Annotated in this window: 49 protein-coding genes; 34 read left to right on the forward strand and 15 right to left on the reverse strand. The window is 42.3% G+C overall.

Going from position 1 to position 57,671, the window contains the following annotated elements; translation table 11 throughout:
• Positions 1-313 precede the first annotated feature (313 nt).
• Entirely contained in the window at positions 314-604 is a 291-nt protein-coding gene (locus AWW72_RS10795) for a DUF1330 domain-containing protein (protein WP_062847326.1), read from the reverse strand.
• A gap of 88 nt (positions 605-692) precedes the next feature.
• Positions 693-2,795 (reverse strand): phenylacetic acid degradation bifunctional protein PaaZ, encoded by a 2,103-nt coding sequence (gene paaZ / locus AWW72_RS10800; RefSeq protein WP_062847327.1) that lies wholly within the window; start codon positions 2,793-2,795, stop codon positions 693-695.
• A 265-nt stretch (positions 2,796-3,060) separates the two neighbouring features.
• Between paaZ and paaA the strand changes: the two genes are divergently transcribed.
• Genes paaA through AWW72_RS10860 form a run of 12 tightly spaced genes read left to right on the forward strand, consistent with a single transcriptional unit; the run spans position 3,061 to position 13,982 of the window.
• Positions 3,061-3,999, forward strand: a complete 939-nt coding sequence (gene paaA, locus AWW72_RS10805; protein ID WP_062847328.1) for a 1,2-phenylacetyl-CoA epoxidase subunit PaaA — start codon at positions 3,061-3,063, stop codon at positions 3,997-3,999.
• Between the two features lie 34 nt (positions 4,000-4,033).
• Positions 4,034-4,324, forward strand: a complete 291-nt coding sequence (paaB, locus tag AWW72_RS10810) for a 1,2-phenylacetyl-CoA epoxidase subunit PaaB (protein ID WP_004772025.1) — start codon at positions 4,034-4,036, stop codon at positions 4,322-4,324.
• 12 nt (positions 4,325-4,336) lie between these two features.
• Positions 4,337-5,092, forward strand: a complete 756-nt coding sequence (gene paaC / locus AWW72_RS10815) for a 1,2-phenylacetyl-CoA epoxidase subunit PaaC (RefSeq protein WP_062847329.1) — start codon at positions 4,337-4,339, stop codon at positions 5,090-5,092.
• A gap of 16 nt (positions 5,093-5,108) precedes the next feature.
• Positions 5,109-5,609: a 1,2-phenylacetyl-CoA epoxidase subunit PaaD gene (paaD, locus tag AWW72_RS10820; protein WP_062847330.1), complete on the forward strand. Its 501-nt coding sequence runs from the start codon at positions 5,109-5,111 to the stop codon at positions 5,607-5,609.
• Positions 5,610-5,632: 23 nt separating this feature from the next.
• A complete protein-coding gene (gene paaE / locus AWW72_RS10825; RefSeq protein WP_062847331.1) occupies positions 5,633-6,694 on the forward strand; it encodes a 1,2-phenylacetyl-CoA epoxidase subunit PaaE in 1,062 nt (353 codons plus the stop codon).
• A gap of 10 nt (positions 6,695-6,704) precedes the next feature.
• Positions 6,705-7,478 (forward strand): enoyl-CoA hydratase-related protein, encoded by a 774-nt coding sequence (locus tag AWW72_RS10830; protein WP_047429114.1) that lies wholly within the window; start codon positions 6,705-6,707, stop codon positions 7,476-7,478.
• Positions 7,478-8,269, forward strand: a complete 792-nt coding sequence (paaG, locus tag AWW72_RS10835) for a 2-(1,2-epoxy-1,2-dihydrophenyl)acetyl-CoA isomerase PaaG (RefSeq protein WP_062847332.1) — start codon at positions 7,478-7,480, stop codon at positions 8,267-8,269. Before AWW72_RS10830 ends, paaG begins: the two co-directional genes overlap by 1 nt.
• Positions 8,270-8,271: 2 nt before the next feature.
• The gene (locus AWW72_RS10840) at positions 8,272-9,810 is read left to right on the forward strand and encodes a 3-hydroxyacyl-CoA dehydrogenase (RefSeq protein ID WP_062847333.1); all 1,539 of its coding nucleotides are present in this window, start codon (positions 8,272-8,274) and stop codon (positions 9,808-9,810) included.
• Positions 9,811-9,822: 12 nt separating this feature from the next.
• Complete coding sequence (gene pcaF, locus AWW72_RS10845; RefSeq protein WP_062847334.1) at positions 9,823-11,034, forward strand: 3-oxoadipyl-CoA thiolase; 1,212 nt, start codon at positions 9,823-9,825, stop codon at positions 11,032-11,034.
• A 52-nt stretch (positions 11,035-11,086) separates the two neighbouring features.
• Positions 11,087-12,376, forward strand: a complete 1,290-nt coding sequence (gene paaK, locus AWW72_RS10850) for a phenylacetate--CoA ligase PaaK (protein WP_062847335.1) — start codon at positions 11,087-11,089, stop codon at positions 12,374-12,376.
• A 60-nt stretch (positions 12,377-12,436) separates the two neighbouring features.
• The gene (gene paaX, locus AWW72_RS10855) at positions 12,437-13,402 is read left to right on the forward strand and encodes a phenylacetic acid degradation operon negative regulatory protein PaaX (RefSeq protein WP_062847336.1); all 966 of its coding nucleotides are present in this window, start codon (positions 12,437-12,439) and stop codon (positions 13,400-13,402) included.
• The gene (locus AWW72_RS10860) at positions 13,383-13,982 is read left to right on the forward strand and encodes a DapH/DapD/GlmU-related protein (RefSeq protein WP_062847337.1); all 600 of its coding nucleotides are present in this window, start codon (positions 13,383-13,385) and stop codon (positions 13,980-13,982) included. Before paaX ends, AWW72_RS10860 begins: the two co-directional genes overlap by 20 nt.
• Before the next feature lie 421 nt (positions 13,983-14,403).
• Here AWW72_RS10860 and AWW72_RS10865 read toward each other — a convergent pair whose 3' ends face one another.
• From AWW72_RS10865 to pobR, 6 genes are all read right to left on the reverse strand, one after another.
• Positions 14,404-15,735, reverse strand: a complete 1,332-nt coding sequence (locus AWW72_RS10865; RefSeq protein WP_062847338.1) for an APC family permease — start codon at positions 15,733-15,735, stop codon at positions 14,404-14,406.
• A 151-nt stretch (positions 15,736-15,886) separates the two neighbouring features.
• Positions 15,887-16,594: a PDC sensor domain-containing protein gene (locus tag AWW72_RS10870; RefSeq protein ID WP_062847339.1), complete on the reverse strand. Its 708-nt coding sequence runs from the start codon at positions 16,592-16,594 to the stop codon at positions 15,887-15,889.
• Positions 16,595-16,662: 68 nt separating this feature from the next.
• Positions 16,663-17,382: a FadR/GntR family transcriptional regulator gene (locus tag AWW72_RS10875; protein ID WP_062847340.1), complete on the reverse strand. Its 720-nt coding sequence runs from the start codon at positions 17,380-17,382 to the stop codon at positions 16,663-16,665.
• A 56-nt stretch (positions 17,383-17,438) separates the two neighbouring features.
• Complete coding sequence (locus AWW72_RS10880) at positions 17,439-18,209, reverse strand: nuclear transport factor 2 family protein (RefSeq protein ID WP_062847341.1); 771 nt, start codon at positions 18,207-18,209, stop codon at positions 17,439-17,441.
• Positions 18,210-18,236: 27 nt separating this feature from the next.
• Positions 18,237-19,667 carry a gamma-aminobutyraldehyde dehydrogenase gene (locus AWW72_RS10885; RefSeq protein WP_062847342.1) on the reverse strand — a complete coding sequence of 477 codons (1,431 nt, stop codon included), beginning with the start codon at positions 19,665-19,667 and terminating at the stop codon, positions 18,237-18,239.
• A 314-nt stretch (positions 19,668-19,981) separates the two neighbouring features.
• The gene (pobR, locus tag AWW72_RS10890; protein WP_062847343.1) at positions 19,982-20,797 is read right to left on the reverse strand and encodes an IclR family transcriptional regulator PobR; all 816 of its coding nucleotides are present in this window, start codon (positions 20,795-20,797) and stop codon (positions 19,982-19,984) included.
• 142 nt (positions 20,798-20,939) lie between these two features.
• Between pobR and pobA the strand changes: the two genes are divergently transcribed.
• On the forward strand, positions 20,940-22,148 hold the full coding sequence (pobA, locus tag AWW72_RS10895) for a 4-hydroxybenzoate 3-monooxygenase (RefSeq protein ID WP_062847344.1): 1,209 nt from the start codon (positions 20,940-20,942) through the stop codon (positions 22,146-22,148).
• Positions 22,149-22,235: 87 nt separating this feature from the next.
• Here the strand turns inward: pobA and AWW72_RS10900 are convergent, their stop codons facing one another.
• Together AWW72_RS10900 and AWW72_RS10905 are read right to left on the reverse strand one after the other, a co-directional pair.
• Complete coding sequence (locus tag AWW72_RS10900) at positions 22,236-23,609, reverse strand: ABC1 kinase family protein (RefSeq protein WP_062847345.1); 1,374 nt, start codon at positions 23,607-23,609, stop codon at positions 22,236-22,238.
• Positions 23,610-23,803: 194 nt separating this feature from the next.
• Complete coding sequence (locus tag AWW72_RS10905; protein WP_004772047.1) at positions 23,804-24,109, reverse strand: hypothetical protein; 306 nt, start codon at positions 24,107-24,109, stop codon at positions 23,804-23,806.
• Between the two features lie 166 nt (positions 24,110-24,275).
• On the opposite strand from AWW72_RS10905, the gene ybaK reads away from it, so the two are divergent.
• Positions 24,276-24,743 carry a Cys-tRNA(Pro) deacylase gene (gene ybaK, locus AWW72_RS10910; RefSeq protein WP_004772048.1) on the forward strand — a complete coding sequence of 156 codons (468 nt, stop codon included), beginning with the start codon at positions 24,276-24,278 and terminating at the stop codon, positions 24,741-24,743.
• Positions 24,744-24,855: 112 nt separating this feature from the next.
• On the opposite strand, the gene AWW72_RS10915 is transcribed toward ybaK, so the two are convergent.
• Positions 24,856-27,084 (reverse strand): TonB-dependent receptor, encoded by a 2,229-nt coding sequence (locus tag AWW72_RS10915; RefSeq protein ID WP_062847346.1) that lies wholly within the window; start codon positions 27,082-27,084, stop codon positions 24,856-24,858.
• Between the two features lie 519 nt (positions 27,085-27,603).
• Between AWW72_RS10915 and AWW72_RS10920 the strand changes: the two genes are divergently transcribed.
• The 20 genes from AWW72_RS10920 (at position 27,604) to AWW72_RS11015 (ending at position 52,534) form a co-directional block, all read left to right on the forward strand.
• Positions 27,604-29,388 (forward strand): IucA/IucC family protein, encoded by a 1,785-nt coding sequence (locus AWW72_RS10920; RefSeq protein WP_062847347.1) that lies wholly within the window; start codon positions 27,604-27,606, stop codon positions 29,386-29,388.
• Positions 29,381-30,814 (forward strand): lysine N(6)-hydroxylase/L-ornithine N(5)-oxygenase family protein, encoded by a 1,434-nt coding sequence (locus AWW72_RS10925; protein ID WP_062847348.1) that lies wholly within the window; start codon positions 29,381-29,383, stop codon positions 30,812-30,814. Before AWW72_RS10920 ends, AWW72_RS10925 begins: the two co-directional genes overlap by 8 nt.
• A 22-nt stretch (positions 30,815-30,836) precedes the next feature.
• A complete protein-coding gene (locus tag AWW72_RS10930) occupies positions 30,837-32,264 on the forward strand; it encodes a DHA2 family efflux MFS transporter permease subunit (protein WP_062847349.1) in 1,428 nt (475 codons plus the stop codon).
• Between the two features lie 18 nt (positions 32,265-32,282).
• Entirely contained in the window at positions 32,283-34,124 is a 1,842-nt protein-coding gene (locus AWW72_RS10935) for an IucA/IucC family protein (RefSeq protein ID WP_047427237.1), read from the forward strand.
• 8 nt (positions 34,125-34,132) lie between these two features.
• Positions 34,133-36,049, forward strand: coding sequence for an IucA/IucC family protein (locus AWW72_RS10940; protein ID WP_062847350.1), 1,917 nt, complete (start codon positions 34,133-34,135; stop codon positions 36,047-36,049).
• 6 nt (positions 36,050-36,055) lie between these two features.
• A complete protein-coding gene (locus tag AWW72_RS10945; protein ID WP_062847351.1) occupies positions 36,056-36,817 on the forward strand; it encodes a (2Fe-2S)-binding protein in 762 nt (253 codons plus the stop codon).
• The gene (locus AWW72_RS10950) at positions 36,814-37,431 is read left to right on the forward strand and encodes an RraA family protein (protein WP_062847352.1); all 618 of its coding nucleotides are present in this window, start codon (positions 36,814-36,816) and stop codon (positions 37,429-37,431) included. Before AWW72_RS10945 ends, AWW72_RS10950 begins: the two co-directional genes overlap by 4 nt.
• Before the next feature lie 92 nt (positions 37,432-37,523).
• Complete coding sequence (locus AWW72_RS10955; protein WP_062847353.1) at positions 37,524-39,815, forward strand: TonB-dependent receptor; 2,292 nt, start codon at positions 37,524-37,526, stop codon at positions 39,813-39,815.
• Positions 39,816-39,894: 79 nt separating this feature from the next.
• Positions 39,895-40,188 (forward strand): hypothetical protein, encoded by a 294-nt coding sequence (locus AWW72_RS10960; RefSeq protein WP_004772062.1) that lies wholly within the window; start codon positions 39,895-39,897, stop codon positions 40,186-40,188.
• 1 nt (position 40,189) lies between these two features.
• Positions 40,190-41,713, forward strand: coding sequence for a PepSY-associated TM helix domain-containing protein (locus tag AWW72_RS10965; RefSeq protein WP_062847354.1), 1,524 nt, complete (start codon positions 40,190-40,192; stop codon positions 41,711-41,713).
• Entirely contained in the window at positions 41,710-42,051 is a 342-nt protein-coding gene (locus AWW72_RS10970; protein ID WP_062847355.1) for a hypothetical protein, read from the forward strand. Before AWW72_RS10965 ends, AWW72_RS10970 begins: the two co-directional genes overlap by 4 nt.
• Before the next feature lie 137 nt (positions 42,052-42,188).
• Positions 42,189-42,827 carry a GNAT family N-acetyltransferase gene (locus AWW72_RS10975; protein WP_005257401.1) on the forward strand — a complete coding sequence of 213 codons (639 nt, stop codon included), beginning with the start codon at positions 42,189-42,191 and terminating at the stop codon, positions 42,825-42,827.
• Between the two features lie 236 nt (positions 42,828-43,063).
• Positions 43,064-44,374: an MFS transporter gene (locus AWW72_RS10980; RefSeq protein WP_062847356.1), complete on the forward strand. Its 1,311-nt coding sequence runs from the start codon at positions 43,064-43,066 to the stop codon at positions 44,372-44,374.
• A 353-nt stretch (positions 44,375-44,727) separates the two neighbouring features.
• Positions 44,728-46,857 carry a bifunctional mannitol-1-phosphate dehydrogenase/phosphatase gene (gene mtlD, locus AWW72_RS10985; RefSeq protein WP_062847357.1) on the forward strand — a complete coding sequence of 710 codons (2,130 nt, stop codon included), beginning with the start codon at positions 44,728-44,730 and terminating at the stop codon, positions 46,855-46,857.
• 332 nt (positions 46,858-47,189) lie between these two features.
• Positions 47,190-47,813, forward strand: a complete 624-nt coding sequence (locus AWW72_RS10990) for a 2'-5' RNA ligase family protein (protein WP_062847358.1) — start codon at positions 47,190-47,192, stop codon at positions 47,811-47,813.
• Between the two features lie 2 nt (positions 47,814-47,815).
• Entirely contained in the window at positions 47,816-48,334 is a 519-nt protein-coding gene (cobU, locus tag AWW72_RS10995) for a bifunctional adenosylcobinamide kinase/adenosylcobinamide-phosphate guanylyltransferase (RefSeq protein ID WP_005257409.1), read from the forward strand.
• A gap of 1 nt (position 48,335) precedes the next feature.
• Positions 48,336-49,406, forward strand: a complete 1,071-nt coding sequence (gene cobT / locus AWW72_RS11000; protein WP_062847359.1) for a nicotinate-nucleotide--dimethylbenzimidazole phosphoribosyltransferase — start codon at positions 48,336-48,338, stop codon at positions 49,404-49,406.
• Positions 49,396-49,995 (forward strand): histidine phosphatase family protein, encoded by a 600-nt coding sequence (locus AWW72_RS11005; RefSeq protein ID WP_062847360.1) that lies wholly within the window; start codon positions 49,396-49,398, stop codon positions 49,993-49,995. Before cobT ends, AWW72_RS11005 begins: the two co-directional genes overlap by 11 nt.
• Positions 49,996-50,108: 113 nt before the next feature.
• A complete protein-coding gene (locus AWW72_RS11010) occupies positions 50,109-51,692 on the forward strand; it encodes a histidine phosphatase family protein (protein ID WP_062847361.1) in 1,584 nt (527 codons plus the stop codon).
• Between the two features lie 101 nt (positions 51,693-51,793).
• Positions 51,794-52,534, forward strand: coding sequence for an adenosylcobinamide-GDP ribazoletransferase (locus AWW72_RS11015; protein ID WP_062847362.1), 741 nt, complete (start codon positions 51,794-51,796; stop codon positions 52,532-52,534).
• Positions 52,535-52,583: 49 nt separating this feature from the next.
• Here the strand turns inward: AWW72_RS11015 and AWW72_RS11020 are convergent, their stop codons facing one another.
• The 4 genes from AWW72_RS11020 to AWW72_RS11035 all read right to left on the reverse strand — a co-directional run bounded on the left by AWW72_RS11020 (position 52,584) and on the right by AWW72_RS11035 (position 57,497).
• On the reverse strand, positions 52,584-54,695 hold the full coding sequence (locus AWW72_RS11020) for a TonB-dependent receptor (protein WP_062847363.1): 2,112 nt from the start codon (positions 54,693-54,695) through the stop codon (positions 52,584-52,586).
• A 72-nt stretch (positions 54,696-54,767) separates the two neighbouring features.
• Positions 54,768-55,271: a hypothetical protein gene (locus tag AWW72_RS11025; RefSeq protein ID WP_062847364.1), complete on the reverse strand. Its 504-nt coding sequence runs from the start codon at positions 55,269-55,271 to the stop codon at positions 54,768-54,770.
• A 128-nt stretch (positions 55,272-55,399) separates the two neighbouring features.
• Complete coding sequence (locus tag AWW72_RS11030; protein ID WP_004772077.1) at positions 55,400-56,491, reverse strand: 3-deoxy-7-phosphoheptulonate synthase; 1,092 nt, start codon at positions 56,489-56,491, stop codon at positions 55,400-55,402.
• 118 nt (positions 56,492-56,609) lie between these two features.
• Positions 56,610-57,497: a sulfite exporter TauE/SafE family protein gene (locus AWW72_RS11035; protein ID WP_004772078.1), complete on the reverse strand. Its 888-nt coding sequence runs from the start codon at positions 57,495-57,497 to the stop codon at positions 56,610-56,612.
• Positions 57,498-57,671 lie beyond the last annotated feature (174 nt).

Consider the following 57,671-nt stretch of genomic DNA (forward strand, 5'->3'; position numbering starts at 1 on the left):
AATCAATACACAATTAAAATAAAAGTGAAAATTAATTGGAAGAATAAAGAAAATGGATAAATATTTTATAAATAGGAACGTGGAAGAAATGGTTTTATACAAAATAGGACTTATTTATTAAAGGTTTATCGTGTAGTTGATGGGTTTAATATGTTTTTGTTATTATAAGTTTTAAAATAACTGTATTATGAATTGCGCTATATTTTTAGTATGAAGCATACAATCTAACTCCTCCCATCTATAATAAAAGAAGGATAATTAAAAATATGATTCTATTTCTAAATTTTAGATAATTTTTAGTTTGATAATTAAATCAGCTTAAACCTTCTGTCAAAATCACAATATATTCACCTGCTAAATCACGATGTTTTTTGGCCTGTTGATAGGCATCACTGTGATACCAGCTCTGTGCTTCCTGCATCGTGCTAAATTTGATAATGGCAACGCCATCAGTTTCAATATTTTCCAAAGCAATAGATTGTCCATAAAAAACGATGGGTTCAGCATCGAAGCCTTGGCTGGCTTGACGTGCCAACGTGGTATAGGTCTTCATTTCATCTTGGTTTTTTAATTCTTTACGAATCAGAATGATATAGGCACTCATGAATTTTCCTGAATTGAACTTATTTTTAGGATTCTAAATTTTTAAAATGATTGATGGACACCTGATCGTATCCATCAATCTGTATAATTTAAGCTGCGCGTGCAACCAAAGTTAAAATATCATAAGTTGCCACCAGTTCATCACGCTGATTTTTCACCTTGATATCCCAAACCACCACACCATGTTCGGGTTGAGATGGGTCTTTTTGCGGTTTTGGTGTTTTCTGTTTGCAGGTCAGTTCTACTCGAATCGAATCGCCAATTTTGACTGGTTCGACAAAACGTAAATTATCCATACCATAATTGGCAATCACCGGACCTTGAGCAGCATCGACAAATAAGCCTGCTGCTGCTGAAACAATGAAGTAGCCATGCGCAACACGCTCACCAAAGAAAGAATCTGCCGCAGCGATTTTGTCGGTATGCGCATAGAAATAGTCACCACTGAGGCAAGCAAAATTGACAATATCTGCTTCAGTCACGGTACGGCGTGCAGTCAGTAAACGTTCACCAATCACCAGTTGATCAAATGATTTTTTAAATGGATGAACTCGGTCTTCATTAATATTTGAACCCGCCGTCCATGAATGGGTGACTTGCGTCAGGCTATTCGGTGAACCTTGAATCGCTGTGCGTTGCATATAGTGTTTAACTGCACGAATGCCGCCAAGTTCTTCACCGCCACCAGCACGGCCTGGGCCGCCGTGAACGAGGTGAGGTAGTGGAGAACCATGTCCCGTACTTTCTTTGGCTGACTCTTCATCCAGAATATGAACACGACCGTGCCACGGTGCAATTTTCTGGATGATCTGCTCAATATTTTCATCCGTATTTTTTACTACTGAGGCCACCAAACTGCCTTCACCACGAGCCACCAGATCGGCAAGTTCGTCGATTGATTGATAAGGCATCAAGGTACATACCGGGCCGAATGCTTCAGTGGTATGCACTGAGATGGCTTCTAATGGTTTTTCGCAGCGCAAGAGGGTCGGTGGAAAGAAGGCGCCTTTGTCTGGATGATCTGCATTGAATTTAAATGCGCTATCGCCACCAAACACAATGTGGGCTTCTTTTGCCAGTTCAGCAACTTTGGCTGCGACATCCAGTTTTTGTTTAGGGCTGGCTAGGGCACCCATCGTCGTATCTGATTTTTGTGGATCTCCAACCACGACTTTTGCCAGTTTGGCGCTCAGCTTTTGCTGAACTTGTTCAAGCAGAGCATGAGGAACAAAGGCACGGCGAATGGCGGTACATTTTTGTCCAGCTTTGGTGGTCATTTCACGAAACACTTCGCGTACAAACAGATCTAGCGTTGCTTCATTCGCTTCTGGACTGAGAATCGCGCTATTGACTGAATCTGCTTCCATACTGAATGGAATGGAGTATTTGTTTAAGTGCGGATGATTGCGAAGCTTTTGGCCTGTATATGCTGAACCTGTAAAGGTGACGCAGTCCTGCGGGCCTAAATAATCAAAAAGATCATAAATTTGACCACAGATCAGTTGTAGCGAACCTTTGGGTAAAATGCCCGTTGCAACAATCGCCTCAACCACGGCTTGAGTCAGTTGAGCGCCTTCAGTTGCAGGTTTGACAATACAAGGCACACCAGCCAAGAGCGTCGGCGCAATTTTTTCCAGCATGCCCCAGATAGGGAAGTTAAAGGCATCGATATGCACGGCAACACCAGCTTTAGGGCTTAAAATATGCTTCGCGCCAAAAGTGCCGTTTTTAGAGAGCTGAATCCAGCTATCTTCCGTGATAATTTTTTCATCATTCAGTTCACGGCGCACCAGACTTGAATAGGCGAATAAGGTCTGAATCCCGCCTTCGATATCAATCCAGGCATCTTTACGTGTCGCACCAGTGGCATGGGCCAAGCTATAGAACTGTTCTTTTTGTTCAAGTAAATGTTGGGCAATTTGCTTTAAGGCATTGGCACGTTGATGAAAAGTCCAGTTTGCCAGTTCAGTACCATTTTGCTTGGCATATTGCACGACCTGTTGCATATCGATGCCATGACTGCTGACGCTATAGATTGGGGCACCAGTAATCGCATCTACAACGGTACGTGTCTCTTCATGACTTGAATGCCAGATTCCATAGACATAAGACGCCAGTTTGGTTAACTGCTGGCTTGAGCTTTGTTCTTTAATATCCGTGGTCGCTTCTTCTAGATGTGCTTGTTCAAGCATGATCAAACTCCATTTTTATGTGATACATCAATTATAGAAATACTTAAAATATGATTCATAATTTCATATTGATTGCGCTAAAAGTCAACCTTATTTTGTTTTTAAGCTTGAATAAAATTTTTATTAATTTAATTAATATTAACTAAATCAATTGCTTGAATCTGATTTTATAGTTGAATTTTATTTGATACAAAAATATCGATTGACTTTGTTTTGTGTGTATCGAAAAATAGATTCATGGATGAAATCCTCAAGGAATTGACACATGGAAAATAATTATCAGAAATTTGAGCACAACATTGCCAATGACATCACCATCGAAGCCAAAGATGAAATGCCTGAGGCCTATCGTAAAACCTTGATTCGTCAGATTGGACAGCATGGTCATTCGGAAATTGTCGGGATGCTGCCAGAAGGCAACTGGATTACCCGTGCACCGACGTTGAAACGTAAAGCTGTATTACTGGCAAAAGTTCAGGATGAAGCAGGGCATGGTCTCTATCTTTACAGTGCGGCTGAAACCTTAGGTGCAGACCGTGATGAGATGATGGAAAAATTGATTGATGGAAAAATGAAATATTCATCAATCTTTAATTATCCAACGGTGAGCTGGGCCGATGTGGCGGCGATTGGCTGGTTGGTGGATGGCGCTGCGATTGTGAATCAAGTGGCTTTATGCCGTACCTCTTATGGCCCGTATGCGCGTGCCATGGTGCGAATCTGTAAAGAAGAAAGTTTCCATCAGCGTCAGGGTTTTGAAGCGATGATGGCGTTGGCTGCTGGATCTCCCGAACAAAAACAGATGGCGCAAGATGCGGTGAACCGTTTCTGGTGGCCTGCATTGATGATGTTTGGCCCAAGTGATGAGCATTCTCCAAACAGTGCACAAAGTATGGCATGGGGAATCAAGCGCTTTAGTAATGATGAATTGCGCCAGAAGTTTGTCGATAACACCGTACCGCAAATCTTACAGCTTGGCTTGACCGTGCCTGATGCGGATTTGAAATGGAATGAGGAAACTGGTCATTACAGCTATGGCGAGATTGACTGGCAAGAATTTAATGAGGTGATTGCGGGTCGTGGGCCTTGCAATCACGAACGGATCGAAGCACGCCGCAAGGCTTGGGAAAATGGCAAGTGGGTGCGTGATGCAGCCGTTGTCTACGCCAAAAAACAGCAAAACCAAGTCGGTAAAGTCGCTTAAAACAGAATTGATGGAAAAATTTAAGGATATCGCAATGGAAAATAAGAACAATTGGTCACTTTATGAAGTGTTCGTGCGGAGTAAGCAGGGTTTAAGTCACCGTCATGTTGGTAGTTTACGCGCGCCTGATGATGAGATCGCCCTGCAAAATGCACGTGATGTGTATACCCGCCGCAATGAAGGTATCAGTATCTGGGTGGTGCGTTCGGAACTGATTAAGTCTTCGCAGCCAGATGAAAAAGCCGAGTTTTTTGAACCTGCATTGGACAAAGTCTATCGTCATCCGACTTTCTACCATATCCCTGATGGCATTGAGCACATGTAAGGGAGTATGCAAATGAACAATATCGCTTTATCTAAGTTTTTATTACATATCGGCGACAGTCAACTGGTGTTGGCACAACGTCTGGCCGAGTGGTGTGGTCATGCGCCTGAACTGGAAATTGATATTGCATTGGCCAATATCGGTCTGGATTTACTGGGGCAATCCCGAAATTTTCTGACTTTGGCAGGACAATACGAAGCTGAAAAACGTGATGAAGACCAATTGGCTTATTTCCGTAATGAACGTGAGTTTTTGAACTTATTGTTGTGTGAACAACCGAATGGTGATTTTGCGCAAACCATCGTACGTCAATGGCTGATGGATCATTACCATGTGTTGTTATTAACGGCGTTAACCCAATCCGAAACGCTAGAAGTCGCGGCATTGGCGGTGAAATCTTTAAAAGAAGCCAAGTATCACATTCGTTTCTCAACCAGCTGGATGGAGCGTTTAAGCCTCAGCACAGCAGAAGCACATCAACGTGTACAACAGGCATTAGACAATTTGTGGCGTTTTAGCGCTGAACTGTTCGAGTTGACTGCGGAAGAAAAAACACTGGTTGAGCAAGGCATCATTCCTGATTTATCCAGCGAAAAAGCACAATGGGATCAGGTCGTCGCTGCCGAACTAAAGCGTTTTGAATTGAGCATTCCTGTCAATGGTGCCTACCGCCGTGGTGCCAAACAAGGTTTGCATACCGAGCATCTGGGTTATCTGCTGGCTGAAATGCAATCCATTCAACGCAGTTATCCTGAGATGATTTGGTAAGGCAAGGAGTGTCGCCATGCACATGATTCGTCATTGTATTGATCAATGTTGGGATGTTTTACAAAACGTCAGCGATCCAGAGATTCCAGTGCTGTCGGTAGTGGATTTGGGCATGATCCGTGGTGTGGAGTTGAATGAACAGCAAGAAATTATTGTTCGATTGACACCAACTTACAGCGGTTGTCCAGCCACTGACTTGTTAAAAGCACAGATTGTCGAAGCACTGACAGCAGAAGATTTGATTCCTGCAAAAGTCATCATTGATCTATCAGAAGCATGGACCACGGACTGGATGTCGGACGCAGGTAAACAGAAACTGCAAGCCTATGGCATTGCGCCACCAGAAGGTACGGCACAGCAATGTGGAACGCATGTTCATCTGATTGATGGCGTGGTGTGTCCTCATTGCAATAGTCGTAAAACCCGACTGTTAACCGAGTTCAGCTCCACCGCTTGCAAAGCCTTGTACAAATGTCAGGACTGCCTTGAACCCTTTGATTATTTTAAATGTATTTAAAGTCTTGGATAAGGAAATCAGCCATGAGCCAATTTATTCCATTAAAAGTAAAAACAATTACCCCTCAGACTGATCAGGCGATTTGCATTGCTTTTGATCTGGGCGCAGAACAACAGCAACAGTTTCAATTTCAGCCAGGGCAGCATCTCACTATTCGCCATTTAACCGAAACTGGGGAAATTCGCCGTTGCTATTCAATCTGTAGTTATGCGCCAAAAGAAGATATCAGCATTGCAGTCAAAAAGATTGAGCAGGGCCAATTTTCCAATTGGGCCAATGAGCATTTAAAAGTGGGTGATGTACTGGAAGTCATGCCACCACAAGGTGTGTTTTTTCAGAAAGCGGCACGTACGGGCGGTCAAGCTTATTTAGGGATTGCTGCGGGCAGTGGAATTACCCCAATTCTTTCCATCATTAAACAGGTGCTATTTGAGCAAGAGTCAGCAAATTTTACTTTGTTATATGGTAATCGTTCGTGGAAACAGACCATGTTTTCCGAGCAGATTATGGACCTGAAAGACCAGTTTAAAGAGCGTTTTCAGCTCATCAATATCTTTTCGCGGGAGTTCAATGACAGTGAGCTGCTGAACGGTCGTATTGATGAAAATAAGCTCAAGCAGTTATTTGAACATGACGTATTAGAGACAGACTTTGATCATGTGTTTGCCTGTGGCCCTGATGAAATGATGGATACCGTCGAAAGCCTGTTACCTGATTTGGGGATTACGAAAGAGCGCATTCATACCGAACGTTTTAACACAGGTCATATCCGTAAACGTCCAGCGGAAGCCGATGCCAATCGTAAGGAAGAAAAAGTCAACATCGTGCTAGATGGACGAGAGCTGATTGTTGCGGTTGGACAAGAGGACGAAAGTATTCTCGATGCTGCATTACGTGCAGGTGCAGATTTGCCTTATGCCTGTAAAGGTGGCGTATGTGCCACCTGTCGCTGCAAGGTACTTTCAGGTGAAGTGGATATGTTCCTGAATTATAGCCTTGAAGATGATGAGGTGGAAAAAGGCTATGTACTGAGCTGTCAGACTTTACCGAAAGGCGCGAATGTGCGTTTGAGCTTTGATGAGTAGAGAAACAGCGATGCAAACATTGATTCAGGTAGAAACACCACTTGAGGGTGTCATGCTGCTGAGCCTAAACCGTCCAGAAAAACGCAATGCTTTGAACAACGCCACCTTACAGTGTTTATGTGATTTGCTGGAACAGGCTGAACACGATCCTCAAGTAAAAGTGGTTGTGTTAACGGGAAATCGCAATTGCTTTGCTGCAGGTGCCGATCTGAGCGAATTGGCAGTAATGGATGCGGTGTCCTTACAACTCGATATTCGTCCAAAGTTATGGCAGAAGATCGATGCGTTTACTAAACCAATCATTGCAGCAGTGAATGGTTATGCCTTGGGTGCTGGATTTGAACTGGTTCTGCATTCGGATATCGTGATTTGTGGTGACAATACCAAATTTGCTCTGCCTGAGATTGGTTTAGGAATGTTACCGGGTGCAGGTGGCACACAACGTTTAGCACGTTTGGTCGGCCAGCAATTGACTATGCGCTGGGCAATGACGGGTGAAATGATCTCCGCTAAGCAAGCACAGCAGCATGGCATCTGTAGCGAGGTGGTGCCCGTCGCACTCACGGTGGAATATGCCATTCAATTGGCAAGTAAGATTGCCAAACAAGCGCCTTTAGCGATTCGGGTAATCAAGCAATCGATCAAAAGTATTCATGAGACAACATTAAGTCAGGGACTGAAATCCGAGCGACAAAACTTTGTCTGGTTGGCAGCAACCAAGGATCGGAATGAAGGCATTAGCGCATTTTTTGAAAAAAGAAAACCAATCTTTAGAGGTGAGTGATGGACTATAAAAATATTATTGTTGAAGAAAAAAATGGTGTGGGTTATTTAACCTTCAATCGTCCACAAGCATTGAATAGCTTTAACGTGGACATGCACCATGAAGTAGCCGAGGTTTTGAATCTTTGGGCTAAAAAACAGGACGTTCGCTGTATCGTAATCAGTGGAGAAGGCCGCGGCTTCTGTGCAGGACAAGACTTAGGTGATCGTGTGGTTGATCCGAATGCCGCTGCACCAGATTTAGGGTATTCGATTGAAACTTACTATAACCCGCTAATTAGAACCATTGTGAATATGCCAAAACCTGTCATCTGTGCGGTGAATGGCGTGGCGGCAGGTGCAGGTGCAAATATCGCTTTGGCGTGTGATCTGGTGATTGCAGCTAAATCTGCCAACTTTGTACAGGCGTTCTGCCGTCTAGGTCTGGTACCTGATTCAGGTGGAACATGGTTCCTGCCACGCGCAGTCGGTCACGCACGTGCCATGGGGCTTACTTTACTCGGTGATAAATTACCAGCTGAAACTGCTAAAGAATGGGGCATGATCTGGGATGTTGCTGAAGATGCAGAATTAAAAACAAAAGTCACTGAGCTGGCAGAACGTCTCGCGAAACAGCCGACTTTTGGTCTTTCATTGATTAAAAAAGCCATTCATCAATCCCCTAATCATAGCTTTGATGAGCAAATGCACTTGGAACGAGACCTACAGCGTATTGCAGGTCGTTCAGAAGATTATCGTGAAGGCGTACAAGCCTTTATGAATAAGCGCGAGCCAAACTTTCAGGGGCTTTAAGCATGACTTATCTGGATTTATCTGATGCCCGCATCGCCGTTATTGGCTCTGGAACCATGGGCATCGGGATCGCCCAATTGGCGATTATGAATGGTCATTCAACTGTTCTCTACGATCTTGATCGTGAAAAGACCCAGCAGGCGGTTGAGGGATTGCATCAGACTTTTGCCAAACTGGTTGAAAAAGGCAAGATAACGGACGAACAGGCTCAACAGGCATGTTCACGTTTAAGCATTGCTGATGGTATAGAAGATTTGGCTGATGTGAATTTGGTGATCGAGGCGGTGGTTGAAAAACTGCAAGTAAAGCAATCTTTGTTTCAACAGCTTGCGGCTATTTGTAACGAACACACTATTTTTGCCACCAATACCTCATCTATTTCAGTGACTGAGATTGCGGCTGGGATTCCACAACCTGAACGTGTCGTGGGCCTGCATTTTTTCAATCCTGCGCCAGTGATGAAACTGGTCGAGATTGTGCAAGGTTTAAAAACACCAGCAGGATTATGTCACGCGTTAAAAACTTTGATGCTGAACTGGAAGAAAATTCCAGTGCTGACCAAGTCAACACCGGGTTTTATCGTGAATCGTATCGCCCGTCCATTCTACGCAGAAGCATTTCGTGCCTTACAAGAACAGGTCACAACGTATGAGCAGCTGGATTATGCCTTAAAGCAGTGTGGTGGTTTTGCGATGGGGCCGTGTGAACTCACCGATTTGATTGGGCAGGATGTGAATTTTTCTGTGACTCAAAGTGTGTATGAAGCCTTCTTTTATGAGCCGCGTTATCGTCCGAGTCTAGTACAAAAGGAACTGGTCGATGCTGGTGCATGGGGAAGGAAGTCAAAGCAAGGTTTCTATCACTATGATGAAAAAAATCAGTATTCGACTTTTCAACCTGAAGTCATTACAGCGACAGCCTTTCAGGCACGTCTTCAGGTCAAAGGCGCATGGTCTCAACTACCCGAACTATTAACACGTCTAGCGCTGAATGGTGGGACTGAAAATGAAGAAAATATCATTCAGATGAATGATATTGATCTACGGTTAAGTCAGGGGGAATCTGCCAATCTGAATTACCTAAGCCGTAAAACGGTATTGATGGATTGGCATCATGATTTTTCTAAGGCGCAAGCCGTAGTGCTGAGCCACAATCAATTGTGTCAAGCCGATGATCTGGCAAAAGTTGAGGCATTTTTTGCTCAATATCAGATTCATGTGATCTGGATTACAGACCATCCTGCATTATTAACTTTACGTACCCTTGTCTTGCTGATCAATGAAGCCTGTGAAGCCAGTCTTCACGGTATTGCCAGTATGGAAGATATTGATAATGCCATGAGATATGGTGTCAATTATCCTAAGGGGCCGTATCAATGGATGATGCAATTGGGCGCGCAGTGTGTGCTGCAAACCCTCAATAATTTATATGCCATTTATGGCGAAGAAAAATATCGTGCAAGTCTTTATCTCAAACAATACGTGGCACAGCAGCAAAGCGTAACGGCCAACGATTCAAAAGATTTAACCGCATTTGCATAAGCAGGAGTGATCATGGAAGACGTTTTTATTTGTGATTTTATTCGTACCCCGATTGGACGCTATGCGGGTTCATTGAGTTCAGTACGTACCGATGATCTTGCTGCATTGCCTATCAAGCATTTAAAAGAAAAACACGCACATTTACCGTGGCAGGATTTAGATGAAGTATTTTTAGGTTGTGCCAATCAGGCGGGCGAAGACAATCGCAATGTTGCACGTATGGCAACATTATTGGCTGGATTACCAGAAGCGGTTCCTGCAATGACCGTGAATCGGCTTTGTGCTTCAGGACTGGATGCGGTGGGCTTGGCAGCACGTTCGATTAAATCGGGTGAATCACAATTTGTACTGGCGGGTGGTGTCGAGTCGATGAGTCGCGCGCCGTTTGTACAAGCCAAGCAAACTGAAGCTTTTGGGCGTAGTCCTGAAATCTTTGATACGACCATTGGCTGGCGTTTCATCAATAAAAAGATGAAAGCACAATATGGTACAGATAGCATGCCAGAAACGGCTGAACATGTAGCTGAAAAATATCAAATCAGCCGACAGGATCAAGATGCCTTTGCAATTCGTAGTCAACAAAAAGTGGCTACGGCACAACAGGCAGGTTTTTTTGATGAAGAAATTTTGCCAGTTGAACTGGTAGATCGCAAAAAGAACATCACAATGTTTGCCCAAGACGAGCATCCACGTGTAGATACCAGTCTAGACAGTTTGGCGAAATTAAAAGCACCATTCCGTAAAGAGGGTGGTTCAGTTACAGCAGGCAATGCTTCGGGTGTAAACGATGGCTCAGCTTGTGTTTTGCTGACCAATCGCCAATTTGCAGATACGCATGGTTTAAAACCTTTAGCTCGTGTGGTGGCGATTGCCAGTGCGGGGGTTGAACCGAAATATATGGGCATTGGCCCAGTGCCTGCGGTACAAAAATTATTGAAACAAACGGGTCTGAGTCTGGATCAAATGGATGTGATTGAGTTGAACGAAGCGTTTGCTGCCCAGTCGCTGGCGTGTATGCGTGAATTAGGGCTCAAGGATGATGATACACGTGTTAACCCTAATGGTGGCGCAATTGCATTGGGTCATCCTCTCGGGATGAGTGGTACGCGTTTGGTGATTACCGCAACCAGAGAATTGAAAAGACGTGGTGGTCAATATGCACTGTGTACCATGTGTGTCGGTGTTGGACAAGGTGTCGCCCTGATTTTAGAAAATGTAGCTTAATTTAATTGAAACGAAACGGTTCGAATAATATAACGAAATAGGAGAGACGGCAGTGGATAGCCTCATTACAGAAGACGTAGAAAAAATGACGCTTGCGGAGTTACGAGCGCTTCAAACCAAACGGTTAAAAGAAACATTGAGTAATGTTTACGCCAATAGTCCTGTGTACAAGAAAAAGTTTGATGATGCTGGTGTGCATCCAGATGATTTCGTCACACTGGATGATCTAGCCAAATTTCCATTTACCACCAAACAGGATTTACGCGACAACTATCCTTTTGGCATGTTTGCCGTTCCGCAAGAGCAGATTGTGCGTTTACATGCCTCGTCAGGCACAACAGGTAAACCAACCGTCGTTGGCTATACCCAAAAAGACATCAATACTTGGTCGGATATTGTTGCGCGTTGTTTGCGTATGGCGGGCTTGAGTGCCAAAGATATGATTCAGGTGGCGTATGGTTATGGCCTGTTTACTGGCGGTTTAGGTGCGCATTATGGTGCTGAACGCCTAGGTGCCACCGTGATTCCGATGTCAGGCGGTCAGACTGAGAAACAGGTGCAACTGATTCAGGACTTTAAACCCACGGCAATCATGGTAACGCCATCGTATTGCGTCAGCATTATTGAAAAACTCGAACAGCAGTTGGGTAGTGCGCGTAATACCTCATTAAAAGTTGGAATTTTTGGTGCAGAGCCGTGGTCGAAAGAGTTACGCCGTGAGATCGAAGAGCGCCTGAATATCAAGGCACTGGATATTTATGGTTTGTCTGAAATTATGGGTCCTGGTGTTGCCATGCAATGTCTGAACGAAGGCGATGGTCTCACCATTTGGGAGGATCATTTCTATCCTGAAATTATTAATCCTGAAACTGGTGAAGTGTGCAAGGACGGTGAGCTGGGCGAACTGGTGTTCACCACCATCACTAAAGAAGGTTTGCCAATCATCCGTTATCGTACCCGTGATTTAACCCGTTTATTGGCGGGCCAGAATCTCGTCATGCGCCGTATGGACAAGATCGTGGGGCGTAGTGATGATATGCTGATTATTCGTGGGGTCAATGTTTTCCCGACCCAGATTGAAGAACAGATTTTACAAGTTCCAAGTCTGGTGCCAAATTATGAAATTCTGGTGGCGAAAAAAGGACACATGGACACTTTGCATATCCGTACCGAAATGTGCCATAACTGTGACATGCAGGCGCAGCAACTGGCTCAGCAGTTAATGCAGCGGATTAAAACCATGATCGGGATTTCAGTAACGGTAGAAGTAGTGAATGAACTGACTTTGCCGCGCTCTGAGGGGAAAGCAAAACGCGTTATCGATATGCGCCAGATTGCTTAACATTATGATCATTCAGGGTATAGAATCTATATCCTGAATCTTAAACGCCAAGATAAAAGTATGAGTGCAAAGCTACAGCAAATTATTGATTCGATTATTCAGAATGAAACCTTAAGTGGTACATCGCTCATTTCAACCATTTTTGGTGATTCGGTGCTGCATCGTGGCGGTAATATTAGTCTTGCCAGCTTGATTCAGTTGCTGGAGCTGTTTGATTTTAATGATCGTGCTGTACGGACTTCCGTGTTTCGCTTGGTGAAAAATGACTGGCTAGATTCAGACAAGATTGGCAGAACCAGTTTTTATCGTATTACCGATGCCAGCAGATCAAAATATTTGCAAGCAGAGCAACGTATTTATAATGATCAGATGAAGGAATGGGATCATTCTTGGGATCTGATCCTGATGTCGAGTCTGGATACAGACAATAAAGCATTTTTGAAGAAAGAACTGGAATGGCTAGGTTTTGCCAATATTTCGACCAATCTGATGGCTTATCCAGGATCTAATCGACTGCAATTACAAAAGTTGCTGGTTGATCTGAATATGAGTGAGCAGGTGGTGGTGTTTAAGGCAGAGACCTTGCAGCTGTTTAATAACTCGACCGATACCATTAGCCGTATGTTAGAGACCAACTGGCCGATTGATGAGTTGCGTCAACGTTACCTGCAATTTCTGGATATGTTTCGGGAAATCGGAGCAATCTTGATGCAGGACGATGAGCGCATTGAACCTGTGCAAGCCTTTCAGATCCGGACTTTACTGATTCATTATTACCGTCGGATTTTGCTTAAAGATCCTGCTTTGCCTTTAGAGTTGCTATCGGCAGACTGGCCCGCAGTCAAGGCGCGTACCTTATCCATGAATATCTATAAAAAAGTCTTTGAAGCCGCAGATGACTATTTCTTGTCGGTTGCTGCTACATCGGAAGGGCCTATGCCCAATGCAACTGCACATTTCTGGCGTCGCTTTGGCGGTTTGAGCCAAAATAATGAGAGAGTGAGTGATGCCTTGTTACAGTATTGATGGAGTGATTCCCGTTGTTCATCCCAGCGCATTTGTGCATCCCACTGCTGTTTTAATTGGTGATGTGATTATTGAGGCAGGGGTTTATATTGGCCCTTTTGCTTCATTACGGGCTGATTTTGGCCGTATCCATATCAAGGAAAATGCCAATGTACAGGACAACTGTATCATTCATGGTTTTCCGCAAAGTGTTACGCTGGTTGAGGAAATGGGACATATCGGTCATGCTGCGACGTTGCATGGTTGTCGTATCGGTAAAAATGTCTTGATCGGCATGAACAGTGTTGTTCTGGATTATGCGGAAATTGGTGAGAATACCATTATTGGCGCGAATAGTTTGGTGAAAACCAAAGATCAAATCCCTACCAATGTTCTGGCTTTAGGCAGCCCAGCAAAAGTGGCCAGAGAACTTTCTGAAAAAGAACGACACTGGAAAATTAAAGGTACGCAGGAATATATTCAGTTGGCACAGCGTTGTTTAAGCACAATGAAGGAAGTTTTACCTTTGGCAGAAGAATCTGCTGAACGTAAGACCTATCAGGATTTTCAGTCAGAGCATCAAATTAAACCTAGTACATAAATAATCTGCCTCTTTTTTATAATGGGGTATTTTATTTTAGATATAATAAAACTAAAAATTATAATCTATCCCACTGTATGTAAAATATTGAATAATAAAAGACCAAATATCGAAGATATGCCCTAAATACAAAAAACACTGTCCTATTTTAATGGTTTATAAAGAGTTTTTTTGAATTAGAATCATAGACTGAAAGTTCTGTTTATATAGTGCTTAATTTACATGTATTAAGTCTAGAAGATATTGAACTTATTTTTAACGGTATGATTCATGATTTTATAGGAGCATGTTTATAGATAAATTTTGTGCATATATTAATGGGATCTAAGCAAAAAAGTTACTGGGGTTACTCAGTAACTTTTTTAAGTCATCAATATAGTTTAAAGAGTTGGAACGAAATAGACGTATTTGAAATTCCTGCTCAATATGCATTGGTTAAGTGAATCTTTTGTTTTCTGAGAACTTTGTAAATAAACAGAAAAACGCCCATTGCTAACCAGAAACTGCCAAATTTTAAAGCAGATGAATCAAGATTAATCCATAGGCAAGCAATGCTAATGACCGAAAGTAGCGGTAAGAAAAGGTTAAAAAATTTATTTCTAAATCCTGAACGCTGTTTTTCCTTGATATAAAACCTGACAAATACTGAAAAATTAACAGCGGTAAATGCAACCAGAGCACCAAAGCTGATCAGGCTGATCACTTGAGCCAGATTCAAAAACATGGCACTTAAAGAAATAAATCCAACAAATAACACCGAGAAAAATGGAGTGCCAAGTGAGGCATGTAGCGTGCCAAAATATTTTTGAGGGAAAATATTATCTTTGCCTATGATGTAGAGTAAACGAGAGGCGCTGGCATGTGAGGCAAGACCAGAAGCCACTGTATTCATAATCTGTCCGCACAGGAAAATTGACTGAAATAATGCGCCGCCGACATACAGAACGATTTCTGGCAATGCTTCTGACGGATGTTGGAAACGTGCATTGGTAGGATAATACAGTTGAATGAACCACGACGCGGTAAAAAAGATCAAGCCACCAAAAAGTGTGGTCAGGAGAACCGCATAAGGAATTGTCTTGGTCGGATTCTTGGTTTCATTCGACAGCGTGGTAACCGCATCAAAACCGAGAAAAGAAAAACACAGTACCGATGCGCCTGCAACCAGCGGCAATAACTCCTGTGGGCCTGTCCATAAAGGATTTAAAGTGAGCACATATTCATAACCTTGTGTGCTTCCAATGCCTTGAATCACCAGATACACAAAAATGATCATCAGGATAATGGGGGCAAACACAAAAATCAGACTTAAGTTGGCGAGTAGACGAATCCTGAAGCAATTGACTAACGTGACCAGTCCAGCCGAGACAATGACCCAACACCAGTACGGAACACTGGGAATGAGGGCGGTTAAATAAATAGCTGCCAGCAAGACATTGATTAAAGGTAATAATAAATAGTCGAGTAAGGTACACCAGCCCACAAATAAACCACTTTTAGGCCCAATGCTTTCCGCGGTGTAGGTATATGCAGAGCCTGCTTTTTCAGAATGTTTGCTAAATCGTGCATAACTAAAAGCCGTCAGCAGCATTGTGGTGAGAGCCAATAAATAAGCCAAGGGCACATGCCCATGAGTAATGCCTGACACAATGCCAAAGGTATCAAATACTGTCATCGGGGTCATATAAGCAATCCCGATCACAGTCACTTGCCATAATGAGAGTTTTTTAAATGAAGCAGATTGTTGTTCCATAATGTTGCAACCTGATCTATTGTTGTTTTCTATCCAGAAAAGCACATGTAATTTTTAGGCAAAAAAATCCCTTGGCTCGTTTTAGCAAGCCAAAAAATTAGAGATTTAGAGGAACGTGGGCGTTAAACGTTGAATTGAGGTCTGATTAACGCTAAATCATGACTAACTGGAGCGATTGACTCGGTAAGCTATTCAAAGACTTATGAGTCAGGTTCTTGAGAAGTGTTCCAGTTCGGATGCTAATGTCATTTGAGGTGATGACGCGGGCAATATTATTGGTAATGACGGCTTTTTGTTTGATATTTTTTAGCTTCGGAAGCAACACTTTCTCTAGTGCAGAGACCAGTACATCAATTGCAATAACACCAACGAACTGATCCTGTATCATCACAGGATGGGCCATAGTAATGGTATAGGCGCCATTGCAGATATAGTCGACATAAGGTCCATAAGTACAGGGTTGTTTATTTTTTGCAGGTTGCTGGAACCATTCAAAAGTACGGAAATCCAGAAAGCGTTGAGCATTCTGGTAGTTTTCAAGCTGTGCTTGCTGTAATTGATTTTCTTTTTTATACCACCATTCCAGTGTCCAGTATTCCTGCTCGGTGCTTGTTGCGGGACTATAGCTGGCAAAACCCATACCTTGACTATACTGGCTTTGATGCAAAGCAAGCTTGATTTCCTGCTGGAGTTGTTTACGTTCAGCGGTAGACAGTTTGATGTCTTTAAGCTTTCCTGTTTTATCTTTGGCTAGAATCTGACTCGCTTTATTAGCAAGAAGTTCTGCCAGAGTAGAAGTCTCTTGAGTGACTTGCTCAAGCAGCTTTTGAAGCTCTTCTATTGGTGTCTGTTGGGTCATTCCGATAACTCCTAAAATTCCATATTTTTGAGATCTATGCTTTTTAGATATCCCTTTTTTTATTGTTTTTAATTGATTGATAACTTGTATTGGAGCATTTGATCCGTTTGCATAGTGATGATTTTTCTCGCCTGGAGAACTGCTTCATCCTCATTTCCCTGAGTAAATGATGACAAAATTTTATGGTATTGATCTACAACTGCTTGATGAAAGACATCATCTTGGTACAAAACAGCAATAAGTGGAGCCCATTCTGCTTGTATCGAGAGTTCCTGATTGGCCAGTCGCGCTGATTGGGCAAAAGAGGTCAAGGTGAGCAGACAGCGTAAATCCAGTTGCGCTCGTATGTCCGCTTCACTGGCCTGATGAAATTGTTCAACCATTTCCTTGATTTTACCTAGCTCATCTTCGGTAGTTCTTTGTGAGGCCAAATAAGCACTATGACTTAAAATTGCACTATGAAACTCACCAAGATCAGCCAGATATTCACTGGATGCCTGACGTAAAGGATGCAGGCTTAGGCGTAAATCAGCAGGTAATTCACACACAAAACTTCCGCCATTTCGGCCACGTCGTGTATCAATTAAGCCTTTCACTCGCAAGGTTGTGAGCGCTTCACGCACCGTGATCGGCGAAACACCCATTAAACGAGCTAGGTCAGCTTCATTCGGAAGCTGTTCCTGACTTTTGAGCAGTCCTGAGATAATCGCATTCTCCAAACGTTCAACAACCTGTTCAGAACGGGTCGATTGTGTGATCGGTGCAAAGATTATCGTATATGCTGACATAGCTAGTTCTCTAAAAGCGAAGCTGAATGACTTCGCTTAATGATACGGATCATGGATTAAAACACGCCAAAGCTGTGTATTGCCTTTTCATCTTCTGGAACAGCAGGGATTGCATCCCAAAGTTCCGCAATTTTGCCATTTTCGAGACGCCACAATTCAAAATAGGCATGTCTGTTTCCAGCAATACTTCCTTCTGAATGAGTCAGCACAAACTGACCATCGGCAATGCTTCGGTGCGTTTTGGAGTATACCAAACCTTCACCTTGATTACGGATTTTGTTCAGGAAATCAATGACGGAATTTACCCCGTCACCAATATCAGGACTATGTTGCAGGAAATGATCGCCGTCAGTATAGGTTCTGAACGCTTCATGATCCCCGTCAATCAAGGCCTTTTGAAAAAAATCTCGGATGATTTTACGGTTTGCTTCTCGATCGGCATGATGATCAATCTGGGTCGGGCCATCCAGTTGGGTACGTCCACTGATATTTGGGTGGGCTTCAGGCACCAAACCATCCCAATGCTCAACGATCTTGCCATCTTTAATGCGGTAAATGTCAAAACCGACCAAAGGCGTTTCATCTAAACCATGAAAACGACCGTGAATTGCCACTAAATCACCATCACCCAGTACACGAATTGGTTCGTGGCGAATGTCTGGACAATCCTGAATCAGTTGACGAAGACCGGAAAGGCCATCTGCAACCAGTGGTGAATGCTCAATAAAGTCTTTAGAAAAATAACGGTCTAAAGCACGAGGATCATGTAAATTAAACAAGACATGATGAGCCTGACTAACAAAGCGTTTGGCTTCCTGAATATCCATTCTATGCTCCTATCTGTATCTTGTGCCTTAGTCATTTGAACTCATAACATGTTTGATACGCGTATATTCTTCAAACCCATAACCTGATAAGTCTTTGCCATAGCCAGATTTCTTGAAACCACCGTGTGGCATTTCAGCAGTTAATGGAATATGGGTATTTATCCAGACTGTACCAAAATCTAACTCGCGTGATAGACGGGTTGCGCGGGCATGGTTGGTGGTCCAGACACTTGAAGCAAGGCCATAGTCAATATCATTGGCTTTTTCAATGGCATCCGCTTCATCTTTAAATTTCTGAACCGTGATGACAGGGCCAAAGATTTCATTTTGAATGGCTTCATCTTGTTGTTGTAAACCGCTAATCACGGTGGCTTCGAAATAGAAACCTGGACGATTGGCATGTTTACCGCCAGTTTCGACTTTTGCGTGTGCTGGTAGGTTTTCAATAAACGACTGCACATTTTTAAGTTGATTGGCGTTATTTAATGGTCCATAAAGTGCATCTTGGTCACCAGGCTCACCAAAACGTGTATTTTTTGCTGCTGTTACCAGTTTTGCTAAAAACTCATCATGCACAGATTCTTGCACGATCACACGTGTCGCTGCGGTGCAGTCTTGACCCGCATTAAAGAAACCTGTCATGGCAATCATTTCTACTGCTTTATTAATATCTGCATCGGCAAATACCAAGACTGGTGCTTTCCCGCCCAGTTCAAGATGCGCTTTGGCTAAGTTGGCAGCGGCAGAAGCGGCAACTTGTAAACCAGCACGTACCGAGCCTGTAATTGAAACGAGTGCAGGGGTTTTATGTGAAACCACTTTAGAGCCAACATTGGCTTGACCTAAGAGTACATTGAACGCGCCTTTAGGGAAAAATGGTGCTGCAATTTCTGCCAGAAGCAGGGTACTTTCAGGTGTGGTGTCGCTTGGTTTCAAAACCACAGTATTACCAGCCGCCAAAGCAGGCGCGATTTTCCAGACCGCCATCATTAATGGATAATTCCAAGGCGTTACCTGACCAACCACACCGACAGGTTCACGACGGATACTTGAGGTCAAACCTTCTAAATATTCACCTGTTGCTGAGCCATTGAGTAGGCGAGCCGCACCCGCAAAGAAACGAATCTGATTTGCACAAATTGCCACTTCTTCAGAGGCAATCAAATGCTTTAATTGTCCCGTATTACGGCTTTGTGCTTCGATTAAACGTTCTGCATTTGCTTCCACTGCATCTGCTAAATCAAGTAAAGCCTTTTGACGAACAGCGGGAGTACTGCGCCCCCAGATTTTAAAAGCCTGTTTTGCTGCTGCATAAGCGGCATCTACTTCTGCATCCGTTGCGTTGGGTGATGCAGCGTAAATTTGGCCTGTTACTGGACTGACCAGATCAAAATAATCCGTTCCTTGTGCTTCTACATATTCGCCGTTAATAAAATGTTTTAGTTGAATTTTAGACATCTGTCGTTCCTTGTCTTTAGGTTTTAAAATATAACATATAAAACTATATGTATTATGTTTTAAAATTTCTGTCAATTTTTTTTCTGCAGGGAATTTGAGCAAAGATTGAGATTTTTAAAAATGAGAATGCTAAGCAGCTGATATTTATTTAAATCTAGCTTGGGGATTTTTTTACTAAAAATGGATGCTTTCCCATTTTGCTTAAAAAGGCTTTATTTGATGTGTGAGGAATATTTAGACAAGATTGATGATTCCCAAAAAACTTGATTGGGATTTTTATGAGTAAAGAAAGAAGGGGCCTAAGGATTTGATTTTTATATTACATTGCGTAGCTCATTAGCAGTATTACGCAGCAAAGGCAAAATTTGCTGGACTAAATAATCTTCTTGTACACGATTGGTTTGCGACATACAGTTAAGCGCCGCAATGGCTTTACCTTGTGCATTCAGCACAGGAACTGCAATCGCAATCACGCCGAGCTCATGTTCTTCTTTTGATAGACAATAGTCCGAAAATGAGATGCTTTTCAGCACGTCTATAAACGTAGCTTCATCGATAATCGTAAAAGGGGTTAAGCGCTTTAAGCCATAACTTTTGACCCAATCGTGTTGAGCCTGTTCAGGTAGCGCTGCCAATAAAACCTTTCCTGTCGAGGTGGCATGTGCAGGTAGGCGATTGCCTAAATGCATGCCATAAGGACTGACCCGCAAATTGTCGTGTTGAGGAAGATAGCTACGGGCAATCGGGACTACTTCATTGTCATCCAAGACCACCAAAGAAAAGGTTAAAGAGGTTTGGGCACACAAAAGATTCAGAAAAGATTGGGCGATTTTAGGTAGATGGGCAGAACTTAGATAAGAGCTAGAAAGACGTAACACGCGATGGGTTAGCCAAAAATAATGCTCATCTGTTTCCAAATAGCCTAAGTATTTTAAAGTTTTTAAATGTCTACGTGCTGCTGTTCGGCTAATGCCAGTACGTTCAGCTACTTGAGTAACGTTCAAACGTTGGCGATCAATTCCAAAAGCTTCAAGTAGAGCCAGCCCTTTGGCTAAACCTGCAATATAGTCTTCCTGACGAATACGTTCGTGTGAACTTGGGTGCTCAAAAAAAGCATCGGTAGAGGACATCCTTCCTTCCTTGTTATTTTGCATGTTTTGTCCGCTATTCGGACACATGGAATGATAAACGGTTATTTTCGATTTGAATACATCGTATACAAAACTTAAAAGCAGTAGTTTAAAAGTCAGGACATATAACAAGGATGACGTGATGGATATTTTAAAGACACAAGTTGCAATTATCGGTTCTGGCCCAGCGGGTTTATTACTGGGTCAATTGCTATATAAAGCTGGCATTGAACACATCATTATTGAGCAACGCAGTGCTGAGTATGTGGCTTCGCGTATCCGCGCAGGAATACTAGAGCAGGTATCGGTTGATTTACTCAAACAGGCAGGTGTAGATCAACATTTAAAAGAGAAAGGATTACCGCATTCAGGGATTGAAATATTAACCAATGGGCAGAAACATCGTGTTGATTTGTCTGCACTCACAGGCGGTAAACAAGTCACTGTATATGGACAGACCGAAGTCACCAAAGATTTAATGGCTGCTCGTGAAGCTGCACAATTGACATCGTTCTATGAAGCGGAAAATGTACAGGTCAAAGATTTTTATGACGCACCGCAAGTACATTTTGACTATCAAGGCAAAGCCTTTCAAATTCAGTGTGACTTTATTGCAGGTTGCGATGGCTATCACGGTATTTGTCGAGCCAGTGTGCCTGAGGACAAAATTAAAACCTTTGAGAAAATCTATCCATTTGGCTGGTTAGGCGTATTGGCTGATGTACCTCCCGTTGCGGATGAGTTGATCTATGTACAGTCAGAACGTGGTTTTGCATTGTGTAGTATGCGTTCAGAAACCCGTAGCCGTTATTATTTACAGGTGCCATTGACGGATCATGTTGAAGACTGGTCAGATGAGAGATTCTGGGAAGAATTGAAATGTCGTCTTGATCCCGAAAGCCGTGAACATTTAGTCACTGGTGCATCCATTGAAAAGAGTATTGCTCCGTTACGTAGTTTTGTGACTGAACCAATGCGTTTTGGAAATATGTTTTTAGCTGGAGATGCAGCGCATATTGTTCCGCCAACAGGCGCGAAAGGTCTTAATCTGGCGGCTTCGGATATTGCTTATCTATCGAGTGCGTTGATTGAGTATTATACTGAGGGCTCGAGTCAGGGTATTGAGGAATATTCTGAGAAATGTTTACAACGCGTCTGGAAAGCTGAACGTTTTTCTTGGTGGATGACACACTTGCTCCATCGTTTCGAAACGGAAAGCGAGTTTGACCATAAAATTAAGCAGGCAGAATTAAGTTATATTTTAGGATCGACAGCAGGTAGAACGACTTTGGCAGAGAACTATGTTGGACTGCCATATGAAATTAAAAAAATGCCAGAAGCCTGTGCTTAACAGCATAACCTTCTGATTAATAGAGATTAAAAAAAGCCTGTGCATATGAATGGACAGGCTTTTTCTCATTTCACAGGAAATGATTGATTAAGCAAATTGACGAATCATTTTACGGACATTGGTTTTTGCATCAATTACAGTCATAAAGGTGTAGGCACCAATGAATTTACGGCTAATAAACATAAATTCTTTTGGTGGAACCGAGAAATAACGTGAAGCCATCGATTGTCCAGCCTGTTGCATCACACGGCTATGGAGCTGGCTTTTTTTCCAGTCATAACGGTCTTGATCATCCATAATCCCCGCAGGCATATCAGGATTATTTTCTGGACAGCTAAAGGCTTCCGTTGCAATCAGGAACACATCTGCCATACCCGGTTTGACGCTTTCTGGCATACCATCAAAGAATTCATAACCTTTCATGGCTTTGACCATCGCGGTTTTGTCATGATCATAGCCAGCTTGAATCAGGTTACGTGCGACTGTCAGCAAGTTATTATCGAACTGACGAATTGCACCAAAGTCGAGTAAAACGATTTTATCGTTGACTTCACTGCCATCACCCAAACGAACCAGATAATTACCAAAGTTCGGATCGGTCTGCATTTCGCCCCATTCAAACAACTCACGCACTGCAATTTCTAAAGAAGCTTCGCCCAACTGGTTGCGGCGTTCTTGCGGCAGAGAAAGCATCACTGGGCTATTCACAGGGACGCCACGTTCAAAAGTCATACACAGTACTTTTTCAGCGCAGAATTCATCCACAATCTGTGGGACGATATAACGCGGATCATCTTTCAAACGTTCAGCGAAACGACACGTAGTCGCTGCTTCAATCGCATAATCCACTTCGCGATGCATCATGTCACGAACTTCGTCAAACCATTGATCAAACTCACGGGTTTGCGGCACCATCCGAGTCAGTTTCAGCATGTTCTTGAACAGATTCATGTCTGAGTCGATCGCTTCTGCCACACCTGGATACTGGATTTTAAGCACCAGTTCCTGACCATCTGATTTACGGGTCGCGCGATGAACCTGAGCAAGTGAAGCTGTGCCAATCGGCTCATGATCGATGGTTAAATCATCAAGTTTTGCACCTAACTGATCTTGCAAATGTGCTTTTATTGCAGGCCAGGCGAGAGCCACGGTTTGATTGTTCAGGGTATTTAATGCTTGTGTAATTTCTTCAGGCAAGAAATGTTCGCCGTATAGAGCCATCATCTGACCAATTTTGACGATTGAACCTTTAAGTTTGCCAATTTCAGAAACTAAATAATGCGCCTGTTCAGCCATGGCTTTTTTACGTTTCTTCTCTTTTTCTTCTTCACTTGAGAAAAGAGAAGTTGCACTTGCAGTTGCCCAACGTGTTCCAGCAAGTAAAGACGCTTTTGCGATAGATAAGCGACGATCCACCGAGGAGGTTTTTAGATTCTTAAGCTTATCGTTCTGATCTGACATGAAAGAAAAATCCTATGCTGAAATCGGAGGGTTGAAAGCCGAGAGATGAATTGTAGCGGATATTACCGCTTTTGAACGTATTAAAATAGTTCAATCTCTTGAATTATCAGTCTAAATTTGTGCAATAGGAGAATTGTCCACAAATAGCCTAAGTAGAAATTAGATCTATCTTTTGGCTTTTGTATACATATGTCCTAAATTTTAAACTGAATTTTTAATGCTGCCCGTTTCATGAGTGCGGCTCGATGGGTATGAATATGTTTAATCAACATTCGTTTGACCTGACTATGATGAAAGCCGAGCGCATAAGCTTTCACAATAATAATACTGGGCAGTGTAAAGAAAAAATACTTGGTGTCGTCTAAAGTCGCATCTTTAAAAACGTCTTCTTCAACAAGGAGATCTTTTAAAAACTGTTTTTCCGCTTGGACTGTAGAAGAGCTTTCATCGTCCCAATAATTCTGGCGCATTGCCATCAAATTATTATGTTTATAACTCATGAATTGTTTGAGCCTGTGCATTTCATCTTTAGCAAATATATGAGGTTGTTTGCTGATTTATCAAGAATAGATTTATGATCAAAATAGCCTAAGCAAATTTAATCTTTTATTTTTAAAGTGCTACACTTATCTCACTTTATCCTTAAAGCAAAAATACTGAATAGATATGACACCCGCTTGTAAGTTGTTAGAAAAAAATAAAATACCTTTTTCAATTCATGAATATGAACATGATGCCAATGCAAAAAGTTTTGGGCTGGAAGCAGCAGAAAAGTTAAATCTAAAGGTTGAAGAAGTATTTAAAACCTTAATGGTCACAGATGAAAAAAATTACTTTATTGCAATTTTACCCGTGAATCATCAACTCAATCTGAAAAAGGTTGCAGCAGCAGTGGGCTGCAAGAAATTACAAATGGCCAATCCAAAAGATGCTGAACGCTTAACTGGTTATCTGGTTGGGGGGATTAGTCCTTTAGGACAAAAGAAACGACTGAAAACCGTGATTGATGCCACGGCGCAAAATTTTGCCAAAATTTATGTCAGTGGGGGCAAAAGAGGACTGGATATTGGATTAAATCCTCAGGATCTGGCGAAATTACTGGGTGCACAATTTGTCGATGTACTTGATTTATAAAATATTGATATTGAGTGTTAAGGTTCTTGTTAATTCAACTGTGATAATTAAAAGCTAAAGATTGGAACAACGATAGATATCAGAAGATATCTATCGTATTTGAGCTTCTGAATTACCATTTATGTGTATAAGACACTTTAGCGGTTACGCCACTCGCGAGTAAGTGACTGGTATTATTACTATTTCGCATCAGCTGGCTATAAAGCGGATAGTATTCACGATTGAACATATTTTCGATTCCAATCGTCACCGTATCCTGTTTATTGATGGCAAAACTGCTGATTAAATCCGCTGTGGTATAGGATTTGACATCATAGCGACCGAAGCCATTGTTACCATTGAGACGGTAATCTTCTGCACCGAAATATGTCGCCTGAATACGGTTGGTCCACGTATCGGTCGGGCTATAGGAAATGTAGGCGGTAATTTTTAATGGCGGGATACGGAAACCTGTCATATCCTGTTCGGTATGACTATTTTGTGGGGTTTCACGACCTTTCATCCAGCTAACGCTACCGCCAGCGCCCCAGACTTTTGCATCTTCAAGATAATCCAGAGTAGCTTCTACACCAGTCACTTTTTCCTTGGTTCGGGTCAAAATTAATCCATTGCCAAAGGATTGCACGCCACCCAGATCGGACGTCGAGTGGAATACGGCTAAACTTGAGCTAAAGTTATTGAAATGGCCATTCCAGCCGAGTTCATAATTGTCTACTTTGACAGGTTCTAAGAATGAAGAACCTAAGTCAAAATCTTTTCCTGCATTACGAATAACAACACCGACATCGGGTAACTGGAAACCTTGATTAAATGAGGCATAAATTGAATGTTCATCATTTGGTGAGAAAGTAAGATTAGCATTGTACAACCATGCGTCAGCCTTTACTTTACCGCCCTGAACGGTATAGGGATCAGATTCATTGAGTTGGGACAAAGGCACAAAACTATCAATTTTTGCATAACTGTCTTCATAGCGCGTGCCGACCTCAGCTGACCATCGATCGTTAAATCGGTGTTTTAATTGAGCAAATGCGCCCATGCTTTGAGTGGTGAGCTCAGGTAAATAAATCAGCTTTCCATTTTTAACGAATTCGAGGCCACCAGATTGGTCATAGATATTCTGATCGAAAGTATCCAGCGGCATTTCGCTCTTTTCACGGCTAAAGTCGCCACCCCACACCAGAGAGCTATCTCCAAGAAACTCTAGCGGAGTACTTACAGTCAAGCGGCTGCCCAATACATTATTTTCTTGATAAACCTGATCGACTTGTCCACCTCGGGTAGGGACTTTACGGGCATCAAATGGCGAAAAGCGGGTGAAAAAGTCACGATAATAAATTTGAGCATCCACCTTATTGCCGAAGAAATCTTTATGGCTATAAGTCAGATTATAAATCTGGTTTTCATTCTTATTTTGTTCTTTTAATTTCAGTCCTTTGATTGCCTTTGCAGGGACACTGCCTGGGGGGAGTTGGGCAACGCTTGGATCAGAAGCATAGTCAGAATCTTGTTCCGCATTATAATAATTCGCGGCAAGTTGCAGGTACTGATTATCATCAATGTGATATCCAAGTTTGGCACCAATGCTATAGGCATCTGCATCGAAAAGATCACCCTGACTTGGTTCTGGTGCAACCCGTTTGCCTCGCGCATCGTAAGGGCTGCCAATGCGTTGATAACCAAAATCCAGTGCATAGTCGAAATCGTTCAAACTACCCGAAAAATATTGATGAATGTCTCCACTTAAGGCATCCGAACGAGGGTTGGTCAGTGAACTTTGTAACCCAATTACGGTCTTGGCGCTCGGTTCACCGCCTGCAGCTTTTGTTGTAATCGAAATGGTTCCGCCCGCAGCTCCACTACCATAGATCGCATTACTTCCACGTATCACTTCAATATTGCTGATACTCTCAGGATCTATTGCAGAAAGTCCTCTTGAGGTATCACGGGTGAGATTCATCGGGACGCCATCGACCAGAATAAGTGCATTACGGCCGCGTAAGGTTTGCCCATAATCGGTCATGGTGCGACTTGAATCGGATAAGCCGGGCACGACTTTGGCGAGTAGGGTGGCAATATTACCCGATGACGCATTTTTCAAAAGTTCAATCTGCTTTTCATCGAGTCGAGTGACCTGCTTGGCAGAAGAGGAAAGTTCATCTGAGCGTGAAGCAGTAATGGTAATTGTTGGTAGTTGCTCAGTCTTATTGTCTGAAAGTGTTGCTTCGGTTGAAGCTGCGGCAAAAGAAGCGTTTGAAAATAAAATAAATCCACTCATGGATAAAAGTGGAATAATATTTTTTGCATCTGATGTGTGATGCCGTCTTTTATTGCTTTTCATCATTGTTCCTGTGATCTCGCCCTGAGAATGATTTTTAAATTTTCGGCATTATAGTGGAGAAAATAGGGAACAGTGCAACGGCGAAAAGTGATCATTTTTATAAAGTGATGCAAGAGATAGGCAATAAGTCAGATGAAGCATTCTAGAAAGGTATAAATGAACTCATTTTTGATATTTTGTGCAATTAAAGTCATCATTTCGGGCTGTTTTTGTTTTAGTACACTGTTATTTATAGGATTTTAGAATCACAAAAAGCTATTGCCGATGAGTAAATTATCATTTTATTAAATAAGAACTATTATTATCTTTTTGTATCTCATTTTGCTTAAAGCATCTCTAAAGTAAGTTAATTCAAGCAATTAGATTGTAATTTTTGCGGGCAGTGCTGAATTGAAAATATAAATGATAATAATTATCATTAGCTTCGTCTTAAACGTAACTTAGTTCCGCTTAGGATATGTTTATGGCCTAAAACATTTCGAAAAATAAATCAGATCTCTGGATAGAGGATACAATCGGATGCAATCACTTGCCAATCGGTTGGCGATACAACACTTCGTCAACGCCTATACGCAAGAAACAGGCAAAGGTCACTTGCTTAATAAAAATCAGCAAAGTCCACAACAACACGCGTTTAGCCAAGGTTTGACGCTGTTAACCATTCCGATCCATTCCATTCAAGCACAGTGCTATTTTCCGTTAGCGTATGTCAGTCGAGTCGGGCGACATCGTTTAGCCGATTTCCCGCAAATTATTATTCAAGGACAAGTAAGAACATTCAGTCCCGTTGCAATCGTTGGTCTTTTGCTGGAAGAACTGGTTTTTGAATCTGATATTCCTTTAGATGCTGCTTCTTTGGTCGAAAAATGGATTCAGAGCCGCGATGCTTTACAGCAGTTTTTAGTACAGCGTGAACATGATTTTGATGATCTGGTCAAAGCAGGCCAGAATTTTATTGAATCTGAACAGGCTTTGGTGCTCGGGCACAGTATGCACCCTGCACCAAAGAGTAGAACAGGTTTTGTGCATGAGGACTGGCTCAAGTTTTCTCCTGAACATAAAGGCCAGACTCAACTACATTACTGGTTTGTGCATCAGGATTATATTGCTGAGGGCAGTGCGACCGATGAAGCAATTTCAGCCCAGCTTAAAAGCGCATTGCAATGGTATTTATCTGAAAATGATCTCAAGCTGCTCAACACGCATAGCGAGTATAAATTGCTGCCTTTACATCCTTGGCAGGCACGCTATTTACAAAGCAAACCGTGGTTTGAGCGTTTGAAACAAACTGGACAGCTGATTGATCTGGGCTTACGTGGCTGGCAATTTTCACCGACGACTTCGATTCGTACACTGGCGAGTTTTAATGCGCCGTGGATGGTGAAACCTTCACTTTCTGTGATGATTACCAATTCAATCCGTGTCAATCTGGCGAAAGAGTGTCATCGTGGTGAACTGACCCATCGTTTGTGGCACAGTGAATTTGGTCAGAATATTTTAAAACATTGTCCAAGTTTAAAAGCCGTTAATGATCCTGCATGGATGGCTTTGCAAATTGATGGTGAAGTGGTCAATGAAAGTATCTGTATTTTCCGTGATCAACCTTTTAGTCCACAACAGCAAGTTACCTGTATTGCCTCATTATGTCAGGATCATCCAAGCAAGGGTTTAAATCGTTTTAATGCGCTTTTCGCAAAAATTGCCAAAGCACATCCTGAAATGGATCATTCTGAGATTGCACTGGACTGGTTTAACCGCTTCCTTGAAGTGAGTCTGCAACCATTAATGTATCTCTATCATCGTTATGGGATGGCATTCGAATCTCATCAGCAAAATGTCTTGCTGGAAATGGAGAATCATTTTCCAAAGACCTTGTGGCTACGTGATAATCAAGGCTTCTACTATATCGAAGAATTTGCCACTGAGATTTTAAAGGCTTTACCTGAGCTAAAAGAAAAGGCATTTGCAGTCGGGCCGAAAGACTTCGTTGATGAACGTTTCAGTTATTATTTCTTTGGAAATACCCTGTTCGGCATTATCAATGCGATTGGTGCAACGGGCTACATTAGTGAAGATGTTCTGCTTGAGCATTTAAAAGTCTTCTTGCAAGACCTATTGCAGCAGTATCCGGACAGTACCTTGTTACAGGGTTTATTGTTTAATGAAACCTTGCCATATAAAGGTAACTTGCTGACACGCTTGCATGAGCTGGATGAATTGATTGCTCCAGTTGAACATCAGTCGGTCTATGTGCAACTGCAAAATCCTCTGTTTATTGAACAGAAGGATGTGAGCTATGCTTGATTTTATTGGCATTGGGTTAGGGCCTTTTAATTTAAGTCTAGCCAGTTTGCTGCAAAATAAAAGTGATCTTAACTATCAGTTCTTTGAACAAAAAGATGGTTTTGACTGGCATGCGGGCATGCAATTGCCCAATGCCTTGCTGCAAGTTCCGTTTATGGCGGATCTGGTCAGTCTGGTTGAGCCGACTAGTCCTTATAGCTTTCTCAATTATTTAAAGCATCAGCAGCGTTTATATAAGTTTTACTTCCGTGAAAATTTATATATTCCACGTCAGGAATATAACCACTATTGTCAGTGGGTGGTGCAGCAGTTAGAGCATATTCAATTCAATAGTCGTGTTCTGGATGTTCAGCCGATTAAAGGCGGTTTTGAGGTTGAAGTTCTGAGGAATGGTGCAAAACAGCGCTATCAAACGCGTCAGCTTGTCTTGGGGATTGGTACAGTTCCGCATTTACCTGAAAGTTTGCAGCAGGCATATCCGAAAACAAAGCAATGCTTACATTCGGCTGAATATTTAAAGCAATGTCCTGCGCAGTTAAAAGGGAATGTAGTGTTGATTGGTTCAGGCCAATCAGCCGCGGAAATTTTTATCGATTTATTTGACCGGCAATATACGCAAGGGAAAACAACGCCTGATTTTCATTTGCATTGGCTGACACGCTCTGCGGGTTTTTTCCCGATGGAGAATACACCGTTGGGACTCGAGCATTTCAGCCCTGACTATATGCAGTATTTCTATCATTTGCCGGCTGGATTAAAGGCTGAATTACCAGCACAGCAGGCCAATCTCTATAAGGGGATTAGTAGCAAGACCATTCGTGATATTTACGAACGACTGTATCACCGTAGTATCGCAGGGCATAACACCGAAGTCACGCTCGCAGGCCATCATCAATTACAGCATGCCGAAGTGCTGGAAAATCAGAAAATTCGTTTGCGTTTCGAGCACCAGCAGCAAGGCGAACGTTATCTACTGGATGCTGATAGTGTAATTGCGGCTACTGGCTATCGTTATCCAAAACCCGCTTTCTTGGAAAATCTACAAACGTTGATTCCGCTTGATCAGACACAACGCTGGCAAGTCAGCGCAGATTTTGAAGTGAACTATCGCGGTGATGGGCGAATTTTTCTGCAAAATATGGAAGTTTTCCATCATGGTGTCGGCACACCAGATCTAGGTTTAGGCGCTCATCGGGCAGCCACCATTGCCAATCAGTTATTAGGCAAAGAACTGTTTAAGCTGGATCAGGCCCAGTCCTATCAACAATTTGGCGTGGCGCCCTCTGTATCGTCAGAACAACCTGCACGAAACCATGTGCAACTGGCTGATTCAGGATTATCCCGTGTGACGCATAAATCTGGACAGCTTCGGCATACTTCTCCCGCTTTTTATGCACAAGTAAAGTTGTCAGAGCACATTGACTAAGGTCAACAGAGGAATCGCACGTATGGAACGGTCTTCTGTACCCATCAATCAAGCGGCACAAGTCGGTTTGCAGCGTTATGTTTTACTCACGGTCATGTTAGGTACAGGGACCGTCAGTTTAAACAACAGTAGTTTTAATCCTGCCATCCCCCAGCTGATGCAGTATTTCCAGATTGGTGAAATCTGGGCAAGTTGGGTGGTGGTCGCATTTTTACTGGCAATGAGTATCAGCTTGCCCCTGGCGGGTTATTTCAGCCAGCGTTTTGGCAAACGACAAACTTATTTAACCGCATTGTTGTGTTTTGCTTTGGCTTCGACAGTGGGTGGTTTATTCAATCAGTTTGAGTCCGTCCTGATTGCAAGAGCCTTGCAAGGGTTTTGTAGTGGCCTGATGATTCCATTATCACTCGGTCTGATTTTTTCAGTGACGCCGAGCGAACAACGGGGCAGTACCACAGGTTTGTGGGGCGCGATGATTATGCTGACTTTGGCCGTTGGGCCGATGTTAGGCGCGCTGGTCTTGGTGTGGCTTGATTGGCAGGCTTTATTCTTCATTAACTTGCCAATTGCCTGTATCGCTCTGGTGTTGGGATATCTCTATCTGCCTAAAGAACAAGGCGATAGCAATCAGTCCTTTGACTGGATCGGTTTTAGTTGCCTGAGCCTGAGCATTATTTTGCTATTAGGCACCTTGAGTCAGATTCATCAACTTGAAGATATCGCACAACCTGTCTATTGGTTATTGCTTGCATTAAGTGCTTTCACATTTTGGCAGTTTGCGAGAAGACAAAAAAATCAGACCAGCCCATTGATTGAGCCTGCCTTGTTTGCTGCAAAAGGTTTTCGATTCAGTTTGATGATCTGTGTCGCACAAACGGTAGGTTTGTTTATTGGTATGTTGCTGGTGCCGTTGTGGATTCAACAGAGTTTGCATCTCAGCCCACTCTGGACGGGTTTTGCTTTGATGAGCAGTGCCTTGGTGACAGGTTTATGTAGTCAACCTGCTGGCAAATATCTTGATCGTTACGGCGCCGCAAAAATTATGAGTCTGGGGTTGCTGATTACTGCATTGTCTTTTGCCTTGCTGGCATGGGCGCCTGTGAAAAATGTCTGGTTCATCATCTTCTGCATGATGTTGCATGGTTTGGGTATGGGACTGTCCTATATGCCATCGACCACAGCAGGGCTTAACAGCTTGCGTCAGCAACAACAGCATTTGGTCACTCAGGCGGCTGCCTTGAACAATCTGTTCCGTCGGCTGTTTGCCGCAGTTGCAGTGGTGCTTGCTGCGCTATATCTGCAATTACGTCAGGATCTTTTTCAGATCAGTCCTCATACAACACTGGATTCATTTAAGGGCATTCAGGAAATCTTTATTTTTTGTACGGCTCTTATCTTGTGCGCTTTGCCTTATGCATGGCGCTTTCCAGATCAACACAAAATGAATTAAATAATTAGGAAGAGCAACATGGGACAATTACATCCAGTTTTAGCAAATACACATGTGATTCAAAATACTTTTCAAGCCTGGCAACAACCACAGTCTGATCAGGCCAAACGCGTTGAACAACGTGTCATCAAGCAATTATTACAAGCCCTGATTTTTGAAGAAATTATTGCGGCTGATCATGATGGTGAAAATTTTATTGTTCAGGTGCAGGATCGCCAACAGCAAGCGGTTCAGTATATTGCCAAAGGGCAACGCCAATACAGTTATAAGTTGGTGCGTCTGGCACGTGATCAGGATGTGCTCCGTCAGGATGCTGAAGGTAACCTGCAACCGGCTCGTCTGAATCAGGTTATTGATGAAATCCTGCGCTCGATTGCCGACGCGACCAAAGTGGAAGATTTTATTTTTGAATTAAAGCGGACTTATATTCACGACCTGCAATCACAAGTCTGTTTTGAAAACTACGCCTTGCCAGCAATTCAATATCCATACGATATTCTGGAATCTTATTTGATGGATGGGCATCCATATCATCCTTGTTATAAATCCCGTGTCGGCTTTAGTCTGCAAGACAATGTCCGTTATGGGGTGGAGTTTGCCCAGCCGATGGCTTTGGTCTGGTTGGCTGTACATCAGAAGCTTGTTGCAGAAAACCATTCGAGTCATATTGAAACAGAAGCATTTTTTAAAGAACAACTCAATGCACAGGATTTGATCCAGTTTCAGCAACAACTGGACAAGCAAACTCAAAACGCCGCTGAATATGTCTGGATTCCCGTTCATCCTTGGCAATGGGAAAATCACCTGATTTCGATTTTTGCAGAAGAAATTGCAGATCAGGACATTATTTATTTAGGTCATAGCCAAGACCGTTATCTGGCACAGCAGTCCTTGCGTACAGTCACCAATTTACAGCATCCAGAAAAACCTTATATCAAGCTTTCAATGAGTTTGACCAATACTTCTAGTTCTCGAGTACTGGCAAAACATACGGTTATGAACGGGCCGATTATTACCGACTGGTTGCAACGCCTGATTGATCAAAGTGAAACTGCTCGACAGCTCGATTTTGCAGTGTTGCGTGAGGTGTATGGTCTGAGCGTTGATTTTACCCGTTTGCCTGCTTCGCATGCGCAACAGGCCTATGGCACGATCGGATGCTTATGGCGTGAAAGTGTCCATCAATATTTACGTGAAGGTGAAGATGCGATTCCACTGAATGGGGTAAGCCATATTCAAAAAGATGGTCAGGCCATGATTGCGCCGTGGTTGCAACACTACGGGGTTGAGCAATGGACACGTCAATTGTTGAAAGTGGTCATTACTCCATTGATTCATTTGCTGTTTGCCGAAGGGATTGCGACTGAATCGCATGGGCAGAATATTATTCTGGTGCATCAACAAGGTTGGCCAACCCGTATTTTGCTTAAAGATTTTCATGACGGCGTACGTTACAGTCCAGCACATCTGGCTCATCCAGAGCTGGCGCCTGAACTGGATCAGTTGCCGCCTGAACATGCCAAAACCAATAGCATGTCCTTTATCTTGACTGATGATCTGGATGGGATTCGAGACTTTAGCTGTGCCTGCCTGTTCTTTGTGGCATTGACTGATATTGCGATTTTCCTCAATCAGACTTATTCAGTTGCAGAACAGGATTTCTGGCAATGGGCTGCAGAAGTCATTCAAGATTATCAACAACAACATCCTGAACATCATCAGCGCTATCAAATTTTTGATGTTTTTGCGGAAAAGTTACGTATTGAGTCATTGACCAAACGCCGTTTGTTTGGTGATGGTCGTATTCAGATCAAGTTTGTTGATAACCCATTGGCGCCGTTTAAAGCGCAGGGGAAGTGAGATTATTTATGAATGCACTTCAACCTGTCTATCAACTGACGGACAGAACCATTTTACAAGACTTTGTCAATGCCTTACTGGTTGAGGCACTGATTCCTGAGTACTCTGTTGTAGATTATTCAACAGCACAGACCAAGCTGGATACATTCGGTTTTGACTTGAAACAGCAATTTAACAACACGCTTGAGCAGCAGTACTTTGTACTGTTGCCTGAACAACATTCACAATATGTTGTTATTTTTCCAGTACAGCAAGGCATTGCACAAGCGTGGTCTTTTGCGGCCGAGTCGGAAATTTTGCGAGTTGAAACAAGCAATCAGCAAACTCAAATCCACTCGATTGAATTATTTGAACTGTTTGAATGTCTGCAACAGATTGGGTTATTTCAACACTGTCAGGCCGACAAGCTTAAAATCTTTTCAGAGCAAATCCAGAAATGTTTGCAGCAATATCGTCTGCTACAACAGCATCAAGTCAATGCCCATGATCTGATTCATCAAAGCTCAGCACAGGTGTTCCGCATTTTAGAGCAATATGCGGGTTATCGGGATCGTCCTTATCATCCTTTATCCAAGTTAAAGGAAGGATTGAGTCAGCAAGAGTACCTGCAATATTGTCCTGAATTTGCTCAAGAACTGAATATTCATTGGGTTGCGGTGCATAAAGATAAAATGATGTTTGGTGCAGGTGTTGAGGATGTTTTTACGCAACAACCTAGCCAGATTTTCATTAATCGTGCTGAACGCTACCAACTGAAACAGGAAATGTTCCAGCGCGGATTGAGTGAAACGCATATCGCCATGCCTGTACATCCGTGGCAATTCCAGCATTTATTTCAGCAATTCTTCGCGGAAGATATCACGGCGGGAATTTGTCAGCCATTGAACTTTGTTTCAAAAGGCATGTATGCCAGTGCCTCGATGCGCAGTCTTTTGTCTGAGGAAATTCCACAAGAAAGCCTAAAATTGCCGATAGGCATTAAGGCGCTGGGTTCATTACGTTTTCTTCCGATCGTGAAAATGATCAATGGAGAAAAAAACCAGAAGTTGTTACGCCAAGCCCAGCACAAAGATCCGATTTTGCAGCAAAAATTATGGCTGTGTGAGGAAACACAATGGTGGTCTTACTTACCTGAAAAACAACAGGATCGAAGTGCGGACAATGAATGGCTGTTTGTAGAGAAGCCAACCCATCTGGCAGCCCAACGCCGCCATATTCCAGTTGAATTATTGCAGCAGCCTTATCAACTGATTCCGATGGCCAGTCTGGGACATACCATTTCAGGTCAACCTGCGGTTTTTGACTATATTTTACAGCTTCAACAGCTACAGAATGATGCTGCACAGGTTTTGGAGCAGTTTGCCAAATTATGTGCATGCTTTTTTGAGGTGAATTTACGTCTGTTCCGCTTGGGGCTGATGGGAGAAATTCATGGGCAAAATCTATGTCTGGTGCTTAAGAATGGTGAATTTGATGGCCTGATGTTTAGAGATCATGATTCATTGCGTATTTATCTACCATGGGTGCTGCAAAATGGTCTGGATGATCCAGATTATTTAAGCCCGCATGATTTCAGAAATACGCTTTATCATGATTCAGCCGAGGCTTTGCTGTTTTATATCCAGACGCTAGGAATTCAGGTTAATTTAGGTTGTATTGTCGAGACGCTGGCAAAGTATTACCAGATATCAGCAGATCAGCTGTGGCAAGTACTGGCTGAACAATTACAACACGTTCTGGAAAAACTGGACTTCCAGCCTGAGATTCAAACTCAGTTGCAGGCCTTACTGTTTGAGTCACCAAACTGGCCTTATAAACAGTTGATTCGACCTTTGCTAGAACAGGATACCCGTATTGGTAGCATGCCGTCAGGAATCGGGGAAACCCGAAATCCACTTTGGCATGTTTTAGCTCAATCTGTGTAAATTTCAATGAATATGTGTCGCCATTTTCAAGCACAGTTGGAAACTTCTTTTTCGGTGCTGCAACAGCATCTGAAACTGGAAATACATTGTTCCAACCAGCAGGCAATCACGCTGGCAGATCTATTCGATGACTCGATTTGTCGGCAGGTGCTACAGGATTTTGCGACACGTATTCATGCGAAGAATCAGAGATGTGCCACTTCACTTTTTATTAAATATTGGGCCACGCTGTGGATGCTGCCTTTTTTGTACTGTCAGGCGGCATCGCTTCCTTTTGTAAAATGGCAGCCTTCGATCTTTATCGTAGAGCTACCTGAAACATGGAACTGGGAAAGACGACTGCAACTAACTGATTCGGCAATGTATTCTTTTCAGGTGATGTCTCTACAAGAAATTGACGTCATATTGCTACAGTTCAATGATTTATTGCAGCAGATTGCCCGCGTTGGGCGCGTTTCTTATGCATTACTTTGGGAAAATGTCGCTGTGCGTGTGGTGCAGTTTTATCATGCTTTGGCTCAGCAAAATCTAAGCAAAGACATGCATACCCGACTCCAACAGCAACGACAGTTGCTAAAAGTAAAATCGGCAAAAAGTTTTAATTTGCAGGAAAACCCTTTTTTAAAGCTGTGGAATAACTGGCAGCCCGAATTCAATACCTATATGCGACAAAAGTGCTGCTTCTATTTTCAACTAGAGGAAGCAGGACAGGAGCTGTGTCGAAATTGCCCATTACAGCTAAAAAAATCAACAGAGATAAAATCATGAGTCAAGTTATCCAGCCAGAATTGCTGGTCGAAGCCTATAAAAAAATTGCAACCTCGACCATTGGTCATCTCTTGGATCTAGGGCATGTCCCACAGATTTTCCCCATGTCACCTGAGCAACAATTGGTCGGTTTGGTCAGAACTGTTCGTCTGCAATCAAAGAATGCCAGTCAGTTACGACAGGCGTTGCTGAGTTGCCAACCCAATGAAGTATTGCTCATCGATGCCAGATATGATCTGCAACGTGCATGTTGGGGAGAGCAGAGAAGTGTTGCCGCGATTCATTGTGGTTTGGCGGGAGTCGTGGTGCTAGGAGCTGTCACCGATCGACAGGCCTTACTTAAACTCAAATTGCCTATTTTTGCTCAGTCAGTCAGTTGTTTAACCACACGAAATGAAGGCGAAAGTCTCGTCGAAATGGATATTGGCATTGAATTGAACCAGTTTACCGTGCAATCAGGTGATCTGCTGATTGGTGATGCAGATGGTGTTTTTATCTTAAAATCAGAGACTGCTCATGACTATCTGGAACAGTTCCAGCAGCTCGAACAAGCAGAAAAATTGAAAAAAGACCATTTTTTTAAACAGCAGCGTCGAGATGAATACTATTTTTAATAAAAATCATTCTCATTAAAATTTAAATTTAGTATGATGGCCTGCCTTTTGGATATTTTTTGAGTGATATAAGGGCTCTGGAGAAAGAGAAAATGAAAGTCAATAATGAGTTTAGGGCAAAACAAGTACTGTTTAAAATGACGCCATGCTGCCTTGCGGTACTGGCAATGTTCGCTCAACATGTTTATGCGGAAGAAACTGTTTCAGTAAATGCGGCTGTAACGGCAGAGCCTACGCAGAAACCTGTTGCACAATTAGAGAAAATTGTGGTGACAGCGACGCGGACACCAAAGAATATTGCAGAAATTGCAGGGACTGTGCAGACCATTGACCGTAATCAAATTGCACAGCAAGCAACCGCGGGGCGTAAGGTTGCGGATGTTTTGGCGCAATTGGTTCCGTCATTGGCACCAAGCAGTGGAACGACCAGTAACTATGGCCAGACCATGCGTGGCCGAAATGTGCTGGTTATGATTGATGGGGTATCTCAAACGGGTTCGCGTGATGTATCACGTCAGCTCAATAGCATTAGCCCAAGCATGATTGAGCGTATTGAGATTATTTCTGGCGCAACCAGTATTTATGGTTCTGGTGCGACAGGTGGCATTATCAATATCATCACCAAACGTGCTGATACCTCAAAACCACTCAGCTTTGAAAGTAAAGTCGGTATCACATCTTCAGACACCTTCCGTGGGGACGGATTGGCTTATGAGGTTGGACAATCGGTTTCATTTAGTCAGGGAAATGTCGATGGTTTCCTTGGGGCGAACTTTACCAGTCGTGGTTCGCAGTTTGATGGAGACGGCGATCGTATTTCTCTAAGTCCTTGGCAAGGTAGTACCATGGACAGCGATACGATTGATGTCAATGGTCGTTTGAACTTCAATCTCACAGATCAACAAAGTCTGAGCTTTGGTGCGCAATACTATAAAGATAAACAAGATACAGATTACGGCCCAGATTATTCATATTTGCCGACTACAGCAACAAGTAATGATATGGGGACGCCAAGCTATAAAGCCATTAAAGGTTTGAAGCTGAGCAATCCATTATTTACTGAACGCTATGCAGTGAATTCGCAATACCAAAATCAAGATTTCTTAGGCCAGATATTGAATGTAGAAGCCTATTATCGTAATGAAAAATCAAGATTTTTCCCTTATGGTTTAACCACTAAATCAGTCAAAACTGTAAACCAGTCGCAATCTGAAATCGAAGTTGCAGGTTTACGTTCAACCATGCAATCTGACTTTAATATTGCAGACCGAGATCTGAAATTAACCTATGGTCTTGATTATGATTGGGAAAAAGACAAGCAATATATTGATATTCTCGCAACTGAATACCCTTATTTAGTCTACACTCCAACAGGCCAGCGTAAGGGCTATGGTCCAAATACTGAAATCCAAAATATTGGTGCTTTTGCTCAGGGTGATTATGCCATTAATGATCAGTTGAATATTCAGGCGGGTGTTCGTTATCAATATATCCAAGCGGATACTGATGCCTATATTCCGAGTCGTGAATCAACCATGGTTCCAGCGGGTTCAACTCATGATGATAAACCCCTGTTTAATTTAGGGGCTGTATATAAGCTGAATGATGCACAGCAAGTCTATGCGAACTTTTCACAAGGTTTCAGCTTCCCAGATGTGCAGCGCATGCTTCGTGATGTATCGACTTTTACGGTTTCAACCTCGAACTTGCAACCGATTACTGTAAACAGCTATGAATTGGGCTGGCGTTTAAATCAGGATGATGGTTTGAACCTTGGTTTAACAGGTTTCTATAATACTTCTGATAAAACTGTTCAGTTTAATAACCGAGCAGCTCAGATTGTAGATACCGACCAACGTGTCTATGGTGCGGAAGCAACGGCTAGTTATCCATTTATGGATCATTACAAGGTTGGTGGTACTTTAGGCTATACCCGTGGTCAATATAAAGACGCTGCAAACCAATGGCATGAGCTCAATTCACTTGCTGTCGCACCAGTAAAAGGTACTTTATTTGCTGAGTGGGAAAATGATGAAGGCTATGGTCTTCGCGTACAGATGCAGGCAATTAAAGGGACCAATAAAGCCTATAATGATGATCGTGACTTAGCTGCGCGTGCCAACGCTAGTCAGGATGCTGAATTTAAAGCGGCTGTGAAAGCAGATGCCAATACCGCTGCAAAAATTAAAGGCTATGCAACTATGGATGTGTTAGGGCATGTTCCAGCCTGGAAAGGTCGTGTAGACTTTGGTGTATATAATGTTTGGGGACTTCAATACGAGACAGTATTTGCCCAGCAAGCAGCTGTTTCAAACGGGAATCCATTATTGGCGATCCCTGCTGAAGGTCGTACCTATGGCTTAAGCTATACATTTAATTACTAAGCTTGACTGAAGAAATATCTGTGAAGATGCAGATATTTCTTCATTTTTATGCTGGATTTTACAGGCTAAGGCAATACGGATGAGCCCCTCAGAAAAACAAGAAACCTTTCAGTTAAGTTATCGCAGAGTATTTTTTATCTGTTTGGCTGCTTATTGTTATAGTTCCTGGCTCAGTCTGGTTTTGGCGGATTGGTTACCTTTTGCTAAAGCTGAAAATGTCTATTTCGCCGTCTTTCTGAGTTTCATCTTTTTCATTTTTTACGTGATATTGACCAGTGCAATTATGTCTAAACGCTGGTTCTGGATCATCCATGGCTTAGGTGTGTTATTACTGGCTGGCTACGGACTCATGCATAAGTGGGGGATGAGTTAAGATGAACTTTCGTCAAATTCAGGCCATTCTGCATAGCTGGTTTGGCATTATTGTCTTATGGATCATCTTCTTTATTTTCTTAACCGGATCGATTGCGTATTTTCGTACTGAAATTAATGTCTGGGCACAACCCGAGGCGATGAGCCAAATTCAAACTTTACCGACTGCCCAAACCTCAGCTCAAACAGCGTTTAATTATTTAAACCAGCACGCCGCAGATGCAAAAAGATGGCGTGTGACCGTTGCAAATGAGCGCATGCCAGTCAATTTGTTGCAATGGCAGGATCAGACAGGAAAACACCAACAATTACAGAATCCCATGACAGGGGAATTGCTCAATCCTGCACGACAGACTTTGGCAGGTGATTTCTTTTTTAAATTGCATTACACCCTCTATCCACTGCCTGCCAAGATTGGTAGTTTCATCGTTGCCATTGTTGCCCTGATCTTATTAATCAGTTTGATTACAGGCGTGATCACGCATAAAAAGATCATTAAAGAATTTTTTGTATTTCGTTCCTTTAAAGGTCAGCGTTCCTTGCTCGATCTGCATCATATAACGGGAGTGATTACATTTCCTTTTTATCTGGTGATGGCTTTTACAGGACTACTGATTCTATTTTATCTGGTGTTGCCGTGGGGACTATCCAAGCATTATGCCCAAGACGGCATACCCCAATTTTATAATGAGATGCAGTTTGTAGAGATGGCAAAACCGCAACCATCCTCATCTCAGAGCAACATGCAGCCATTGGAACGCTTTATTCAACAATTACCAGCGCAGTCACAAACAGGCGCAATACTTGATAAGTTTGAAGTACAGAAACCCAATACACCAGAGGCGATGATCACCTTTGACTATAATTATAAAAATATTATTACCTTAAATACCCCACAATATATTTTTGCTGCCAATACTGCCGAGCAGCTGGATCAACCTCGAAATTTAAGCGCAATTGCCCAGTTGGCTTCATCTTCTTATGGTATTCATCTGGGTTATTTTGCCTCTTACTGGATGCGTTTGATTTTGTCTGTTATGGGCATTATTGGATGTGTGATGCTGGCCGCAGGGGCATTGCTCTGGCAGAAAAAACGTATTAAAGCGCAACATCGTTTCAGCTATAAACTTGTACAGCATCTCAACTTTTTTACTTTTCTCGGGTTGCCTTTTGCTTGTACGAGTTATTTATTGGCAGGGCGTCTGTTACCTTCAGCATTCGAGCCAAGAAGTACTTATGAAGTTTCGGCTTTTTACCTCACTTGGTTATTAAGTTTACTGATCAGCTTGACACTAAATACGCGAGCGGCTGTATTGCTATTACTGGCAAGCACGGCTTTGATTCTATTCCTCATTCCATTGAGTAGTTTTGTTGTGGTGCCTGAGGCATCTTTGTGGCAGAGCATCATCCATTTACGCTGGTCGTTGGCTGGGGTGGATTTGGCACTGCTATCGATTGGAATGCTTTATCTCGGCGCAATTCATTTTTATCTGAATAAGTTCAAGCCTGCAGGAGCTTTAAAATGAATCTTGCAGCATTATTCTGGGCCTTCGCCGCATTTATACAAGCTTGCATGCTCAGCCAATATGGACAGAAACAACTACAATATACTTGGCTAAATGCTACTTGGAAAAAGCTTTTATCTTTTTCTGTCGTAATATTTTTAGCATTCTCTTTTGTGTTGAATTATCTGTATGAAGGCAGCTCAGTTGGTCCACTGAGCTGGTTATTTGTCATCTTGCCAGCGGCCTTCTTTTTACAAGTGCTTGGTTTTTACCTGTTTAGAAAATATTTTATACAGATCTGGTGGGGCGCAATGTTAGCAGCATTCATCTTTACTTTGGTTGGTGGATTAAATTCATAAGGCATTTGACGGCTATTTGCTGTTTAGTGATCTTCGCCAGATGCAGTTCATTAACAAAAAACAAGAAAAAGAACGCTTTTTGTCTTAATAAAATTGATTATCATTATCATCTAATATTAAAGGCAAGGAATATCTTAATGCTTACACTGTCACAAAAACTCCCTGATTATTTTGAGTATTATGAAGATGGGACACAATATTATGTCCGCCAAGTCCAATATCCTCAGGATATTCCTTTATTGCATCAATGGATGCATGAGCCACACGTAATTCCTCAATGGCAACTGAATAAGTCTGAACTTGAACTACAAGTTTATTTCGACAAAATGCTGGCCGATGACCATCAACGTTTAATGATTGTGGGTGTTGATGGCAAGGATGTGGGATATACCGAAATTTATGAAGGGAAACGTGATCGCTTAGGGCGTTATTACGACGGTGATGAGCACGATCTTGGCTGGCATTTGCTTTTTGGAGATAAATCCGTTTTTGGTAAAGGCTTTTTAAGACCGACCATCCGTTTATTGAGTTTTTATATTTTTGAGAATTCTGAAGCGAAAAAAATTGTAGGCGAACCAGACCATACCGTAAAACCTTATGCAGCCGTGGTGGCGGATCTGTGCTATGAGAGCCAGCGTTTAATTCCAATGCCCGAAAAAACGGCGATGTTGTATTACTGTTTTAGAGAAACATTTTACGACAAGTTTGGCGAATATTATGCTGCTTCACAGCAGCAATCTACCCAGCAGCAGTCTCAAGATTTAAGCCTGACTTAGACTGAATTTAAGATTTAGATTGAAGATAAGCCTCAACTTGTGTTGAGGTTTTTTTATATAGAAAGCATCATTTTAAAAATAAATAATATATTGATATGTAAAATTAAAAAAAGGTTTTTGATTAACAAAACAACATATTGTTATTTGCTTAATTTACGAATATCATAAACCGATTATGAATAAAGTAATTATGGATTGCAAAATTATATGTAAAGCAACATGGAGAAGGAATCACCATGAAAGAAGTTGCATTAAATGATTTAATCGACCAGCAGCGCGTTGGGCGTTATCAAAAATTTATTCTATTTACCTGCTTATTGCTGATGATCATGGATGGCTATGATATTCAGGCAATGGCTTATGCCGCGCCGATGATTATAGAAGCGTGGGGCGTCGAAAAAACCATGTTAGGCGTGGTGTTTAGCGCCAGTTTATTTGGATTGTTTGTTGGTTCATTTGTTTTAAGTTCGCTGTCAGATCGGTTTGGTCGTCGTCCAATCTTATTGATCTCAACCTTAATATTTTCTGTATTGATGTTATGGACACCGCATGTCGCTAATATTGAACAGCTCGCTGTTATACGTTTTATCACGGGCATTTTCTTAGGCGGTATCATGCCGAATGCCATGGCCTATAGCTCTGAAATTGTACCTAACAAATATCGTATTTTGACCATGATGGTGATTTCTTGTGGTTATACAGTCGGTGCCATGCTGGGGGGAGGAATTTCTGCATTACTTACGCCTATAGGCGGATGGCAGGCAATTTTTTATTTTGGTGGCATTATTCCTCTGATCATTTTCTTTATTATGCTGTTTAAACTACCAGAGTCATTGTATTTCTTAGGTGAACACAAAAAGAATGAGAAAACGATTCTATTCTGGCTGAAGAAATTTTATCCAGCATTGGAACTCAACACAGCAACTCAAATCATTGGCAATATCGGCCCTAAAATCAAAAAGTCACCATTGGAGTTATTTAAAAATAAGCGGGCTTTTTTTACCTACTCGATCTGGGTGATCAGTATCTTAAATATGATCAGTCTGTATTTTCTCGCCAACTGGTTACCGACCTTATCGAAAGAGTCCGGCCTTTCTTTGAATCAGGCATTGATGATTGGTTCAACGTTACAGTTGGGCGGTACGATTGGCAGTATCGTGATGGGTTTAAAAATTGACAAGATTGGTTTTTATAAGGTTTTAGTTCCAGTGTTTATAGTGGCTGCTGTTAGTGTTGCCCTGATTGGATATTCGGTCAGTCATATTGCCTTGTTATTTGTGGTTATCTTTATTGCGGGCTTTGCGATTGTTGGTGGGCAACCTGCTATTAATGCGCTCTCTGCAAGTTATTATCCAGTTTCATTGCGTACAACGGGTGTGGGCTGGAGTATTGGGATTGCCCGTTTAGGTTCAGTGATCGGGCCATTATTCGGTGGATATCTGGCTAAATCTTTGGTCATTACCCATTTATTTGTGATTGCAGCCATTCCATCTCTATGTGTGATTTTCATGTTGTTGGTGCAGGCCAAATATAGAGTAGATCTTTGAATTTCAAGGCCGCGTTCTGCGGCTTTTTTTTGCTATTTCATTCTATTACCGAAATGGGTACTCGATTTGATATCCATAAATAGTTAAAAATATTCTATTTTTCCACTTTATTTGTCTATTTCCTATTTAATTATAAGTCGGGTTTATTCTATATCATCAAAGTTGCTGATTAAAAATCAATCATTGTTTTGTTGGGGATGCAAGTAATCTTTACAAATTTAGTCAACTATAAGCTGAAAAAAATAACTTAAGGTTATTTTTTAATCAAATTTATTTCATTTATTTACAGTCTAAATTTTGTCATGATTTTTTAGTTAATCTAATAAGCGCAATAACAAAACAAAGGAGTAAAGATGCTGATTTTTCATGATTATCCTGTTCAGGGAGCGCTTTTTGATATGGATGGCACAATGTTTGATACTGAGCGGTTACGCTTTCAAACATTAAAACAGGCGTCCCAAGAACTCATTGGACAGGAATTTTCAGATGAATATTTAATGCAGTGTCTTGGACTCAGTGCAAAAACTGCTGAACAGCTTGCCCAAACTTTTTATGGTGAAGATGTTCCTTATCAAGCAATCCGAAGACGTGCTGATGAACTTGAACTAGAATCAGTTCGTCATAATGGTGTTCCGATCAAAAAGGGCCTGATTCAGGTACTGGAACGTTTACGCAAGTCTGGTTTAAGAATGGCTGTCGCGACATCAAGTCGTCGGGCAATTGCCGAAGAATACCTGATCAATGCCAATGTCTATAAATTTTTTGATCTTCTGGTGTGTGGTGACGAAGTCGAAAAAGGTAAACCACATCCTGAAATTTTTATTAAAGCTGCGCAGAAATTAAATTTGCAGCCTCAACAATGTTTGATGTTTGAAGATTCTGAAAACGGGATCTGCTCAGCCTGCGATGCGGGCGGGATCACCATTTTATTTAAAGATATAAAAGAACCCAATGACAGTATGCTTGCCAAAGCAAATTTCTATTATCAGGATATGTATGAGTGCTTGAATGCACTGGATCAATATATTCCTGAAATGGGAATGCCGCAGTTACAAGAACCATTTCCGCAAAGTATCAACCAACTGACCGTCGGGATTCATGGTTTTGGCGCCATCGGTGGTGGTTATATCGCACAGGTATTGTCACATTGGGATGGTTTTACCAGACCCAAACGTATTCTCGCTTCAACCAGAAATCGCTTGTACTTGGAATCAGTCAATAGTTTTGGCAGCTACAGTATCCGTTATGGACAATCCTCGTATGATGAGCGGATTGAGAATCTGACTGTAATCGATGCAGACAATGAACAGCAGATGCTCGAGATGTATATGCATTCAAGTCTGATTGCGCTGTGTTTGCCTGAACAGGCTATTGCATCGGAAGCGAAAACAATTGCAAGAGGACTATTGGCGCGTTTTATGTCGCAAGATACGGAAGAGCATGAGCCGATTACCTTCTTGATTATCCTGAATAAAGTCTGTGCAAAATATCTGGTACTGAAAAATATCCGTGAAGCCTTGCTCGAGATCACCGATGAGGATATTGCGGAGCATATTCTAAGTGAACACTATTTTTGCGATACCGTCGTTAACCGAATGGTGGCAAAGCTGACCGATCAAGCCTTATATCGCCAGTTGAATATCAAACACCGCTTATTCAAACAATATCAATCCGATCTGAATGATGAGGCCATCGAGTTGTCAGATGAAACCGCGTTGACCGAGAAACAAGAACAGCAGATCACCAACTGTTTGGCGGATATGCGTGGTCAATTTCAGGCGGGTCAGTTTTTGCAGAATATGGATTTGATCCTGTTCCATAGCGAAACAGATATGCCGATTTATGTGGAAAATCGTAGCCCGATCCTCAATAAAATGCGCCAAATGATTCTGGTTGAGCAGATTTCTGATATTCAGATCATTAAAAATCGTTTGTGGAATGGCTGCCATGCCATGACGGCCTGGTATGCCAGTATGCATGGCCATGACATGATCGGGATTGCGTTAGCGGATGCCAAGATCAAGAAATATGTGGAGCAGGTGGTTGAGGAAGTAAAACTAGGTTTAGCGAATATTGTACCGAATCAGGCCAAAGAGCTAGATCGAATGGCGGAGAGTTTTCTACATTCTTGCCGCTCTGCTTATAAAGATACGTGTGAACGGGTGGCTCGCGATCCGCTGAGAAAACTAGGCTTCAATGAGCGCGTATTTGGCAGTCTGGAAAATCATATTCAGCAGCAATTGCCTTATCAAAAGATCCTGCAAGGAGCGATTTATGGCTATGTCTATACATTAAGACAGCTTGAAATTGAGGAGCTGGAGATTGTTCAGCATATCCGTAAGAACGTGGAAATGATGGATCTCACTTCAACTCAAAAGAAAGCTTTATTGGATATGCTTTATCAGGGCATCCAGTCGGAAATGCATGGGGAAACCTTCACTTACCATTTCGATGGACTTAAAGCCCCATCTGAAGTGGTGTAGATATTTAGCAGTATACATTGCCTTGAATAACACAGCTTTAAATCGATAAAGTTGTGTTATCTCTGATATAGATTTTAGGCATTGAATAATGCGCTGGATACGCCGAGTTTGTGGCATAGTTCTGATTTGAGGTCAGTATCGTATCAGCTTATATCTAGAAGGTTTTAGTGTTGACTAAACTACAATTTAATAATGCTATGTGCTCATATCATTTGATATTTCCTAATTTTATTTTCGAAAGATTGACAAGGCTGAGAGATAAACAATTATTTTAATTCAGTCTATGCTTATGTTTTAATGGCATATTCCATATTTTGTTGAATCTATATTTTGTGTTATTGAAACCATCAACCCAACTGTGTCCGACCGTCGTTCGAGACTATTCTGAGTGGCATCGTGGCCGTTCAGACTATGGGTTATGGTATCTTGAAATTGATCAGCCTGAACTAATTGAATATTTAGACCAGATTCGGGCAAATTTCTCAGATTTACTGATTCCTGCCAATCAACGTCAATATCACATTACCTTATTTGTATGTGGGTTTCTGACATCCGCAGAGAAGCAATACAATGATGATTTTCAGATTCAACAATTACAACAACAGATGAAGCAACTGCAAAATCTGGAGCTATCTTCGTTCGAGTTAGAGATTGCCCAACTGGATAGCTTTAGCAGTGCCTTATTTTTGCAAGTGAAAGATACGGATCAAATTCTGGAAAAAATTCGTCGGCAACTGGCTTCAGTGTCAGATGAAATTGCTGCGCTTGAGTATTGTCCGCATATTACTTTAGGTCTGTATCGCGAAGCATGGCAGAGTGATCAGGTGCTAGAGCGAATTCAGCAATTGCCCGTTAAAAAGTGGAAAGTTCAAGTGAAGCAACTCACTTTCGGCTATTATAAGGCACAGATTTTACAAGGATTACTGTATCCTTATCAGCAAATTGAATTGGGTTAGATATGTTGCAACTGATTTTAGGCGGCGCACGTTCTGGGAAAAGTCGTTTGGCAGAACAAATCGCCAAGGATTCTGGCTTGTCGGTTGTATATATTGCCACAGCGCAGGCGCTGGATGACGAAATGCAGCAGCGTATTGAGCATCATCGGCAGCAACGTCCTGAACATTGGCAAGTGTGTGAAGAACCAATTTATCTGGCTGATCGACTGTTGCAATGTGACCAACCCAATCAACTGATTCTGGTGGATTGCCTGACTTTATGGTTGACCAATTTATTATTGGCTGAAGATACGACATTACAACAGCAACAAACCGAAAAATTCTTGGCAGTCTTAGCTCAACTGCAAGCTCAGATCATTCTGGTCAGTAACGAAACTGGGCTTGGTGTGGTTCCAATGGGAGAAATCAGCCGCCGTTTTGTGGATGAAGCGGGGCGTTTGCATCAGGCACTGGGTCAACTCGCCCATAAGGTCACGTTTTGTGTCGCAGGCCTTCCAATGATTTTAAAAGATGAGAAATAATATGACTGAACATGAGCAATGGTTTTTAGCGGCGATTCAACAACCTGATCTGGATGCAAAACAGCAAGCTGAACAACGTCAGCTTCAACTGACCAAGCCTACAGGAGCGTTAGGTGATCTGGAACGAATCGCAATTGATCTGGCTGCTTTGCAAGGAACAGTTCACCCTCAGATTCAGCAACCCTGGATCACGATTTTTGCGGGTGATCACGGCGTAGTTGCTGAAAATATCTCGGCTTACCCGCAAGCCGTGACCCGCCAAATGCTACAAAACTTTGCGACTGGTGGTGCAGCGATTAGCGTCATTGCCAAACATCATCAAGCACATTTACAAGTCATTGATTGTGGTACGGTCGGTGATGCTTATGAATATGCAGGTGTGGAGCGTCATTGTATTCGTGCAGGCACCGCCAATTTTGTTGAACAAGCTGCAATGACAGAGCAGGAATGTTTAGCGGCTTTACAGTTGGGTAAGGCCAGCGTGGAGCGCGCCAAAGCACAAGCTGCAGATATTTTTATTGCAGGTGAGATGGGAATTGGCAATACCTGTTCTGCTTCAGCCTTGGCCGGTTTATTGTTAAATGAAGATGCTGCACAACTCACAGGTGTTGGAACTGGCATTACCAATCAGCAACTACAACATAAAATCAATGTGATTGATCAAGCGATAAAGCTTCACCAAACAGAAGTTAAAAATGATGCCTTAAACACTCTGTCAGCGGTCGGCGGTCTGGAAATTGCCGCGATGACAGGTGCCTATATCCGTTGTGCGCAAATTGGCTTACCAGTCGTGGTGGATGGTTTTATCAGTTCGGTTGCTGCTTTATGCGCAGTCCGTATTCAACCCCAGAGTCGGGCATGGATGCTATTCGGACACCAGTCAGCTGAGTACGGGCATCAACGTGTTTTACAAGAACTGAATGCGCAGCCTATTTTGAAAATGAACTTGCGTTTGGGGGAAGGCAGTGGTGCTGGTGCTGCATTATCCATGATCCAGCTTGCTTGTGTTTTACATAATCAAATGGCGACTTTTGCCGAAGCAGCCGTGACAGGTGACAAAGTTGCACCTTGATTTACTGCGCCATGGTGAAACGACATTCAGTCATACATTGCGTGGTCATCTGGATGATGAGCTGACAGAACAGGGTTGGTTGCAGATGCAATCGACCATTCAGCAAGCTCTGAATTCGCAGATGCATTGGGATGTGATTATCAGTTCACCTTTACAGCGTTGCCAAAAGTTTGCGGTTGCATTGGCCCAGCAATTAGAAAAACCACTTTTGCTTCATACTGAAATGAAGGAAATGTTCTTTGGTGATTGGGAAGGTGTTTCAACCCAAACCATTTATGAAACAGAGCCTGAGTTATTGGCAAATTTCTGGCAATTTCCCACGCAATATCATGCACCGAATGGGGAAAGCTTTGCCCAGTTCCAGCAGCGAGTCATGCATGGGGTGAATCATATTTATAACGAAATGCAGCAGAATCATTGGCATAGGGCCTTGGTTGTGACACATGGCGGGGTAATTAAATTATTGACCTGCCTAGCACGTCAACAGGCGCTAGATGATTTATTAAAAATGCCAGCCGAGCTTGGAAAGCTATACTCACTCAAATTGATCCATCGCGACAATGAGATTCATTTTGTAGAAAATAAATAAATGGGAAAATGACCTTGTCGATTATTCTATAACTGAGTAAAAAGCTGTAATCGAACTGTCATTGCCACTGCCTATGATACAGGTCAATTTCTTGACCTATAATCAAATCTTTCATGAATATATTATTTAAAAGCAGTGTGTTATGCGCAAGCATTTTATTGACAGCTTGTAATAACGATGATCATCAACAAAATCAGTCATCACCTGAAACCACTCCACAATCAAAATATTATCAAACCAAAACACCGTATCAACCGCAGCAAGATCTGAAAAAATACGAAGCTATTCCACAAGGTTTTCAACCCGTCTTTACCGAGCTTGTTGCACGTCATGGCTCTAGAGGTTTGTCGAGTATCAAATATGATTTGGCACTTTATAACTTGTGGAAACAGGCCAAAGCAGAAAATGCCTTAACGCCGTTAGGGGAGCAACTTGGGGCTGATCTGGAAAGTATGATGAAGGCCAATATTCTGCTGGGCTATGGCGTGGAAGGGATTCGACAGTTCGGATATGGCAATGAAAGCATGCAAGGTATACAGGAGCATCGAGGTATTGCAGATCGTCTATTACAGCGCTTACCAGATCTGTTTAAAACCGCTTCGACACAGCCTGCCTCAATTTTAGTGCAAAGTTCAGGTGTTGATCGTGCTGTGGATAGTGCGAAATTCTTTACGGCTGAGCTGATTCAGCAGCAACCTCAACTTAAAAACCAGATTACGCCAGTGTCATATACCAGTCTGGCCAGCAGCAGTGTGCCATCAGTTGAAGATGGAGGTGTAGATCGTTTTAAACTGTATTTTCACAGCTTGAATAAAGACAGTGATTTAACTGAACCCTTATCCGCTCAGCAACAGGCAATCTATGATGCAAGTCAGGCTTATCAACAGTTTGAGGAAGATGATGCTGATTTGGCAAATAAACTAAGTGAACTTGCCCAAAATAGCAAAGCTGAACAGATAGCCATGAATGTGCTTACTCCTATTTTCAAATCAGAATTTATTCAAAAATTAGGTTCAGCAGGATATCGCTTTAACAATACGGGTTCCTATACGGTGACAGCGCCAAATGGCGAAAGCATTACTGAAAAAGGTAAAGGCAAAAATACCATTGCCAGTGCTGTGGATGCCGCTGCCTATGTGTATGAGCTGTATTCAATTGCAGGCGGCATGCAAACAGAGCTAAAAAATATTGATTTTGATAAATATATGCCACTAGAAGCTGCAAAATTTTATGCTGAATTTAACGATGCCAATGATTTTTATAGCAAAGGGCCAAGCTTTACTGAATCGAAGAATGTTACTAGTGCAATTGCCCAAGGCTTAAAACAGGATTTATTTAAACAGGTCGATGCGATAGTTGATAAGCAGCAAACGCATCGTGCGGTATTACGTTTTGCACATGCCGAAATCATCATTCCTTTGGCAACCAGTCTGGAATTGCATGACATGATGCAGCCGCTGCCTTTACGTCAAACTTATAATTATACCCATAGTAAATGGCGTGGTGAGTTTGTGTCGCCGATGGCTGCAAACCTACAGTGGGATATTTACCAGAATACACAAGGAACAACTTTGGTGAAGATGTTCTATAACGAAAAAGAGACCTTGTTTAAGCCAAACTGTAACTATGCGCGTTATAGCACTAACAGCTTCTATTATGACTATTTGAAGCTGAAACAATGTTATCAAATTCAATAAGCTGACTTATTTTATATTTTCATTTGGGAATAGCTTGCTATTCCCAATTTTATTTCTTCATAATCATTTCATGATAAATCTTTTGAATTGAGCTGTTTCGCATGACACCTTTCTGGATTGCCTTGCAATTTTTGACGGTTTTGCCAATTGAACTAAAAAACATGCCAAGTGCAAAGCAAAATGGTCAGGCCTTGCTGTTTTATCCTGTGGTTGGTTTATTGATTGGACTGATGTTATTTGCGTTCGCGCTTATATTGGCAAAACTTCCTATTGTGTTCAGTGCAGCGCTCATTCTGGTGCTATGGATCTGGCTGACTGGTGGCCTACATCTTGATGGACTCGCGGATACCGCAGATGCATGGGTGGGTGGCTTTGGTGATCCAGAACGAACCCTGAAAATCATTAAAGATCCAGCGTGTGGCCCGATCGGGGTATTAAGCCTGATTGCGGTATGTCTGCTTAAATTTGTCGCACTCTATGTGTTGCTTGAACAAAAGCTTGAAGCATTTCTTATTGTATTGCCCATGCTTGGACGTAGTGTGCCGCTATTTTTATTCCTCACGACACGCTATGTACGTGCGCAGGGACTGGCAAGTTCAATGCTTGAGAATATACCACGACTAGCAATATGGATGGTTTTTGTCATTACAATAGCATTGCTTTGTGCATTCAAATGGACAGGTTTAGTCAGCTTGTTCAGTTTTTTGATCATTATTTTTTATTTACGTGGGCTTTTTATCAAGCGTATTGGCGGGATTACGGGTGATACGGTGGGTGCTGCAATTGAACTGAGTGAGACGGGTTTGATGCTGAGCTTTGTGATTGCCTCATTTTATATTTAAGCCTTAAGATATGGCCTCAGTTGAAGCCATATCTTTTATTCAGTCGCTTTTATTTTCCAAAATGATAGCGCAAACCTAATAAATAAGTCCGCGGCGCAGCTGGTGTATAGCTTGCCTGATTATTGCTAAAAGATGTACTTTCAGCGTAATGCACATCGGTGGCATTGATGACTTGACCAAACACTTCATAAGCATTTTTACGATAGTTAGCACGTAAGTTCAGTAAGGTGTGTCCATCATATTTTTCTGTATTGGCATCATTGATCCAGTAAGATCCGACATAGACACCTTCTACAGCAAGTAATAATTCAGGAACCGGTTTGATCTGATATTCAACTGTGCCAAAGCTTTTGGGTGCGCTTGGCATGGTATTGCCGCTGTAATCGAGTGAACTTGAGGGTTGAAACGCTTTATATTCGTGTTTTGCAAAGCTACCTGAAACTTTTAAACGCTGATCATAAAGTGCATTGATCTTCCATGTGCCGCCAATTTCTATCCCTTGATGCAGGGTTTTACCAGCATTGCGTGGTTCGCGGGTATTATCTGGCTTGGTGTAATTTATGACTTCATCTTTGCCTTGTAAACGGTATAAGGTAATTTCCCCATCGACACGGTCATCCAGCAGTTTGAAGCGTAAACCGGCATCAATATTATCAAACGTCGCTTCTTTCAGATTTGGCGTGACCAGATTTGCGCCGTACAGGCTGCTTACTTCTGGCGGAACAAAGCCTTGCGACCAGTTACTGTAAATGTCCATAGCAGGCGTGATATTCCAGACAAAACCGACTTGTGGGCTGGCTTTATGGAAATTACGTTTTTCATCAGGTGCACCTGTTACTTTTGATGGGGTTAATTTATTGCTGTAGTCATAACTGATCCAGTCATAACGAGCACCACCGACCAGATTTAAGGTCGGAATAACCTGCCAGTTTGCTTGTGCATAGAGGGCCTGATTATTGACGTCAACATTAAAATCGCGTAGCAACTGGCGTTGTTTATAACCCGTATAAATCAGGCTGTCAGGATCACGGAAAACCTCGATATCATTGGTTTTGGCTTGATTCGGTGAGTAATCTGCCATTGCTCCAACAATCAGTTTGACCTGATCCAATGTGGCTGAATGCTGCATATTTAAGCCATAAGACTGAAATGCGTTATATGTGGTCTGTCCACTATATGTGCCAGTCGGTTTACCATTTTTGACATCGGTACGGATGCTATAACTTGGATTTTGTTCCGTGGTATTGTCACGATAATACACGGTGAACTGGCTTTGTTGCTGATCATTCCATTGGTGATTCAGCTGTGAAGAAATACGAGTGGCCTCAACCTCACGATCAGTAAAGGTCTGATAGCTATATCCAGGACGTTTACGGTAATCTTCCAGACTTAAATTGCCTGTCATATCTGCTTTGAGGTGGTTGTAGCTCACAATATTTTTGATTTGGGTTGCATCAGAAATACGCCAGTCATGCCTTAAGGTGATACTTTGCTTGTTACTTTCGGCATGGTCTTGCCAGCTGTCACCACGATCATTGGCATAGGCAGATAATCGCAAACCCTGTTCACCATACTCGGTTGCGAAGGTATTAGAAGCATCAATATCCAGACGGCGATAACCTTCTGAACTTGCGCTGATTCCTATATTTGCTGTCGGTGTTGCACTCGGTGCTTTGGTCAGGAAGTTGATGGTTCCACCAATGGCATTGCTTCCGTACAAGCTGCTGGCTGGACCACGCAAGATCTCGATACTGTCAATCCCCGCAAGGTTTACTTCATACAAGGCATTGTGGTTAAACACGCCCACAGGTCGAATTGAAATACCATCTTCAAGATATTGATAAACTGCCGCTGTGGTCATGGGCTGACGAATCGACATCATATGCTGTTCATTGCCCAGATCATTCATCAAAACACCAGGGCTTTGATTGATCAGTTGACCGATGAATGTTGCATGTTTATCTTCGATATCCTGACTGCCGATTTTACTGATCGCGGCAGGGGTATTATTAATCGATTCACCTTCACGACTGGCGGTAACCACAATGGTTGCCAGTGTTTGAGTTGAATCAGTTATTGGGGTTTCAGCAAAAGCAACGGAGTTATAGCTGACAGAAAGGCAAGCAGCCGCTAATACAGACAAACGGAATTGAGTATTCATTTTGAACTCTATAAAAAGCAATACATAAGGACGCGCCGTAGTTGTAACTGGGCACGAAGTAAAATTTGCGATTTATAAAGTGAGTGGCGGGGCTTGTTTAGTTGGGAAAATATAAAAGATGCGGGGTATATGCAGATCTTCTGTCCACGAATAACAGAGGCAGCGTACACGACTAAACCAAGCCAGTAGAAAGATAAAAATAAATGCAATCAACGGGATGAGAACAGCAGCATCAAGGCCATGTGTACACAAAGGGCAATGTTTCATGATCTGGCTGGCAAGCGCAAAAACTTCCTGTGCATGATCACTAAGATGTGCATGTTTAGAACTTTGCAGTTGTTGGGTATGATGCATGTCATGCATTGCATGTGAGTGATGGCCTGCGTGAGTCTGAGTCATCAATGATGCATTTTGAATCACTGTCACCTGACAATGACTTGGCATTGCATAAAGTGCAGGTACGATACCTGTATGGACCATCGTTGGTAAGAAGATATGCCAGAGTAAACACAGCAAAGTCACCGCGCCAAGAGAGGCACGCCACTTAAGCAAATGTTGACGAAAACTGGACTTCATATCAGCGATACGTCGTAGGGGAAATGTGGCAGCAGTATAATGAAAAAAAGAGGCTTATTCAAAAGATATCAGTGTAATTCAAAACAAAAAACAGGCCCATAAGAGCCTGTTTTACATCTATTTAAAGATTAACGATTTGGTAATACGTCTTTTAACGCTTCATGCATTTCTAGCAATGCTTTTTCAGTTGTTTCCCAGTCAATACAGCCATCAGTCACTGACTTGCCGTATTCAAGATCACACAGATTTTCTGGAATATCTTGACGACCACCTTTTAAGTGACTTTCCACCATGATCCCAACGATTGATTTGTTGCCATCAAGGATTTGTTCTGTGATATTTTTCAAAACCAAAGGCTGTAAGTACGGATCTTTGTTTGAGTTGGCATGGCTGGTATCAATCATGATCTTGTTGCTGACTTTCGCTTTTGCTAGAGCAGCTTCTGCTTCTGCAACAGATGTTGCATCATAGTTTGGCTTGCCATTACCACCACGTAATACTACGTGTGCATATGGGTTACCTTTGGTATTGATAATCGCAACCTGACCATTTTCATTCAGGCCTAAGAAGCTGTGACCATGTTTAACCGATTGCATCGCATTGGTTGCAACGGTTAAGCCGCCATCAGTACCATTTTTGAAGCCAACAGGTGATGAAAGACCAGAAGACATTTCACGGTGAGTCTGACTTTCAGTGGTACGTGCGCCAATCGCAGACCATGAAATTAAATCTTGATAATATTGCGGTGAGTTTGGATCAAGTGCTTCAGTCGCACAAGGTAATCCTTTTTCATTCAAATCAATCAATAAGCCACGACCAATGTGCAAGCCTTTTTCAATATTGAATGAGTCATTCATGTCTGGATCGTTGATCAAACCTTTCCAGCCCACCGTGGTACGCGGTTTTTCAAAATAAACACGCATTACTAGATATAAAGTATCTTTTACTTTTTCGCTCAGGACTTTTAGGCGATCAGCATATTCATGTGCAGCTTTAGGATCGTGGATTGAGCACGGACCAATCACGACAAACAAACGTTTGTCATTGCCATCTAAAATATTACGTACAGTAGCACGTCCTTGTAACACAGTTTGAGACGCAGCCTCAGATAATGGAAGATCAGCTTTCAATTCTGCTGGTGTAATCAGCGTTTGAATGCTTTTAATGTTTACATCATCGATATCGGGCTGAGAAACTGGATTTGACTGTAGAGTATTCATTGCTGTCACAAATTCAATCGAAAAAAGAGGTTATTTTGTCTGCGAATATAGCATGAAATGCCGACTGATTAACTAGCAATAACGATAATTTATGCAGAAAGCAGCGGCATTTGTTGGCTTAAACAATTGTTGTTGAATGACTTGTCTGCTGTACAACGACAGCCTGATGAGTCTCAACTGGCTTCGGTTTGGCTTTCACAGGGTTCACAATAAAGTTCACGCCCAAAGCAAATAAGGTAATCCCTAAAATTTTACGAATCAGTCTTTCTGGCATACGTGAGCTGATTAAAGTCCCGACAATAATCGCAGGGATAGAACCAACCAATAACCACATCAACAGACTAAAGTCGACGTTACCTGAAGACATATGACTAAGGCCTGCAACTGCTGTAAGTAAAACGGCATGCACCACGTCTGAACCAATAATACGGATCATCGGCAAGTTAGGAAACATTAGAACTAAAGCCATGATACCAAAGGCACCAGCACCCACTGACGAAAGGGTAACAAAGATACCTAATACGATTCCCATGATGACAATGTAATGACGTTTGTGTTGCAAAGCATGTTGTTCGCTTTCCATATTCGCTTGTTCACGGTTACGGAAACGGTCAAAGAATTTTTCAATCTGTGCACGAAAGACAATTGAAATACCCGTCAAGGTCAACATAAAGCCTAAAACCATAGTCAGCACAGCTTTATAATGCGTGGATTGACTTAGGTAATGTTCGAGTGCCCAAGAGGTCGCAAATGATGCTGGAATACTGCCTAATGCTAGCCAGAGTACGATCGGCCAGACAATATTGAGTTTTTTAGCATGGACAATAGAGCCGCAAAATTTAGAGATTGAGGCATATAACAAGTCTGTACCAATCGCGATATGAGGTTCGATTTTAAATAGACTGATCAGGATTGGGGTCATTAAAGAACCACCGCCGACGCCTGTGATACCAACACAGAAGCCAACCAATACCCCAGCCATAATAAATTCAATAGGACCAAACATCGACAATATGCCTAAATATGCAAAAATCAGCATATCTTATGCTTTTTTTAGATAACTCGTTGTGATGAATAGTGATTTACTTATGCAAAAAAACGCTAAAGAAAAAGATAGGTTCTCTTAGAATTTATTTTTGGATTAAGAGATAAAGGTGCAATGACAGCATGAAAACACCAA

The sequence above is a fragment of the Acinetobacter sp. NRRL B-65365 genome, from assembly GCF_001605865.1.
Classification (GTDB): Bacteria; Pseudomonadota; Gammaproteobacteria; order Pseudomonadales; family Moraxellaceae; genus Acinetobacter; species Acinetobacter vivianii.

Bases quoted from the DNA above. Each gene is read 5' to 3' on its own strand.
- AWW72_RS10795 (WP_062847326.1), bottom strand. From the start codon at position 604: ATGAGTGCCTATATCATTCTGATTCGTAAAGAATTAAAAAACCAAGAT.
- paaZ (WP_062847327.1), bottom strand. From the start codon at position 2,795: ATGCTTGAACAAGCACATCTAGAAGAAGCGACCACGGATATTAAAGAA.
- paaA (WP_062847328.1), top strand. From the start codon at position 3,061: ATGGAAAATAATTATCAGAAATTTGAGCACAACATTGCCAATGACATC.
- paaB (WP_004772025.1), top strand. From the start codon at position 4,034: ATGGAAAATAAGAACAATTGGTCACTTTATGAAGTGTTCGTGCGGAGT.
- paaC (WP_062847329.1), top strand. From the start codon at position 4,337: ATGAACAATATCGCTTTATCTAAGTTTTTATTACATATCGGCGACAGT.
- paaD (WP_062847330.1), top strand. From the start codon at position 5,109: ATGCACATGATTCGTCATTGTATTGATCAATGTTGGGATGTTTTACAA.
- paaE (WP_062847331.1), top strand. From the start codon at position 5,633: ATGAGCCAATTTATTCCATTAAAAGTAAAAACAATTACCCCTCAGACT.
- AWW72_RS10830 (WP_047429114.1), top strand. From the start codon at position 6,705: ATGCAAACATTGATTCAGGTAGAAACACCACTTGAGGGTGTCATGCTG.
- paaG (WP_062847332.1), top strand. From the start codon at position 7,478: ATGGACTATAAAAATATTATTGTTGAAGAAAAAAATGGTGTGGGTTAT.
- AWW72_RS10840 (WP_062847333.1), top strand. From the start codon at position 8,272: ATGACTTATCTGGATTTATCTGATGCCCGCATCGCCGTTATTGGCTCT.
- pcaF (WP_062847334.1), top strand. From the start codon at position 9,823: ATGGAAGACGTTTTTATTTGTGATTTTATTCGTACCCCGATTGGACGC.
- paaX (WP_062847336.1), top strand. From the start codon at position 12,437: ATGAGTGCAAAGCTACAGCAAATTATTGATTCGATTATTCAGAATGAA.
- AWW72_RS10860 (WP_062847337.1), top strand. From the start codon at position 13,383: ATGCCTTGTTACAGTATTGATGGAGTGATTCCCGTTGTTCATCCCAGC.
- AWW72_RS10865 (WP_062847338.1), bottom strand. From the start codon at position 15,735: ATGGAACAACAATCTGCTTCATTTAAAAAACTCTCATTATGGCAAGTG.
- AWW72_RS10870 (WP_062847339.1), bottom strand. From the start codon at position 16,594: ATGACCCAACAGACACCAATAGAAGAGCTTCAAAAGCTGCTTGAGCAA.
- AWW72_RS10875 (WP_062847340.1), bottom strand. From the start codon at position 17,382: ATGTCAGCATATACGATAATCTTTGCACCGATCACACAATCGACCCGT.
- AWW72_RS10880 (WP_062847341.1), bottom strand. From the start codon at position 18,209: ATGGATATTCAGGAAGCCAAACGCTTTGTTAGTCAGGCTCATCATGTC.
- AWW72_RS10885 (WP_062847342.1), bottom strand. From the start codon at position 19,667: ATGTCTAAAATTCAACTAAAACATTTTATTAACGGCGAATATGTAGAA.
- pobR (WP_062847343.1), bottom strand. From the start codon at position 20,797: ATGTCCTCTACCGATGCTTTTTTTGAGCACCCAAGTTCACACGAACGT.
- pobA (WP_062847344.1), top strand. From the start codon at position 20,940: ATGGATATTTTAAAGACACAAGTTGCAATTATCGGTTCTGGCCCAGCG.
- AWW72_RS10900 (WP_062847345.1), bottom strand. From the start codon at position 23,609: ATGTCAGATCAGAACGATAAGCTTAAGAATCTAAAAACCTCCTCGGTG.
- AWW72_RS10905 (WP_004772047.1), bottom strand. From the start codon at position 24,109: ATGAGTTATAAACATAATAATTTGATGGCAATGCGCCAGAATTATTGG.
- ybaK (WP_004772048.1), top strand. From the start codon at position 24,276: ATGACACCCGCTTGTAAGTTGTTAGAAAAAAATAAAATACCTTTTTCA.
- AWW72_RS10915 (WP_062847346.1), bottom strand. From the start codon at position 27,084: ATGAAAAGCAATAAAAGACGGCATCACACATCAGATGCAAAAAATATT.
- AWW72_RS10920 (WP_062847347.1), top strand. From the start codon at position 27,604: ATGCAATCACTTGCCAATCGGTTGGCGATACAACACTTCGTCAACGCC.
- AWW72_RS10925 (WP_062847348.1), top strand. From the start codon at position 29,381: ATGCTTGATTTTATTGGCATTGGGTTAGGGCCTTTTAATTTAAGTCTA.
- AWW72_RS10930 (WP_062847349.1), top strand. From the start codon at position 30,837: ATGGAACGGTCTTCTGTACCCATCAATCAAGCGGCACAAGTCGGTTTG.
- AWW72_RS10935 (WP_047427237.1), top strand. From the start codon at position 32,283: ATGGGACAATTACATCCAGTTTTAGCAAATACACATGTGATTCAAAAT.
- AWW72_RS10940 (WP_062847350.1), top strand. From the start codon at position 34,133: ATGAATGCACTTCAACCTGTCTATCAACTGACGGACAGAACCATTTTA.
- AWW72_RS10945 (WP_062847351.1), top strand. From the start codon at position 36,056: ATGAATATGTGTCGCCATTTTCAAGCACAGTTGGAAACTTCTTTTTCG.
- AWW72_RS10950 (WP_062847352.1), top strand. From the start codon at position 36,814: ATGAGTCAAGTTATCCAGCCAGAATTGCTGGTCGAAGCCTATAAAAAA.
- AWW72_RS10955 (WP_062847353.1), top strand. From the start codon at position 37,524: ATGAAAGTCAATAATGAGTTTAGGGCAAAACAAGTACTGTTTAAAATG.
- AWW72_RS10960 (WP_004772062.1), top strand. From the start codon at position 39,895: ATGAGCCCCTCAGAAAAACAAGAAACCTTTCAGTTAAGTTATCGCAGA.
- AWW72_RS10965 (WP_062847354.1), top strand. From the start codon at position 40,190: ATGAACTTTCGTCAAATTCAGGCCATTCTGCATAGCTGGTTTGGCATT.
- AWW72_RS10970 (WP_062847355.1), top strand. From the start codon at position 41,710: ATGAATCTTGCAGCATTATTCTGGGCCTTCGCCGCATTTATACAAGCT.
- AWW72_RS10975 (WP_005257401.1), top strand. From the start codon at position 42,189: ATGCTTACACTGTCACAAAAACTCCCTGATTATTTTGAGTATTATGAA.
- AWW72_RS10980 (WP_062847356.1), top strand. From the start codon at position 43,064: ATGAAAGAAGTTGCATTAAATGATTTAATCGACCAGCAGCGCGTTGGG.
- mtlD (WP_062847357.1), top strand. From the start codon at position 44,728: ATGCTGATTTTTCATGATTATCCTGTTCAGGGAGCGCTTTTTGATATG.
- cobU (WP_005257409.1), top strand. From the start codon at position 47,816: ATGTTGCAACTGATTTTAGGCGGCGCACGTTCTGGGAAAAGTCGTTTG.
- cobT (WP_062847359.1), top strand. From the start codon at position 48,336: ATGACTGAACATGAGCAATGGTTTTTAGCGGCGATTCAACAACCTGAT.
- AWW72_RS11010 (WP_062847361.1), top strand. From the start codon at position 50,109: ATGAATATATTATTTAAAAGCAGTGTGTTATGCGCAAGCATTTTATTG.
- AWW72_RS11015 (WP_062847362.1), top strand. From the start codon at position 51,794: ATGACACCTTTCTGGATTGCCTTGCAATTTTTGACGGTTTTGCCAATT.
- AWW72_RS11020 (WP_062847363.1), bottom strand. From the start codon at position 54,695: ATGAATACTCAATTCCGTTTGTCTGTATTAGCGGCTGCTTGCCTTTCT.
- AWW72_RS11025 (WP_062847364.1), bottom strand. From the start codon at position 55,271: ATGAAGTCCAGTTTTCGTCAACATTTGCTTAAGTGGCGTGCCTCTCTT.
- AWW72_RS11030 (WP_004772077.1), bottom strand. From the start codon at position 56,491: ATGAATACTCTACAGTCAAATCCAGTTTCTCAGCCCGATATCGATGAT.
- AWW72_RS11035 (WP_004772078.1), bottom strand. From the start codon at position 57,497: ATGTTTGGTCCTATTGAATTTATTATGGCTGGGGTATTGGTTGGCTTC.